This window comes from Paenibacillus rubinfantis (assembly GCF_001486505.1).
GTDB lineage: Bacteria > Bacillota > Bacilli > Paenibacillales > Paenibacillaceae > Fontibacillus > Fontibacillus rubinfantis.
This window is the reverse complement of record NZ_LN909063.1, coordinates 170,118-227,788: the sequence shown is the minus strand read 5'-3', so window position 1 is coordinate 227,788 and position 57,671 is coordinate 170,118. Positions and strand designations below refer to the sequence as shown.

54 protein-coding genes, 1 pseudogene and 1 riboswitch (2 of these 56 cut by a window edge) are annotated in these 57,671 nt (G+C 52.8%); of the genes and pseudogenes, 25 read left to right on the top strand and 30 right to left on the bottom strand.

What is annotated here, in order from left to right; genetic code table 11:
- The 3 genes from BN3277_RS06130 to BN3277_RS06120 form a co-directional block, all read left to right on the top strand.
- Positions 1–985 carry the 3' portion of a DHA2 family efflux MFS transporter permease subunit gene (locus BN3277_RS06130; RefSeq protein WP_059041399.1) on the top strand. Its footprint begins 494 nt before the window's first position, so 985 of the gene's 1,479 nt are visible here — the last part of the coding sequence; its start codon lies off the left edge, out of view; the stop codon is at positions 983–985.
- A gap of 1,340 nt (positions 986–2,325) precedes the next feature.
- Positions 2,326–4,608 (top strand): bifunctional 2',3'-cyclic-nucleotide 2'-phosphodiesterase/3'-nucleotidase, encoded by a 2,283-nt coding sequence (locus tag BN3277_RS06125; protein ID WP_059041398.1) that lies wholly within the window; start codon positions 2,326–2,328, stop codon positions 4,606–4,608.
- A gap of 72 nt (positions 4,609–4,680) precedes the next feature.
- The gene (locus BN3277_RS06120; protein WP_232436345.1) at positions 4,681–6,141 is read left to right on the top strand and encodes a serine hydrolase domain-containing protein; all 1,461 of its coding nucleotides are present in this window, start codon (positions 4,681–4,683) and stop codon (positions 6,139–6,141) included.
- 57 nt (positions 6,142–6,198) lie between these two features.
- On the opposite strand, the gene BN3277_RS06115 is transcribed toward BN3277_RS06120, so the two are convergent.
- The 11 genes from BN3277_RS06115 to BN3277_RS25955 form a co-directional block, all read right to left on the bottom strand.
- Positions 6,199–6,684, bottom strand: coding sequence for a pyridoxamine 5'-phosphate oxidase family protein (locus tag BN3277_RS06115; RefSeq protein ID WP_059041396.1), 486 nt, complete (start codon positions 6,682–6,684; stop codon positions 6,199–6,201).
- A gap of 332 nt (positions 6,685–7,016) precedes the next feature.
- On the bottom strand, positions 7,017–9,401 hold the full coding sequence (locus tag BN3277_RS06110; RefSeq protein WP_082691343.1) for a phosphoketolase family protein: 2,385 nt from the start codon (positions 9,399–9,401) through the stop codon (positions 7,017–7,019).
- Between the two features lie 220 nt (positions 9,402–9,621).
- Positions 9,622–10,425 (bottom strand): ABC transporter permease, encoded by an 804-nt coding sequence (locus BN3277_RS06105; RefSeq protein ID WP_059041395.1) that lies wholly within the window; start codon positions 10,423–10,425, stop codon positions 9,622–9,624.
- Positions 10,422–11,378 carry an ATP-binding cassette domain-containing protein gene (locus BN3277_RS06100; protein ID WP_059041394.1) on the bottom strand — a complete coding sequence of 319 codons (957 nt, stop codon included), beginning with the start codon at positions 11,376–11,378 and terminating at the stop codon, positions 10,422–10,424. The genes BN3277_RS06105 and BN3277_RS06100 overlap by 4 nt, the downstream gene beginning before the upstream one ends.
- A gap of 23 nt (positions 11,379–11,401) precedes the next feature.
- Entirely contained in the window at positions 11,402–11,722 is a 321-nt protein-coding gene (locus BN3277_RS25970; RefSeq protein WP_232436344.1) for a Rossmann-fold NAD(P)-binding domain-containing protein, read from the bottom strand.
- Positions 11,664–11,864 (bottom strand): NmrA family NAD(P)-binding protein, encoded by a 201-nt coding sequence (locus tag BN3277_RS25965; RefSeq protein ID WP_449289967.1) that lies wholly within the window; start codon positions 11,862–11,864, stop codon positions 11,664–11,666. The genes BN3277_RS25970 and BN3277_RS25965 overlap by 59 nt, the downstream gene beginning before the upstream one ends.
- Positions 11,861–12,784, bottom strand: coding sequence for a helix-turn-helix transcriptional regulator (locus BN3277_RS06090; protein WP_059041393.1), 924 nt, complete (start codon positions 12,782–12,784; stop codon positions 11,861–11,863). The genes BN3277_RS25965 and BN3277_RS06090 overlap by 4 nt, the downstream gene beginning before the upstream one ends.
- Positions 12,785–12,897: 113 nt before the next feature.
- Positions 12,898–13,626: a GntR family transcriptional regulator gene (locus tag BN3277_RS06085; protein ID WP_059041392.1), complete on the bottom strand. Its 729-nt coding sequence runs from the start codon at positions 13,624–13,626 to the stop codon at positions 12,898–12,900.
- Between the two features lie 374 nt (positions 13,627–14,000).
- A complete protein-coding gene (locus BN3277_RS06080) occupies positions 14,001–14,948 on the bottom strand; it encodes an SMI1/KNR4 family protein (protein WP_059041391.1) in 948 nt (315 codons plus the stop codon).
- Between the two features lie 96 nt (positions 14,949–15,044).
- The gene (locus BN3277_RS25960; RefSeq protein WP_059041390.1) at positions 15,045–15,407 is read right to left on the bottom strand and encodes a DUF4180 domain-containing protein; all 363 of its coding nucleotides are present in this window, start codon (positions 15,405–15,407) and stop codon (positions 15,045–15,047) included.
- 3 nt (positions 15,408–15,410) lie between these two features.
- On the bottom strand, positions 15,411–15,965 hold the full coding sequence (locus BN3277_RS25955; RefSeq protein WP_059041389.1) for a PadR family transcriptional regulator: 555 nt from the start codon (positions 15,963–15,965) through the stop codon (positions 15,411–15,413).
- Positions 15,966–16,123: 158 nt separating this feature from the next.
- On the opposite strand from BN3277_RS25955, the gene BN3277_RS25710 reads away from it, so the two are divergent.
- Positions 16,124–16,300 (top strand): hypothetical protein, encoded by a 177-nt coding sequence (locus tag BN3277_RS25710; RefSeq protein WP_187380038.1) that lies wholly within the window; start codon positions 16,124–16,126, stop codon positions 16,298–16,300.
- Positions 16,301–16,792: 492 nt separating this feature from the next.
- Here BN3277_RS25710 and BN3277_RS06065 read toward each other — a convergent pair whose 3' ends face one another.
- Entirely contained in the window at positions 16,793–17,113 is a 321-nt protein-coding gene (locus BN3277_RS06065; RefSeq protein ID WP_059041388.1) for a histidine phosphatase family protein, read from the bottom strand.
- Between the two features lie 122 nt (positions 17,114–17,235).
- On the opposite strand from BN3277_RS06065, the gene BN3277_RS06060 reads away from it, so the two are divergent.
- A complete protein-coding gene (locus BN3277_RS06060) occupies positions 17,236–17,847 on the top strand; it encodes a TetR/AcrR family transcriptional regulator (protein WP_059041387.1) in 612 nt (203 codons plus the stop codon).
- Positions 17,848–18,113: 266 nt separating this feature from the next.
- On the top strand, positions 18,114–18,758 hold the full coding sequence (locus tag BN3277_RS06055; RefSeq protein ID WP_059041386.1) for a peroxiredoxin-like family protein: 645 nt from the start codon (positions 18,114–18,116) through the stop codon (positions 18,756–18,758).
- Between the two features lie 8 nt (positions 18,759–18,766).
- Here BN3277_RS06055 and BN3277_RS06050 read toward each other — a convergent pair whose 3' ends face one another.
- Positions 18,767–20,656 (bottom strand): heavy metal translocating P-type ATPase, encoded by a 1,890-nt coding sequence (locus tag BN3277_RS06050; protein ID WP_059041385.1) that lies wholly within the window; start codon positions 20,654–20,656, stop codon positions 18,767–18,769.
- Positions 20,640–20,879 (bottom strand): heavy-metal-associated domain-containing protein, encoded by a 240-nt coding sequence (locus BN3277_RS06045; RefSeq protein ID WP_059041384.1) that lies wholly within the window; start codon positions 20,877–20,879, stop codon positions 20,640–20,642. Before BN3277_RS06045 ends, BN3277_RS06050 begins: the two co-directional genes overlap by 17 nt.
- Positions 20,880–21,662: 783 nt before the next feature.
- On the opposite strand from BN3277_RS06045, the gene BN3277_RS26215 reads away from it, so the two are divergent.
- From BN3277_RS26215 to BN3277_RS06005, 9 genes are all read left to right on the top strand, one after another.
- The gene (locus tag BN3277_RS26215; RefSeq protein WP_262362866.1) at positions 21,663–21,797 is read left to right on the top strand and encodes a hypothetical protein; all 135 of its coding nucleotides are present in this window, start codon (positions 21,663–21,665) and stop codon (positions 21,795–21,797) included.
- Positions 21,798–22,597: 800 nt separating this feature from the next.
- Positions 22,598–23,851 (top strand): saccharopine dehydrogenase family protein, encoded by a 1,254-nt coding sequence (locus BN3277_RS06040; RefSeq protein WP_059041383.1) that lies wholly within the window; start codon positions 22,598–22,600, stop codon positions 23,849–23,851.
- A 1-nt stretch (position 23,852) separates the two neighbouring features.
- The gene (nspC, locus tag BN3277_RS06035) at positions 23,853–24,980 is read left to right on the top strand and encodes a carboxynorspermidine decarboxylase (RefSeq protein ID WP_059041382.1); all 1,128 of its coding nucleotides are present in this window, start codon (positions 23,853–23,855) and stop codon (positions 24,978–24,980) included.
- A 310-nt stretch (positions 24,981–25,290) separates the two neighbouring features.
- Positions 25,291–29,289 (top strand): carbohydrate-binding protein, encoded by a 3,999-nt coding sequence (locus tag BN3277_RS06030; protein ID WP_059041381.1) that lies wholly within the window; start codon positions 25,291–25,293, stop codon positions 29,287–29,289.
- A gap of 129 nt (positions 29,290–29,418) precedes the next feature.
- A complete protein-coding gene (locus tag BN3277_RS06025) occupies positions 29,419–29,664 on the top strand; it encodes a hypothetical protein (protein WP_059041380.1) in 246 nt (81 codons plus the stop codon).
- Positions 29,665–29,679: 15 nt separating this feature from the next.
- Positions 29,680–30,066 carry a spore coat protein gene (locus tag BN3277_RS06020; RefSeq protein ID WP_059041379.1) on the top strand — a complete coding sequence of 129 codons (387 nt, stop codon included), beginning with the start codon at positions 29,680–29,682 and terminating at the stop codon, positions 30,064–30,066.
- A complete protein-coding gene (locus tag BN3277_RS06015; RefSeq protein ID WP_059041378.1) occupies positions 30,063–31,199 on the top strand; it encodes a zinc-dependent alcohol dehydrogenase in 1,137 nt (378 codons plus the stop codon). The genes BN3277_RS06020 and BN3277_RS06015 overlap by 4 nt, the downstream gene beginning before the upstream one ends.
- A gap of 33 nt (positions 31,200–31,232) precedes the next feature.
- Positions 31,233–31,451: a hypothetical protein gene (locus tag BN3277_RS06010; RefSeq protein ID WP_059041377.1), complete on the top strand. Its 219-nt coding sequence runs from the start codon at positions 31,233–31,235 to the stop codon at positions 31,449–31,451.
- Positions 31,448–31,744 (top strand): spore coat protein, encoded by a 297-nt coding sequence (locus BN3277_RS06005; RefSeq protein WP_059041376.1) that lies wholly within the window; start codon positions 31,448–31,450, stop codon positions 31,742–31,744. Before BN3277_RS06010 ends, BN3277_RS06005 begins: the two co-directional genes overlap by 4 nt.
- 69 nt (positions 31,745–31,813) lie before the next feature.
- Here the strand turns inward: BN3277_RS06005 and BN3277_RS06000 are convergent, their stop codons facing one another.
- The 11 genes from BN3277_RS06000 to BN3277_RS05950 form a co-directional block, all read right to left on the bottom strand.
- On the bottom strand, positions 31,814–32,485 hold the full coding sequence (locus BN3277_RS06000) for a GNAT family N-acetyltransferase (protein ID WP_059041375.1): 672 nt from the start codon (positions 32,483–32,485) through the stop codon (positions 31,814–31,816).
- Positions 32,486–32,629: 144 nt separating this feature from the next.
- A complete protein-coding gene (locus BN3277_RS05995) occupies positions 32,630–33,901 on the bottom strand; it encodes an MFS transporter (RefSeq protein WP_059041374.1) in 1,272 nt (423 codons plus the stop codon).
- A 17-nt stretch (positions 33,902–33,918) separates the two neighbouring features.
- Positions 33,919–34,854, bottom strand: a complete 936-nt coding sequence (locus BN3277_RS05990; RefSeq protein WP_059041373.1) for a DUF1848 domain-containing protein — start codon at positions 34,852–34,854, stop codon at positions 33,919–33,921.
- 17 nt (positions 34,855–34,871) lie between these two features.
- On the bottom strand, positions 34,872–35,945 hold the full coding sequence (locus BN3277_RS24975; RefSeq protein ID WP_157688694.1) for a glycosyltransferase family 2 protein: 1,074 nt from the start codon (positions 35,943–35,945) through the stop codon (positions 34,872–34,874).
- A 14-nt stretch (positions 35,946–35,959) separates the two neighbouring features.
- Positions 35,960–36,715, bottom strand: coding sequence for an SPASM domain-containing protein (locus tag BN3277_RS05980; protein ID WP_148500984.1), 756 nt, complete (start codon positions 36,713–36,715; stop codon positions 35,960–35,962).
- Between the two features lie 31 nt (positions 36,716–36,746).
- The gene (locus tag BN3277_RS05975) at positions 36,747–37,427 is read right to left on the bottom strand and encodes a GNAT family N-acetyltransferase (protein ID WP_059041371.1); all 681 of its coding nucleotides are present in this window, start codon (positions 37,425–37,427) and stop codon (positions 36,747–36,749) included.
- Positions 37,428–37,466: 39 nt separating this feature from the next.
- Positions 37,467–38,324 carry a carbon-nitrogen hydrolase family protein gene (locus tag BN3277_RS05970; protein ID WP_059041370.1) on the bottom strand — a complete coding sequence of 286 codons (858 nt, stop codon included), beginning with the start codon at positions 38,322–38,324 and terminating at the stop codon, positions 37,467–37,469.
- Between the two features lie 112 nt (positions 38,325–38,436).
- A complete protein-coding gene (sfsA, locus tag BN3277_RS05965) occupies positions 38,437–38,931 on the bottom strand; it encodes a DNA/RNA nuclease SfsA (RefSeq protein ID WP_232436342.1) in 495 nt (164 codons plus the stop codon).
- A gap of 22 nt (positions 38,932–38,953) precedes the next feature.
- Positions 38,954–40,555, bottom strand: a complete 1,602-nt coding sequence (locus BN3277_RS05960) for a gamma-glutamyltransferase family protein (RefSeq protein ID WP_059041369.1) — start codon at positions 40,553–40,555, stop codon at positions 38,954–38,956.
- Between the two features lie 149 nt (positions 40,556–40,704).
- Complete coding sequence (locus BN3277_RS05955; RefSeq protein ID WP_059041368.1) at positions 40,705–42,720, bottom strand: sialidase family protein; 2,016 nt, start codon at positions 42,718–42,720, stop codon at positions 40,705–40,707.
- A 78-nt stretch (positions 42,721–42,798) separates the two neighbouring features.
- Positions 42,799–44,514, bottom strand: coding sequence for a WG repeat-containing protein (locus tag BN3277_RS05950; protein WP_059041367.1), 1,716 nt, complete (start codon positions 44,512–44,514; stop codon positions 42,799–42,801).
- A gap of 204 nt (positions 44,515–44,718) precedes the next feature.
- Here BN3277_RS05950 and BN3277_RS05945 point away from each other — a divergent pair, with 204 nt between their 5' ends.
- Positions 44,719–46,008 (top strand): NCS2 family permease, encoded by a 1,290-nt coding sequence (locus BN3277_RS05945; RefSeq protein ID WP_059041366.1) that lies wholly within the window; start codon positions 44,719–44,721, stop codon positions 46,006–46,008.
- Between the two features lie 53 nt (positions 46,009–46,061).
- On the opposite strand, the gene BN3277_RS05940 is transcribed toward BN3277_RS05945, so the two are convergent.
- Entirely contained in the window at positions 46,062–46,898 is an 837-nt protein-coding gene (locus tag BN3277_RS05940; RefSeq protein WP_059041365.1) for an alpha/beta fold hydrolase, read from the bottom strand.
- Between the two features lie 176 nt (positions 46,899–47,074).
- Between BN3277_RS05940 and BN3277_RS05935 the strand changes: the two genes are divergently transcribed.
- The gene (locus BN3277_RS05935) at positions 47,075–47,524 is read left to right on the top strand and encodes a MarR family winged helix-turn-helix transcriptional regulator (protein ID WP_059041364.1); all 450 of its coding nucleotides are present in this window, start codon (positions 47,075–47,077) and stop codon (positions 47,522–47,524) included.
- A 58-nt stretch (positions 47,525–47,582) separates the two neighbouring features.
- Here BN3277_RS05935 and BN3277_RS05930 read toward each other — a convergent pair whose 3' ends face one another.
- On the bottom strand, positions 47,583–48,197 hold the full coding sequence (locus BN3277_RS05930; protein WP_059041363.1) for a MerR family DNA-binding transcriptional regulator: 615 nt from the start codon (positions 48,195–48,197) through the stop codon (positions 47,583–47,585).
- 164 nt (positions 48,198–48,361) lie between these two features.
- Between BN3277_RS05930 and BN3277_RS05925 the strand changes: the two genes are divergently transcribed.
- Positions 48,362–48,637 (top strand): hypothetical protein, encoded by a 276-nt coding sequence (locus BN3277_RS05925; protein WP_059041362.1) that lies wholly within the window; start codon positions 48,362–48,364, stop codon positions 48,635–48,637.
- Between the two features lie 58 nt (positions 48,638–48,695).
- Here BN3277_RS05925 and BN3277_RS05920 read toward each other — a convergent pair whose 3' ends face one another.
- Positions 48,696–50,207, bottom strand: coding sequence for a malate:quinone oxidoreductase (locus BN3277_RS05920; protein ID WP_059041361.1), 1,512 nt, complete (start codon positions 50,205–50,207; stop codon positions 48,696–48,698).
- Positions 50,208–50,542: 335 nt separating this feature from the next.
- On the opposite strand from BN3277_RS05920, the gene BN3277_RS05915 reads away from it, so the two are divergent.
- The 3 genes and pseudogenes from BN3277_RS05915 (at position 50,543) to BN3277_RS05905 (ending at position 52,069) form a co-directional block, all read left to right on the top strand.
- Positions 50,543–51,025, top strand: a complete 483-nt coding sequence (locus BN3277_RS05915) for a DUF2975 domain-containing protein (protein ID WP_059041360.1) — start codon at positions 50,543–50,545, stop codon at positions 51,023–51,025.
- 14 nt (positions 51,026–51,039) lie between these two features.
- Positions 51,040–51,252: a helix-turn-helix domain-containing protein gene (locus tag BN3277_RS05910; RefSeq protein WP_059041359.1), complete on the top strand. Its 213-nt coding sequence runs from the start codon at positions 51,040–51,042 to the stop codon at positions 51,250–51,252.
- A 37-nt stretch (positions 51,253–51,289) separates the two neighbouring features.
- Positions 51,290–52,069: pseudogene (locus BN3277_RS05905) on the top strand (DUF817 domain-containing protein).
- Positions 52,070–52,105: 36 nt separating this feature from the next.
- On the opposite strand, the gene BN3277_RS05900 reads toward BN3277_RS05905, so the two are convergent.
- Both BN3277_RS05900 and BN3277_RS05895 read right to left on the bottom strand, forming a co-directional pair.
- On the bottom strand, positions 52,106–53,011 hold the full coding sequence (locus BN3277_RS05900; RefSeq protein WP_059041358.1) for a helix-turn-helix domain-containing protein: 906 nt from the start codon (positions 53,009–53,011) through the stop codon (positions 52,106–52,108).
- An 84-nt stretch (positions 53,012–53,095) separates the two neighbouring features.
- Positions 53,096–54,475: an amino acid permease gene (locus tag BN3277_RS05895; RefSeq protein ID WP_059041357.1), complete on the bottom strand. Its 1,380-nt coding sequence runs from the start codon at positions 54,473–54,475 to the stop codon at positions 53,096–53,098.
- A gap of 164 nt (positions 54,476–54,639) precedes the next feature.
- A riboswitch (glycine riboswitch) is annotated at positions 54,640–54,718 on the bottom strand.
- A 227-nt stretch (positions 54,719–54,945) separates the two neighbouring features.
- Here BN3277_RS05895 and BN3277_RS05890 point away from each other — a divergent pair.
- The 4 genes from BN3277_RS05890 to BN3277_RS05875 all read left to right on the top strand — a co-directional run.
- Positions 54,946–55,512 carry a TetR/AcrR family transcriptional regulator gene (locus BN3277_RS05890; RefSeq protein WP_059041356.1) on the top strand — a complete coding sequence of 189 codons (567 nt, stop codon included), beginning with the start codon at positions 54,946–54,948 and terminating at the stop codon, positions 55,510–55,512.
- A gap of 129 nt (positions 55,513–55,641) precedes the next feature.
- The gene (locus BN3277_RS05885; protein ID WP_059041355.1) at positions 55,642–56,763 is read left to right on the top strand and encodes an ABC transporter permease; all 1,122 of its coding nucleotides are present in this window, start codon (positions 55,642–55,644) and stop codon (positions 56,761–56,763) included.
- Entirely contained in the window at positions 56,763–57,464 is a 702-nt protein-coding gene (locus BN3277_RS05880) for an ABC transporter ATP-binding protein (protein WP_198342949.1), read from the top strand. The genes BN3277_RS05885 and BN3277_RS05880 overlap by 1 nt, the downstream gene beginning before the upstream one ends.
- A 17-nt stretch (positions 57,465–57,481) precedes the next feature.
- Positions 57,482–57,671, top strand: the 5' portion of a protein-coding gene (locus BN3277_RS05875; protein WP_059041354.1) for a heme oxygenase. It continues 140 nt past the right edge of the window; the window shows 190 of its 330 coding nt (coding positions 1–190); the start codon lies at positions 57,482–57,484; the stop codon falls past the right edge of the window.

Here is a 57,671-nt window from a genome sequence, read left to right as displayed (position 1 = left end):
GCGGTGGATTTTTATCGGGATGCTGCCGCTGGTGGCGATCGTCATTCCGTTAGCGCTCAAATTTTTGGTGAATGTCTCGGAGACCTCGAAACCGAAGCTGGACCTCGTCAGCATAGTTTACTCGACCGCCGGCTTTGGCGGGCTCCTGTTTGGCTTCAGCAACGCGGGCAATAAAGGCTGGGGCAGCGCAGAGGTGCTGGCGTGTCTGGTTGTTGGGGGGATTTTTCTGATCCTGTTCTGCCGTCGCCAATTGACCTCTTCCGCCCCGCTTATGAATTTGAGAGTGTTCCAGGACAAAATGTATACGGTCACGACGGTGATCAGTATTTTGATTATGATGGTGATGTATGCGGATATGATCCTGTTGCCGATCTACTTGCAGACCAGCCGGGGATTCTCGGTGCTGGAAACCGGCTTGCTGCTGTTGCCTGGCGCCTTGATTAATGCCTTGTTGTCGCCGGTATCCGGGCGTTTATTGGATAAGTTCGGGATCAAACCTATCGCGATCATCGGTTTGCTCTTTACGATCCCCGCCATCTGGGGTGTCACGCATTTAACCGAAACGACGCCGTATACCTATTTGGTCGTACGGACGATTATCCTGCGCATCGGTCTGAGCTTCCTCACGATGCCGCTGAATACCGCCGGGCTGAACGCCCTGCCGAAGCACATGAACGCGCACGGCTCCGCGGTTACGAATACGGTCCGCCAAGTGGCGGGAGCGATCGGGACGGCATTGGTCGTCACGATTTATACAACGAGAACGAAGCTGCACGCCACCGCTTTGGTGGAATCCGGCCAGGCGCTCTCCAAAGCTCAACTGAAGGAGATGTCAACGATCCTTGGCACGAACGACGCTTACTTCTGCATGGCCGTGCTAAGCATCTTGATTCTCGCCGTCACGATCTTTATGCCGAATCGCAAGGGAGAAGCCCGCCCGAGAGGGACTAAAGAGGCGGCAAAACAACCCGTGAAAGAATCCTAAATGCAGGGCGGCTGGACACTGGGTCCAGCCGCCTTTGGCTGATTTCCGGGTGCTCGCCGGTACCGCAAATCTGCGGTAACACCCCATTCTATTCGGTTTTTCATATACAATTTGAGTCTAACCCCCGGAAGTAGCCGATTCTACTCGATTTTTCATATATAATCCGCCGCAGGTCTGCGGTAACGCCCCATTCTATTCGGTTTTTCATATACAATTTGAGTCTAAGCCCCGGAAATGGCCAATTCTACTCGATTTTTCATATATAATCCGCCGCTAATCTGCGATAACGCTCCATTCTATTCGGTTTTTCATATACAATTTGAGTCTAACCCCCGGAAGTAGCCGATTATACTCGATTTTTCATATATAATCCGCCGCTAATCTGCGATAACGCTCCATTCTATTCGGTTTTTCATATACAATTTGAGTCTAACCCCCGGAAGTAGCCGATTCTACTCGATTTTTCATATATAATCCGCCGTAAGTCTGCGGTAACGCCCCATTCTATTCGGTTTTTCATATACAATTTGAGTCTAAACCCCGGAAACGGCCAATTCTACTCGATTTTTCATATATATTTCGCCGCAAGTCTGCGGTAATGCCCCATTCTATTCGGTTTTTCATATACAATTTGAGTCTAAGCCCCGGAAATGGCCAATTCTACTCGATTTTTCACATATAATCCGCCGCAAGTCTGCTGTAACGCCCCATTCTATTCGGTTTTTCATATACAATTTGAGTCTAAACCCCGGAAATGACCAATTCTACTCGATTTTTCATATATCATCCGCCGCAAGTCTGCGGTAACGCCCCATTTTATTCGGTTTTTCATATACAATTCGAGTCTAAGCCCCGGAAGTAGCCGATTCTACTCGATTTTTCATATATAATCCGCCGCTAATCTGCGATAACGCTCCATTCTATTCGGTTTTTCATATATATTTCGCCGCAAGTCTGCGGTAATACCCCATTCTATTCGGTTTTTCATATAGATTTCCTGTTCCGTTAGTCCAAAGCGCAAATTGTATATGATTTTTCATATAGAATGCTCCATACCCGCCGGTCTTTGGCACTTTGGCACTTACGCCTTTGTGTAACTTATATACTTATGTACTTACGCACTTACTCCCCCCTCCCTACCTCCACCCTTACCGTAAACGCATATCCCCCCCCCCACTTTGTACCTCCTGCACCATCTGCTAATCCCATGAATGAAATAGAAAATTCCCCCATGACATTCCCTACCAATTCATATAAAATATTAAAGTCAATTTAAAATATTTTTCGGCACGAAGCTTCGCAAGACGCATGTCGGGGAGTACCCCAAATCCGAAGGAGGAATGAACTTGAACAAACCTCGCAGTCCAAAATTCATCCTGATCGCATCCCTGTTGGCAGCTAGTCTGGCGGCCCTGCCGTTCTCGGCATCTGCGGCGGACGCAACCGGAGCGGCAACCGTCGAGCTCCGCATTATGGAGACGACCGACCTGCACGTGAACATCGTGAACTACGATTATTTTGCGGACAAGCCAACGGATGAGTACGGCCTGGCCAAGACCGCCACGCTGATCAAGCAAGCCCGCGCGGAAGCGAAAAACAGCTTGCTCATCGACAACGGCGACCTGATCCAGGGTAACCCGCTCGGCGATTACATCGCTACGGTGGACAAGCTCCAGGAAGGCGAGACCCATCCGGTCTACAAAGCGATGAATTTGCTCGGTTATGATGCCGGCAACTTCGGCAACCACGAGTTCAACTACGGCCTCGACTTCCTGAAGACTGCCGTCAAAGGCTCGGAGTTCCCTTACGTCAACGCCAACATCTATCTGGACGATAAGGACCAAGACCCTACGAACGACCAAAACGCCTTCACTCCGTATCTCATCCTCGACAAAGAGGTCACCGACAGCACAGGCGCGAAACACACGCTGAAGGTGGGAATCATCGGCTTCGTCCCGCCGCAGATTATGTCTTGGGACAAGGCGCATCTGGAAGGTAAGCTGATCACGAAGGATATCGTGGAAACGGCGAAGAAATTCGTGCCTCAGATGAAAAAAGAAGGCGCCGACCTCATCATCGCCGTACCGCATTCCGGCTTCGAGGACATCCCGCAAACGCCGCTGATGGAGAACTCCGTCCTCTACCTGAGCAAGGTGGAAGGCATCGACGCGATCCTGTTCGGCCACGCGCATAAAGTGTTCCCGGACGCCTCCTTCGAAGGCAAGACGGGCGTAGACCTCGCCAAAGGCACGATCAACGGCGTGCCGGCCGTCGAACCGGGATATTGGGGCAACAACCTGGGGATCATCGACCTTACGCTGGAGAAATTCGGCGAGACCTGGTCGGTGAAGAACTCCAAGGTCGAGGTAAAGCCGATTTACGATACCGTTAACAAAAAGCCGCTGGTGGACGCAGACGAAACGATTTGGGATGCCATCGAGAAAGACCATGAGGCTACCCTGGAGTACGTTCGCGGCCCGGTTGGCAAGACCAGCGCACCGATCAACAGCTGGTTCGCCCTAATTCAGGACGATCCTTCGATTCAAATCGTAACCAACGCGCAAAAATGGTACGTCGAGAAACACCTGCAAGGTACAGAGTACGAAGGCTTGCCTGTACTGTCGGCCGGAGCTCCGTTCAAAGCCGGTGGACGCCAAGGCGCAAACTACTATACAGACATTCCGGCTGGCGATATCGCCATTAAGAACGTTGCCGACCTCTACCTGTACTCCAATACGGTGAACGCCGTGCTGGTGACCGGCGCCGAGGTGAAGGAATGGCTCGAGTGGTCTGCCGGTCAGTTTAACCAAATCGATCCGTCCAAGACGGAAGCCCAAGAATTGGTGAACTATGACTTCCCAACCTATAACTTTGACGTGATCGACGGTGTGACGTATCAAATCGATGTGACACAGCCGGCCAAATACGACGCCAAAGGCGGCGTGTTGAACGAGAAATCCAGCCGGATCGTCAACCTGTCCTATAACGGCAAACCGATGGATCCCGCGCAAAAATTCGTCGTCGCCAGCAACAACTACCGCGCGTCATCCAGCAAGTTCGCGAACCCGGACGGCAAGCGGATCATCCTAGCGTCGCCGGACGAGAACCGCCAGGTCATCATCGACTACATCCGCGAAAACGGCACGATCAACCCAACCGCGGACGGCAACTGGTCGCTCGCTCCATTTGGTAAGGCCAACGTCACGTTCGAGACTTCGCCGGCCGCCAAGGAGACGGCAGCGAAAGCAGGCAACCTGAAGTACCTGGCCGACAACGCAGAAGGTTATGCGACCTTCCAGCTCAGCTCGGCGGCCGAATCGGCCAATCCGACGCCGAAGCCGATGCCAACACCGGCACCTGAACCTGCACCGACGCCAGTACCAACACCGACGCCAGCGCCTGAACCTGCACCGGTACCAGCTCCGGAGACGCCGAAGCCAACGGCTCCCGCTCCGGTTCCATCTGCTGAGAAGGACATCATTTACGTCGTGAAGAAAGGTGACACCCTGTACGACATCGCCTTAGAGCACGGCACAACGTGGCAAGTGCTGGCCAAATACAACAAGCTGACGAACCCGCACCTGATCCGGATCGGACAGAAGATTTTGATTCCGATGAAGTAACGGGCGGCTGCGACGCATCATGAAGAGAGCTGTCTCCGATGGTCATGAATGGACCTGGGAGGCAGCTCTTTTTTGTTGCTATTGGGGTGTATCATCGGAAGCCTTAACGTGAACGAAGCGGCTGCGATGCCAGCTCCGGGGGTAGCCGAAAGGAACCTCGAGGATTTCATAACGCAATTGGACGATCAGATCCCCAAATGGCAGAAACAGTACGGGGTCCCGGGCGTAGCCGTCGGCATCGTACACGATGGAGAACTCGCCTACCAACTGAATTACGGATACGCGGATCAAGACAAGGATCTTCCGGTCACAGACCAGACGGTGTTTCAAGCCGGGTCGATCTCCAAAAGCATAACCGCCTGGGGGATCTTGCATCTTGTCGATCAGGGCGTGCTGTCTTTGGACGATCCCGTCAACAAGCACCTGTCCGGTTGGCAACTCCAAGCGTCCGATGGCCTCGACCCGGATAAAGTCACGATCCGCCAACTGCTGAGCCATACCGCCGGATTGCCGGCGCATCGGGGGTACTTGGGGCTGGCTCCCGGGAAGCGGCTTCCCACGCTCGAGGAATCGTTGTCGGGAGAAGGAGGGTACAACAAACCCGTGACCCTCACCAATCCTCCCGGTGAACAAGCCGAATATTCCGGGGCAGGTTATACCCTGTTGCAGCTGGTGATCGAAGAAGCAACTGGACTTCCTTTTGCACGTTATATGGACGAAGAAGTGTTGAAGCCGCTCAAAATGGCGTCGAGCACGTTCCAGCAAGACACAGATATCCCCGAGATGGCCAAGACCTACGGCTATTTCGGTCAGGTGCTGCCGGATTACCGGTTCGCGGAGCAGGCTGCGGCCGGCCTAAGAACCAATGTGGCGGATCTGGTGAATGTCCTTCTGGCTAGTATGGGCCAGGGGGAGCGGAAGCCTTTAGGAGGGGGGCTGCTGCCTACCCCACTTATAAATGAGATGCAGACACCGGTACTGGGGGAGAACGGATTAGGCGTATTCGTGCGCAAGCTGCCGCAAAACCTAAGCTTGATTTACCACGATGGCAGCAACCGGGGGTGGCATTCTTTTTACGGCTGGATCCCGGCGTCCCGGGACGGCTTAGTTATCCTGACGAACAGCGAAAACGGAGTGGATCTCCGGCAAAACATCTACACCGCTTGGTTAAAATACGAAACCGGCGAATTTCCCGAGAGTTACTATGCGATCAAGCAGATGCGAGAAACGAACGACATGATCGCGATGGCCCTGGGGATTGCGTTAGGCGCATATGGGCTGGTGTTCATCTGGCGGCTTAGGGGAGGCCGGAGGGGTTTTATCGTCACCCATCCCAAAAAACCTTATATCCGGCTGGCGGTCCGCTCGCTATTGCTTCTGCTGACCGGTTCCGCGCTCCTTTGCGCGGGTTATGTGTGGAGCGTGCTGAGCCTCTATTCGGGCTATAAAACGATCTATCTTTGGGTGCTGGTGTGGCATGCCGCCCTCCTAATTACCGGGTGGTTCCCGAAGAAGCCGAAGCCGATAGCATGAAAAAAAGAGCAGCAGGAGTCGAAACTCCTGCTGCTCTTTTTGCGATCTTCACCGGCCTTACAACTTCACCGTCTTGTTCAGCTCGGCTTCCGTCTCCTTGCCGGTCAGTTGGGAGAACATGCGCTTGATCATTTTGACGAGATTGCCGGTTTCCCAGTATTCCGCCGCTTCGGCCTTCACTTTGATCAGGATCAGATTCGGGTCGTCGCTGGTGGTATGCAGGAATTTGGCATAGGCCGCATTCCAGAACTGATCGATCTTCGCCCGGTCGTTCACCACTTCCGCGGTTCCGCGTACCGACACGTAGGAGTCTCCCACGTACGATACGTTAACCTTCGGATGTTTCTTGAGCTGGTCAAATTTGTCCGTCTCCGTTTTGGTCAGGAACCAGAGATCCCCGTCGAATTCGACCTCCTGGGTTTTCATCGGACGCGACACCAGCCCTTCCTCCGTGACGGTCGTCAGCATGGCGATGTCGATCCCCTTGATTAATTTCCGAACCGTCTCCACGGCTTCCTGATGCGCCGCATGGTCGTTTGTCATGACTAGTTCACTCCATATAAGGTTGTTAGATTGAACGTTACTCCGTTAGGGTGAACCGCGGCGGGCAAAATTAACCATTCTAGGCGCGACTAGTGGAATAATGTTGTATTATGTACAACTTTTGATGCACCATTGGGGGCGGGAGGCCGAATTTTGTTGCAAAAAGTGCAGCATTTTGATCCCCAACCCACGGATTAAGCTTGTAATGTTGTACAAATTGCAACATTCCACCCTATCCGTCCCATTAGCGAGCTAAAATGCTGCATTTTATACAACATTTTTGAGCAAAAAAAGCCCACCCCCATAAGGGGCAGGCTTCATCATACATCCGCTTATTTCAGCGGTTTCCAAACCCAGTTTTCCACTTCCGGCAGGTCGTAACCTTCTTCGCGGATAAAGGCATGGTGCTTCTTCACCATCGCATCCATTTCGTCAGCGATCGCGGCGTATTGCTCGGCGTTCGGCAGGTTAAGCACCGCCTCTTTGACCAGGTCGAACCGGTCCATTTGGTTCACTACGCGCATATCGAACGGCGTTGTGATGTCGCCATTTTCGCGGTAGCCATGTACGTGCAGGTTATGGTTGTGGCGGTCGAAGAACAGATCTTTGATCAGGCCTTCATAGCCATGGAACGCGAACACGACCGGTTTGTCTTTGGTGAAAAACGCATCGAATTCCTCATCGGACAAACCGCGCGGATCCAGCTTCTGACTTCTCAGCTTCAACAGGTCGACAACGTTGATGTAGCGGATTTTCAGATCCGGCAATTTCTCATGCAAGATGCTGATCGCCGCCAAACTTTCCATCGTTGGCTCCGTGCCGGAAGAAGCGAATACGATATCCGGCTCGCCGCCTTTGTCAGTGCTGGCCCAATCGATAACTTTCAAGCCCTTTTCCACCAGTTCAGCCGCTTCATCCGCCGTAAACCATTGCGGGCGCGGGTGCTTGGACGAGACGATCAGGTTGATCTTCTGGCGATCGTTCAGAATCCGATCAAATACCGCCAGCAGCGTGTTGGCATCCGCCGGCAAATACTCGCGGATGAATTCCGGCTTCTTGTCGGCCAGATGGCCCAGCAAGCCTGGATCTTGGTGCGTATAGCCGTTGTGATCCTGCTGGAATACCGTGGACGTCGCCACGACGTTGAGGGACGGAATTTTTCCGCGCCAACCGTGATCCGTTGCTTTGCGCAGCCATTTGAAGTGCTGGGTGATCATCGAATCGACCACGCGCAGGAACGCTTCGTAGCTGGCGAAGAAGCCGTGGCGTCCGGTCAGTACGTAACCTTCCAGCAAGCCTTCCGCCTGATGCTCGGACAGCTGCGAATCGATGACGCGGCCGTAGGAAGCCAGGAACTCGTCGTTTGGCTCCTTCACGGCGTCCAGCCATTGGCGCTTAGTGACGTCAAACACCGGCCCAAGGCGGTTGGACATCGTTTCGTCCGGTCCGAAGATGCGGAAGTTCTTGTTCGCTTCGTTGAGCTCTACAACCTTGGCTACGTATTTGCCCAACACGGCCATATCCTGAGCGACGATTTTCCCCGGAACGGAGTTATCCAGCGCGTAGTCCCGGAAGTTTGGAAGACGCAGATCCTTCACCAGACGGCCGGCGTCGGTGACGGGATTTTTGCCCATACGGCGGTTGCCCTTCGGCAGGATTTCGGCGATTTCCTCTCTCAAGCGGCCGTTCTCGTAGAACAGCTCCTCCGGACGGTAGCTCTTCATCCATTCCAGTAATGCCGGAGCGTGCTGCATGTTCTTCTGATCCACCGGAATCGGCACCTGGTGGGCACGGAACGAATTTTCGTTGGGCACGCCTCCCCATTCCTTTGGTCCCGTCCAGCCTTTCGGGGAACGGAATACCAGCATCGGCCATACCGGACGCGTAGCGTCCCCGGTCTCGCGCGCATGCTTCTGGATGGTGTGGATTTTTTCGATAACCGTGTCAAGCGCCTTGGCCATCGCCGGATGCATCAACTCAGGGTCTTCACCTTCAACGAAAATCGGCTCCCAACCCATGCCCTTAAAGTAAGCGGTCATTTCCTCGTTCGTTTGACGGGACAGAATCGTTGGGTTGCTGATCTTAAATCCGTTTAAGTGCAGGATCGGCAACACGGCTCCATCCGTGATCGGGTTAATAAATCGGTTGGAGAACCAGGATGCCGCAAGCGGTCCAGTTTCGGCTTCCCCGTCGCCAACGACAACGGCCGAGATAAGGTTGGGATGATCCAGAATGGCACCCGCACCATGCGACAGCGAATACCCCAGTTCCCCGCCTTCATGAATCGACCCCGGCGTCTCCGGCGCCGCATGCGAAGCAACCCCACCCGGGAATGAAAACTGCTTAAACAGCTTCTTCATCCCTTGGAGATCCTGTGTGATCTCCGGGAAGATTTCCGTGTAGCTGCCGTCCAGGTAAGCGTTCGACACCATGACCTGACCGCCATGGCCCGGCCCCTCGATATAGAACATATCCAAATCATATTTGCAGATCACCCGGTTCAGGTGGGCGTAAATGAAGTTTTGCCCCGGAATCGTACCCCAGTGCCCGATTGGCTTCACCTTCACGTCCGATTCCTTCAACGGTTCCAGCAGCAGCGGGTTATCCTTCAGATACAATTGTCCAACCGAGATATAGTTCGTTGCGCGCCAATAAGCGTCCAGCTTGGCCAGATACGTTTTGGAGGAATAATCGACTTGCGACATCGTAAATGCCATTTCTTCCACTCCCTTTGTTTTCTCATTCCGATTCTGTTCGACACATCTATATTGTGAATAATTTCACCTATTTATATAATAGCGTCCTTTTTGAAAATTGATACGGTCCAATTATGTGAAATATTGAACATACTATGAAAATTGATCGGTCCACGGAATAAACAAAAAAAGGCCTCCTCGTTCCGTTTGGAAAGCGAGTCGGCCATATTCAAGGCTTTTGTTATTGCTTTTTCAAGTAAACCCAAATCGTTAGCGGAGCAAAAATGGCGATCATCAGCAAGCAAACTCCCAGCCCCGTAGCTAGCCCAAACGCACTTGCATTTCCGTGCAACAGTCCGCGTGTTAGCGTAACGGCAATGCTGATTGGGTTAATCTCCACAATGACCTGCAACCACCGGGGCATCGTCGCGGGGTCCACAAGCACGTTGCTGGCGAAAAGCAGGGGGTAGATCAGCATCATGCTGGTGCCTGATACCGTTTCCGCTTGCTTGGCCAAATTGCCGATGTACGCAAACACCCAACTGACGCTATAGGTGAACAGCAACACATACAGGGCAGCCAGCACAATTCCTCTAGCCCCGTCTTCCGGTCGGAAGCCAAGGTTCATTCCCACTAGGATGACCGAGACCAGCGCCAGCACGTACCGCACTCCATCCGCGAGGATGGCCCCAAACAGAGGGGCGGGTTGCCAAAACGGCATCGTGCGGAACCGGTGATACACCCCTTTGGAGATATCTGTACATATCGTTGAGCCGCTATACACCGTCATGGGAACAACCGTCACCAGGATGAAGCCTGGCAGCAAATACTGAATGTACTCGCTTAAGGAGCCGGCAATCGCCCCGCTAAACAGAAAGGTAAAAATAAACATCATGATCGCAGGCGACAACACCGCCTCAAAAACCAATCCCATCGCGTTGTTCCTGATATGATACAGCGTTCTTTTGATAAAGAGCGCCGTTGAGATTAAGGGTCCGGGACTTCTTCTCGGCTTGCTCGCGACAGCGAACTGAAGCTCACTCACAATACCACCTCTTTCTCCCCATTTGCCGTCAGGGCAAAGTAGACATCGTCGAGCGTGGGATCGTGGAGGGCGAAGTCTTCAAACCCAATCGATTGCTCCATGAAGGTGCCGATGATCGAATGGGCAAGCGCGGGCTCCTGCAACCTTACGCTTATGACCCGCTCTTCATAATCCGACTGGATGGGGAGTCCGTATTTGCTGAATAGCAGTTGACGGATTTTGGCCGATTCCGCTTTCGCCCCTTCCGACAACCGGATCGTCAGCTTCTTGCCACCGTTTGCCTCCTTCAGTTGCTCTGGGGTATCGACAGCGATGACACGTCCCTGCGTAATAAAACCAATGCGATCGGCCAATTGGTCCGCCTCTTCGAGATATTGCGTAGTTAACAGCACCGTTGTCCCTTGCTTCACTAGTTGCCGCACCGACTGCCACAACTCCAAGCGGCTTTGGGGATCAAGTCCGGTCGTCGGCTCATCCAGGAACATCACCTCCGGCTGAGAGAGCGTGCCAACCGCAAGATCCATGCGTCGGCGCATGCCTCCGGAATACGTGCTAACCGGGCGATGGCTGGCATCGGCCAGATGAAACGAGTCGAGCAGCTCCTCTGCGAGCCCGCGAGCCTCCTTACCGGAATAGCCGTGAAGCCCGGCGAACAGGAGCAGGTTCTGCCAGCCCGTCAGCGACTCGTCCAGCGCCGCATATTGCCCTGTGACGCTGATGCGCTCGCGTACCGCGGCCGCCTGCTTCACGACATCATACCCGCATACGCTGGCCGTGCCTCCATCCGGGCGCACCAGCGTCGTCAGCATATGAATCGTTGTCGACTTACCGGCACCGTTAGGTCCCAGCAAGGCGAATAACTCCCCTTGCCGGATCGTGAGATCTACTCCGCGCACAGCCTCGTGATGCTTAAACGTTTTGCGCAAACCTTGCGCTTCAATGGCGTAGGCCATCTTTTCGCCTCCTCCTTTGGCCATTAGGATAGAAATTCCCGTTGGTGTTCCGCAGCCCACTCGGTTAACGTACGTGCCGGGCAAAGGTTGGCCATAAACTCCGCTGGTTTGACCAGCGTCCATTGCATGCCGCTTGCCCGCAGCTTGTCCTCAACCGGGCCTTCTTCATCCCCCACCAGAACGTCAACACGCCCGACTTCGGCGGCCTCGGCCAACGCCACCATTTCCGGGTCGGTGTTTAAATCCGCGTTGGGTTCATCACTGGAGGTAATCAGGAAGATCTCCTTAACTCCCTGCAGCGCCTCCTGTAGCGTCTCCGGCTTCATCAGATCCCCGGTCACCATCTGCACGCCTTCCGGGCAGTTTAGCCGCAGCCCGTACCGGGTTGCGTGTGAGTGCCCTGACAGAGCCCCCTCGCTCCACCAATAGTTTCGTTACATGCTGCCCAACCGTCCCTGTCGCTCCCGTAACCAAAATCGTCGTCACGTTCCCTCTCCTCCTTGATATTTCGCATAATGTTGACGAATGGATTCGACATGGGCGATGACGGCATCCCGCAGCTCAGCCGGGGACACAATTTCAACGTCCGTTCCGTAGCTGACGATGATCGACAGTGCATAGTCCTTTTTGTAAAAGGTCGTCTTCACCTCGATCGATTCGGCCTGATAGGTGCATTCCCCCCGAAACTGCTCCAGCACCCTGAGGCGAACCGTTGGACTGAAGCGCAGATGGACCTGAATCCCTTGAACGTCCTCCGATTCATTTTCAGGCGGCTCATCCGGAATTTGCCGAGGCATATAAGCTTCCTCCAATACCTCCAGTGCGACGATCCGCGACACGCGGAAATACCTTTTCCCTCTGCGCAATCGACAATACGCCTCCAGATACCAAGCCCCTTTCTCCCACAGGAGATTCAGCGGCTCCACGCTGCGCTCGGATAAGGTATCGGATGCGCTGGTGTAGGTCAGCCGAACGACGCGAAACTGCCGGACCGCTCGAAACAGCGCCTGAACGTTCGCCCGTTCCTCCTCCGACGTACTGGCACTCCAAATGACCGCCTCTCGGTTGGCTTCATTCGCCAGATTCGGATTCAGGCTAACCAGTTTCCGCATGGCGGGCGTCACCGCATGGCCCATCGTTCCTTCCATCGCCTTCAATAACGTATAGATCACCGACAAATCCTCAACCGAGAAGTGTTGCCGCGTTAAGAAGAACCCGTTCATTAACTCAAACCCTCCGTCCGCGCCGGAGAAAGAGGCCACCGGGATGCCGGATTGATTAATCAGCTCCACATCGCGGTAGATGGTCCGTATCGATACTTCGAATTTCTCTGCCAGCTCCGCCGCAGTGACCCTTCTCTTGGCCATCAGTTCCAGCGTGATTCCAAGCAAACGATCTAGTCTCATGCAGGCACTCCCTTGGTCCGTAATGTTCGATGATCTATTTCTATCCTAAAAAAATAATCCTGACAACATCGTTGTCAGGATTAAATGGGCAGAGTCAAATTTTTGCTTCGGACTTACCGCTCCTGTACCGAAACAAACGTATTAAATTTCGAATATTTGTAGTGCAGACGCATATGGGAGAACTCAAACGGCGTGCCATTATCGAGGAAAAAGATCCCCTCCATAATGCTCACCGGCTCGTGCGGCGCCAAATGCAGCAGCTCCTGGTCCTGCGGATTGGACGGTTCAGCGAAGATCGACAGGAACGATTTGGTCACAGCCAGGTTCCGCGAGTCCTCCAAGTAGTTGAAAATCGAACCTTCGATGATCGTCTGGTTCAGGTCCTGCACGATTTTGATCGGGATGTACCCCGTTTCGATCATAAACGGCTCCTCGTCGAAGAGGCGAAGCCGGACGATTTTGTACACGAAGTCATGCGGCTCCAGGAACAAATCGCGCTGCAGCTCCTCCGTCGGCGGAATCACCTCGAAGCTCAGCACCTTCACCTTTGGCTTCTTCCCATGCATCTGGAAGTTGTCCGTGACCCCGAGATTGGAGCCTTCGTAGTTGAAGATGGACTCGTTTTTTATGTATAAGGGATTAATGAACGTGCCGGAACCGCGCTTCTTAAAAATAATCCCGTCATGCTCCATTTTCGTCAGCGCGCGCTTCACCGAACTTCGGCTCACCTGGTACGTTTCGCTCAGGCTGCGTTCATCCGGTAATCTCATATTGGCAAACTGACCGGAGAAGATCTTCTTCTTCAGGTCGTCGATGATTTGCTTATAGACCAATTGTGCCATGGGCTACCTCTCTTTCTTCTCTCATTCTACCCTTTTTTGGCGGAACGAGGAACTCCCTAATCCCGGTCTTGGGGAGGTGAGTTGAGAGATGTAAATGAAATTTCGAATTCATTTCGCCAGTTTCGCTAATTGGGGGGCATTAAGCATGAAATTTCATATAGATTTGGCCCTAAAGGGGCCGAAACCCGGGAATCTATATGAAAAATCGTATAAAATGTGAAATTCCAGTCGTTTACGGCGAATTCTATGCGAAAAATCGAGTTCATTCGAAAAAAGCCGCCGGGATCGAGCGATCCTGACGGCTTTACTTGAATCCGGGCTTGTTGTCGCACGTGCGATCCAACCCCTCCTGAGCTTGAGCTTGGCGGCTAACCTTACTGCGCCCCGCCCGTTAACCCGCGGACAAACGCCTCGAAGTTTGGCGCCAGACGGGTTACCTTCTTGCTCGCCTTCTCGACGTAAACCACCTCAGGCTCGCCGTCGTTGGCGGATTCGCGGTAATCGAGCATGACCACCCCTTGGTCAGACGGGGTGTCGCAAAGGATCACGCCAAATTCGGGATACCCCTCCCGCTCGATCGTCGCGCGGCTCCCGGCGGCCCCGCACAGCGAATGCGCCTTGTCGCGCCCGATGCCCATGAGACCCAGGATTTCGAGGGTCTCGCCGGATTCGCTGCGGAAATACCGGTAGCGCGGGATTCCGCCATTATGTACTTTCATCAGGTTCACGTAAAAAGCCGGTAACCGGAACACCAACGACTCCTCTACGGACTCGATCAGCGCCTCCGTTGGCGGTGCGGAGATGTACTTCTCCGCCGCAGGGTTGCCGTCCTCCCAGAAGCCCGCCGCATCGAAGTCGCCTTCGAAGGCGACCGAGGCCGCCGGGGACTGCCCCGCTTTCGCCGCTTCAGGTGCGGACGCCTCCGGTGCCGCTTCTGAGCCCGCAGACTCGGCAGCCTCGCTCTCGCCCTCGGCGGTTTTTTCCGCGATCCAACTCAGGAACTCCAGCGTATCCTCGTCCCCCGGCTCTAGCCGATCAGCGTTCTCAAACGCAGTCCGCGCCTCGTCGTACCGCTCCAAGTAGTAATACGCCAGGCCGATCCGGTAATGCCATAGCGGGTCGTCCTGTCCTTCCTCAGCAATGCTCAGAAACTGCTCAACCGCCTCGTCATACCGCTCCAAATTGTTGAGTGCCCGCCCCAAATGGCTGACGAGCTCATAGTCTCTTTCCTCCGCCGGCACGTCCATGACGGCTTGCACGATCTGTTCGTATTCATCTTCTTCATGCCACGTTTGCAGCTGTTCCAATAGCTCTTCTCTCATCGATTGGCCTCCCAAGCGCTTTGTCCATAAGCAAATTATACCACCCCCGGGACACGCATCACCAGCGAGGCTTATCGGGGGCGTGTGTTAACCCCCTTAGCTTCCCGCTAACCAAATCTCCGCCTCGGCTTGGCTGGCGAACACCCGGAACATATTACCCCGATTGGACTCGACGAGCAGTTCCTTCATCCGCCCTTGAATCAAGCTCCCGTTGGTGGTCACAATGGCAACCTGGAGCGAGAAGTTCACGAATTTTTGCAGAATTTCTCCGGCCAATCCGGTTCGCAGATTGAAAAAGTCCTCGGACAATGCCTCGGCATAAACGATGAGCCGAAGGGCATTGTGCTCCATGCACGCTTCATTGAAGCTATTGGCCTCCTTACCGGTGGCGATCGGCGGTTCGGCGGACGTGACGACGATGATGGTTTGGCTGTTTTTTTCCACGAGTTGATAGTTCATAGGTTAGTCTCCTTCCTTCATCGGATCGATCCCCAAATCTTCGCGAAGTTGGCGGATCCATTCCAGCTCGCTCCGGTATTGCATCAGAATCCGGCCATGGATTTGATCCCAAAGGTAAGTCTCCCGGGGCGTGCGACGCGGAGAAAACTCACCTCGGCGCAGCTTCTCCTTCTCCGCGGCGATCTGCAGCTCAATCTCATGCTCATACCCGGTAAGCAGAGCACTCAGCTCGCTGGGATCCAGCAAATCCGCCCAGGCGAGGCGCACCAGGAAGGTGCTTTTGAATTCCGGCAGCTCCGGCGGGGACAGCACCCACGCCTTCAGTTCTTCCCGCCCGGCATCCGTGATCGTATAAATTTTCTTCGATGGGGCGCTGTCTTGATGATGAACCTCGTTTGTCACCCAGCCCTTCTCCAGCAGCTCAACCAACGCCTTGTAAATTTGATTGTTGTTGCCCGACCAAGGCATAAACGGCGAATCCTGAATGATCTTCTTCAAGTCGTAACCGGTCAAAGACCGGGCACTCAGCATCCCTAATATTGCATAGTTGATCGACATCCGACTCACTCCCGTTTTCGTTAACATATGTTAATAATAACATAGGTTAACGAAAACACAATAGTTTGGATAGAGGGATGGGAGAGAAGTAACTGGGGGAGGTGAGGAAGTACGCAGGATTGGTGGCGCTGAGGGAGGATTGGGGGAGCTAAGGGGGGTTGGTGGTACTGGGAGCTGGTGATGCTCGGAGGGCTGGAGGTGCTGGAGGTGCTGGGGGTACTGCGGGCGCTGGGGGTGCTGGGGGTGCTGGGGGCGCTGCGGTGCTGCGGGTGCTGGAGGTGCTGCGGGTGCTGCTGGGGCTGGGGCAAGTGAACCGTGACAACCAAGAGAGTTAGCGTTCTCGCCATTGCTATGGAAGGCTGGTTGAGCTGGTGTGGTGAGGCCCAGGCCAAGAGAGTCAACCGTTCTCCCCATCGCTAAGGGACCCGAGAGCCGTTATTGGGGGGCAAAAGTTGGATTTCTAATTCTAACGGACTCCACAGCCCTTATTGAGGTGCGTTTGACCGATTTCTTGCCTTTATCCGCAAAATAAGGGCTCTCCAGTCCGTTAAACCGGGAAATGGCCGGGAAATTGGACAATAAGGGCTCTACGGTCCGTTAGCTGAAACGACGGCTCGTTTGCGAACAACAAAAAAAAGCTCCAGGTTGCCAATGAGGCGGCAGCCTGGAGCTTTTGCTGGCGCGGCCTACCGGGCCGGCAGGTCGGCCCAAGCGTCCAGCGGGACGCGGGCCACGAGGTTCAGCCGTGTCCTTTCCCAACCGGGCATTTGCACCAAAAACCCCGATACGAAAACCCCGAGGATCTGCTTTTTATACAAACAAAGTGGTTAAAAAGAGCCAGGGGAGCCGAACCGCCGCGCCTGGCCTCGGCCGACGGCGGACAAATTGCGCTGCGCCGTGCAATCCTCCGGCCGCATGCCCGGCCGGTCCTGCCCGACATTAGCTTCGCCATGCCGGACATAGATTACGTAGCCGCCCTGGCGGAGTTTGTCCCGCAGCGAGGCCGGCAGCAAAGTCGGGCGACTGTCCGGCAGAGAAGCCGCAGCACTCCCTGATTCAGCGTAAAGCGCAAACGACGAAAGTCCAAGCACCAATACCAACACGCCGATGAGGCAAAGTCGATGCTTCATTTTCATCCTAGGTTTCATAGGGTTGACCTCCTTCGCGAACAAGTCACTCTCTCCCCTAGTTTGCACCGGAATGAGGTCATTCATTTCTGGATGAAGGACTCCATTTTTGCTATACTAAGGCTATGAAACCGACCATAACTATGACAAATTCAGAACCGAAGCTTACGAAAAAGGGAAAAGAAACGCGCAGCCGCATCGTCGCGGCCGCCGCTGAACTGATGTTCGAACGCGGAGTCGCCGGGACGAGCGTGGAGGATGTGCAAAAGAAGGCCAAGGTTAGCTCCTCACAGCTCTATCACTACTTTAAGGAGAAGCGGGAGCTGGTGCAGGCGGTCATCCTGTTCCAGACCGAGCAAGTCCTGGGCGCGCAAGAGCCCCTGCTCAGCCATCTGGACAACATGGAGGCTCTGCAAACCTGGCGTGATGCCGTAATCCAGTCGCAAGTTGACCGTGATTATCAAGGCGGCTGCCCAATCGGTTCGCTGGCCAGTGAGCTGGCGGATATGGAACCGGCGGCCCGGATGGCGCTAGCCGCGGGCTTCCTCCAGTGGGAGCAAGCGATCAGCCAAGGGCTGCATGCGATGCGGCAGCGTGGAGAAATGCGAGACGATGCCGATCCGGACCGACTGGCACTGGCGTTGTTGACCGCGGTGCAAGGCGGCCTGCTCATGACGCAGGTCCGCAAGGATATCTGCGCATTGGAGGCTGTGCTTGACGCGATGCTGGAGCATATTCGCTCCCATCTCGTCTAAAGTTCCCCCATCAACTCAGCCATATGGAAGGAGGAAATCATCCGTTTGAATATCCCCGCAACCGGCGAAAAGTGCCTGGTTGCGGGGTTTTTGCATTCAACCTAAAAATGGAGTTGACAATCCAGAAAATTTTAAATAAAATGAGGTCAACCTAGAAAGTGGAGTGGACACTCCAAAAAAATGAGCGGAAGGACCATCATCAAGGTACGTAAACTGTACCGGACAGCAAACGGGCCGCCGTATCCAACTATAAGAGGTGTATGAAAATGACATTCACGCAAACTTTGGAACAAATGAAACAAGAGATGATTGCAAATACCCCGGCTGATGTGTATAACGAATTGAACCGTTTGATCCTTGAACAGCAACAAGCAGGAAATGCATTCGGCTTACAAGAGGGCCAGAAAGCAAAGGATTTTACCTTAAACAACTCGTTGGGGCAACCCGTGAATCTTTACGACGAACTGTCCCAAGGTCCGGTCGTGCTGACTTTCTATCGGGGCGGCTGGTGCCCGTTCTGCAATATGCAACTGCGTACATACCAGAAGTTACTGCCGCAAATCGAAGCAATCGGCGCCCGTCTGATCGCCGTCAGCCCGCAAAGTCCGGACAACACGTTAACCCAACAAGAGAAGGAAGAACTTCAATTTCAGGTACTCAGTGATACGAATGGGTTAACTGCCGCAGCGTATAACATTTTGTACGATTTGCCGGATTACATTCAGGATATTTTTCTGAACAAGTTCAACCTGGATTTGGCTGAGTACAATGCCACCAATCGCTGGATTCTGCCGATTCCGTCCACGTTTATGATCGACGAGTCGGGCATCATCCGCTCTGCCCACATCGAGCCGGACTTTATGAAACGCCCTGATCCGGAGGACATCCTGGAGCGGTTGAGACAGCTGTAATCATCATCTTAGGATCCCGCGATCCGACGCACGCCCCGGTTGATACTGGAACCCCTCCCGTGCCGCGACAGGCGAAGGGCATTCAAAATCACCAAAATCACGCTGAATTCATGAATAAACATCCCCGAGGCTAAATAAATATGCCTCGTTAATACGCCCGCCAGCAACAGAACCACGACCGCTACGGCAAACGAGACGTTTTGCTTCATATTGCGGACCGTGCGCTTCGCCAGCTGGCGGGTATATACGAGTTTATCCAGCCGGTCGGCCATAATGACTGCATCTGCGGTCTCAATCGCGATGTCTGTCCCCGCTCCTCCCATCGCCAGCCCGATGTTCGCGGCCGCAATGGCCGGCGCGTCGTTGATGCCGTCGCCGAGCATCGCCACTCGGTAGCCCTGCCGCTGCCACTCCTGGATAAACGCCACCTTATCTGCCGGAAGCAACCCGGCATGTACCTGATCAACCCCGAGACGGTCCGCAACCTGCTGGGCAGCATACCGGTTGTCGCCAGTCAGCATCACTACCCGCTTCACCCCTTGCTGCTTGAGCCCTTGAATTGCCTCCTGCGCCTCAGCACGAACCGGGTCTGCGATAGCCATGACGCCGATCAGCATCCCGTCAGCAGCCGCGAACACAACCGTATACCCTCGCTTCTCTTGACGTTCTGCCTCGACCCACACCTCCTCGCTGATGGCAACGCCTTGCTGCTCCAACCACTCCCGCTTCCCGACCCGAACCACCTGCCCGCGAACTGTTCCGCGGATTCCGCTACCTTTGTACACCTCCACCTTCTCTGGCCGATCCGCCGGCTCCATATCATCCCGATCCCTCGCTGCGTTAACAATCGCCTGTCCAAGCGGATGTTCCGACGCCGCCTCCACTGAAGCCGCCAACGCCAACAGCTCGCGTTCCTGCACGCCGCCATAGGTGTGAATCGCAACGACGGCTGGTCTCCCTTCTGTTAAGGTCCCGGTCTTGTCGAACACAACCACCTCTGCCTTAGCGAGGTTCTCCAGCACCTCCCCGCCCTTGATCAGCAAGCCGTTAGCCGCGCCGTTTCCCAATCCGGCGACCATCGACACCGGTGCGGAAATCACCAGGGCCCCAGGGCAAGCGATCACCAGAAACGTTAGCGCGAGCTCGGGATTCCGAGAGATGAGGAACACCAGAACCGCCAACAGCAGCATGCCCGGCGTATAGTAAGAAGCAAATTTGTCCAAAAACCTTTGCGTCTTCGCCTTAGACTCCTGGGCTTCTTCCACCAGCTCGATGATTTTGGCAAAAGTGGTGTCCTCCCCAACCTGCTCGGCAATAACTTCAAGGTAGCCTGTATCCACGGTTGTTCCGCTAAACACGCGGTCGTGGACCTGCTTCGCAACAGGTACCGGTTCGCCGGTAATCGCCGCCTCGTTCACGAGGGCTTGGCCGGAAGCAACCTGGCCGTCGACCGCGATCTTGCTGCCGGACGGCAGAAGCACCCGGTCCCCGCGCACCACTTCGGATGCGAGCACCTTGACCTGGGCGCCGTCCCGCAGGACGATGGCTTCTGCTGGGGCCAGGTCGATCAGGGCTTTCAAGGCGGAGCGCGTCTTGCCCAGCGTGATCGCCTCAAGATATGCCCCGAGCTGGAATAAGAAAGCCACCGCAGCCGCCTCAACGTATTCGCCGAGGATGACCGCACCGATCATGGCGATTGTCACCAACAGCTCGATACTGAAGACCCGCAGGAGGAGCGATCGAAAAGCTCTCACCGCGATCGCCCAACCGGATAGAGCCGAGGCCAGCAGCAGTGCGGCGCTCTGGGCCACCTCCCATCCCAGGAGGTGGAACAACCCCGCCAGGGCCAGCAGCAACCCCGACACCAACAGTGCCGCCGTTTTACGAGGTTTGGCCATTGCCGCGCCCTCCTCCCGCCAACACCGGATACCCGAGCTTGGCCAACATACTTTGTAACAGCTCCTCCTGCACCAGGCTTTCATCAAACCGGACCTTGACCTGGCTGGAGTGGAACAACACTTTAACTTCCTGTACCCCCGGCTGTTTCGACAGTGCACTTTCGATTTTCTTGATGCAGCTTGGGCAGGTTAACTCTTCTACGTTCCATTTGACGGTGATCATTGGACATATCCCCTTTCGGTTATCGATGGCTCCATCGTAACTCGGGTTCCAGGGGCTTTCCTTGATTCGCGTCAATTTAAGGATGACCAAAAGATCAGAAGATCCTACGCCAGCCGGTCAGCTGTGGTGGAGCGGCGGATTGATCGGGCTGCCGCCACTCGCGACCGTGACGACGTAATCGGGCTGCCGCCACTCGCAACAGATATTTTCGCGATACCGCCTCGCACACCCAAGATTCCGCCTCTTGCGACAGATTGAACGCTGATGCCTACTCTTGCGACAGATTAAATGTGATACCCGCTCTTGCGGTGGATGGATTGCGATGTCCGCTCTTGCTACAGATTCATCGCTGATGCTACTTCTTCCGACAGATTGATCGCCGGATTCCACTTCTTTGCGACCTATTGAGCGTGGTGCCACCTCTCGGTAAGTCTAACGCTTGTGACAAACGCTATTTGCCCCAAAACAGGGTGTTTCCAAATGTAACGCTTGCCAAACACCTTATTTGGTCAAATTCCCGTGTTTCGCAGTGTTTTTTCCGTACATAAGCACGCTGACAAGCGTTAGAACGCCAACCCCCCTGTTTTTCGCCAAATAAGACTCGTGGTAAGCGTTAGCGTAAACATCAAGCGACCGGGCGACTAAGTAACCAGCACCAGGTGGCCGACCAAACGATCGGGCGACTAAGTAACCAGCACCAGGTGGCCGACCAAACGATCGAGCAACTAAGAACCAGCACCAGGTGGCCGACCAAGCGATCGAGCAACTAAGAACCAGCACCAGGTGACCGACCAAGCGATTGAGCAACCAAAAACCAGCAACCCGGTGACCGACCAAGCGATCGAGCAACCAAGAACCAGCATCCGGGCAATCGAACAACCAACCAGCAACTATGCAACCAGCCGGGCGATCAAGTAACCAAGTCACCATCAACCGGCGACCGGCCAAATGGCCGAGCAACCGGGGGACTGACCTATCAAGCGACCAAGCAACCAAGCCCCTAGTAACGATGCGACCTAGCGACCATGCAACCAGCAACCACGTAACCGCAACAACCCTGCCACTCACCAACCGGAGACCCTAACACAGCCCAGCCCGGCCACCCCGGACAACCCGAATTTATTCCTCGGCGGCAGGCGTTAGCCTAATCAATCCGCGCCCAGTGCCCCTCCCCTACCGGAAAAAATTTATTTTAAATTAGCTATTGCCGTCCGAAACACTTCCTGCTAATATAAAGGAGCATGATTTTTGGAAAGGTTGTATTCAATATATCGCGAGTCTTTCCAAGCAGATAATTTTTGACCACTTCCCAAGGGAAGTTAAGGCCATACGGACAGCCGGGTCAAATGCCGATTGGCAACTTAGTTGCCTTATTGATTGAGTTAAAAGCTCAAATTTTATAAGTTGGTTACTTTACAACCAGTGCATATGCACATCAACTTGTGAAACGGTCAATAAGAGTGGTAAAGGCGAATTATTTGCTAAATAGACTCTGATCAAAGCATGATATATTGAATATTAAGACTTCCACTACGTGCGTTCGTGCGAGGATTTCGTACGGCGATACAGACGGGCGTTCGTCCGTCGTTATGGAGCTTTTCTTAATATTGACTATATCAGAAGCAAGTGATGATGCGCAGGTATGCGTATGTTCACTTGCTTTTTTTACGTTTCACGCCCGCTATGCAAAAATTCAAAGAAGGTTAGGAGATGGAAAAATGGGAAAAGCACTGATCATCGGCTGCGGCGGCGTCGCTGCTGTAGCCATCCACAAATGCGTTCAAAACAGCGAGGTATTTGAAGAAATTTGCATCGCGAGCCGCACCAAGTCGAAATGCGACGCGCTGAAAGCGAAACTGGACGGCGGCAAAACGAAAATCACGACAGCTCAAGTGGATGCCAACAACGTCGACGAGCTGATCGCACTGATCAACGAAGTAAAACCGGACGTGGTGATGAACCTGGCTCTGCCGTATCAAGATCTGACGATCATGGATGCCTGCCTGGCAACCAAGACGAACTATATGGATACCGCCAACTATGAGCCGGAAGATACCGCGAAATTCGAATACAAATGGCAATGGGAATACCGTGAGCGCTTTGAGCAAGCCGGCATTACCGCGCTGCTGGGCAGCGGCTTTGACCCAGGCGTAACCGGGGTATTTTCCGCGTATGCGCTGAAACATCACTTCGACGAAATCGAGTACATCGACATTCTCGACTGCAACGCGGGCGACCACGGCTATCCGTTTGCGACGAACTTCAACCCGGAGATTAACATCCGCGAAGTGTCCGCGAAGGGCAGCTACTGGGAGAACGGCGAATGGATTGAAACCGAGCCGATGGAGATCAAACGCGTCTATAACTTCCCGGAAATCGGGGAGAAAGATATGTACCTGCTGCACCATGAGGAAATCGAGTCCCTTGCCCTCAATATTCCGGGTATCAAACGGATCCGCTTCTTCATGACGTTTGGCCAAAGCTACCTGACGCACCTGAAATGCCTCGAAAATGTCGGCATGACCTCGATCGAGCCGATCGAATTCGAAGGTAAGCAAATCGTACCGCTGCAGTTCCTGAAAGCCGTACTGCCGGATCCATCTTCGCTTGGACCGCGTACGAAGGGCAAAACGAACATTGGTTGTATTTTCAAAGGGAAAAAAGACGGCAAAGATAAGCTGTACTATGTATATAACGTGTGCGACCACGAAGAATGCTATAAAGAAGTCGGCTCCCAAGCTGTTGCTTACACGACCGGCGTACCGGCGATGATCGGCGCGATGATGCTGATGAACGGTACTTGGAACAAACCAGGCGTTTACAACATCGAAGAGTTCGATCCGGATCCATTCATGGATGCGCTGAACAAATGGGGTCTGCCATGGCAAGAAAGCTTCAATCCAGAGCTGGTAGACGCGTTCCCGGAAGAGGAGACCTCCGCAGAGCGCAAAGAAACGGAGTACGTTAGATAATATGCGCTTCGAGGAACTGCCAACACCTTGTTATGTGGTCGATGAGAAACTTTTGGAACAAAACCTGAAGATCCTGGGCGGCATCATGGAGCGGACGGGCGCGAAGATTATTTTGGCGCAAAAAGCATTTTCAATGTACACCACCTATCCGCTGATCGGACAGTATCTGAGCGGTACGGCATCCAGCGGCCTGTTCGAAGCCCGGCTCGGTCACGAGGCGATGGGCAAGGAGAATCACGTTTTTGCCCCGGCTTACCGCGACGATCAGATGGACGAAATCATCGAGCTCTGCGACCATGTGATCTTCAACTCGTTCTCCCAAGTGGAGAAATATCGCGATCGGGTGCTGGCGGCCGGCAAAAAAATCGGTTTGCGCATCAACCCGGAATGCTCTACGCAAGTAGGGCATGACATCTATAACCCATGCGCGGTGGGCTCGCGGTTTGGCGTGACGATCGAGCATTTCCGTCCGGAGCTGCTGGATGGCGTATCCGGCCTTCATTTTCATACCTTGTGCCAGCAGAACTCGGACGATTTGGCGACAACGCTGGATGCGATCGAGGAGAAGTTCGGAACGTGGCTGCCGCAAATGGAATGGATTAATTTCGGCGGCGGCCATCATATCACGCGCGAGGACTACGATATCCCGCTGCTTGAAGCTTGCATTCGTCGGATGCAGGACAAATACGGTCTGGAGGTGTATCTGGAGCCGGGCGAAGCCGTCGCGCTGAACGCCGGTTACCTGATCACCACCGTGCTGGATACAATGAAGAACGGCATGGACATCGCCATCGTGGATGCCTCGGCTTCCTGCCATATGCCGGACGTGCTCGAGATGCCATACCGTCCGCCGCTGTTTGGTTCGGGCGAAGCCGGCGAGAAGCCGTATACCTACAGGCTGGGCGGACCAACCTGCCTGTCCGGGGACAATATCGGCGACTACTCGTTCGACGAACCGCTGAAGCCCGGCGACCGTCTGGTGTTCGGCGACATGGCGATCTATTCGATGGTGAAGAACACCACCTTCAACGGGATGCCTTTACCAGCTCTCGTGCTGCAGCGTAAGGACGGCGATTGCGAAATTCTGCATGAGTTTGGGTATGAAGATTTTAAGATGCGGTTGGCGTAAGACGCCTCGATCGCTGAAATGGAGACTGCCCGGTCAGGAGATTGACGACTGACGGGTGGTCCTTTTTTTGTCCAAAACCATAGTCCTGCACACTATCCTCATAGAAATACACCTTTATTTGGAAAACAATCCTGATTTATGATGGATTTGCGGTACCTATACCTATCCTGGCGAATGGGGGGAATGCGCCTTTTTATGATATCGCTTACATTGGTAACCTGTACAGATTTCGTCAAGGAAACTCTGCGGGGCTCACCACGACCTACTCTGCCAGATGTAAGAATCGAGAAATCTTTATTCTGAAAGGAGAATGAATTTCGTGAAAAGCCAAAGCCAAAGACGCATTATCGCCTGGATCTGTGTCGTCACCCTGTTCGCCGCAACCTTCTTCACCTCGGCAGGGTGGACCCCACCGGTTCAAGCGGCAGGGGGATCGAATCTGGCTGCGGGCAAGACCGCGTCAGAGTCCGGTCATGCCGATGTTTATACCGCCTCCAACGTCACCGACGGCAATGCCGATACGTATTGGGAAAGTACGAACAACGCGTTTCCCGAATGGGTTCAGGTCGATCTCGGCAGCGCGACGCAGATTGATCAAGTCGTCCTGAAGCTGCCGGCCGGTTGGGAGAGCCGGTCACAGACCTTGTCCGTGCAGGGAAGCACCAACGGATCCAGCTTTACGGATCTGAAGGCCTCTGCCAGCTATACGTTTGATCCTGCCGCCGCCAATCAGGTGACGATCAACTTTACTACCGCCAGCGTCCGGTACGTGCGCATCCAGATTACGGCCAATACCGTCTGGCCGGCTGGTCAGCTCTCCGAAGTGGAGGTATACGGCGCTTCTCCGGCCGCACCTTCCGTGATTCCGGGCAAGATCGAGGCCGAAAATTTCACCGCGATGAACGGCATCCAGACGGAGCCCACCTCGGATACGGGCGGCGGTCTGAATGTCGGCTGGATCCATGTCGGCGATTGGCTGGATTATAACGTCAACGTCGTTAGCGCAGGCACCTACACCGTCGAGTACCGTGTAGCGAGCAATGTCAGCACAGGTGCGATCCAGCTGCAATCCGGCGGAACGACGCTGGCTACGACGACGGTTCCGAACACCGGAGGGTGGCAAAATTGGCAGACCGTCACGGCCAACGTGACGCTCAGCGCTGGAACGCAAACCCTTAGAGTCTACGCCAGCGGCTATGACTTCAATATCAACTGGATTGCGTTTACGGCTGGAACCAGCGGCGCGGATACTCAGTCGCCAACCGCTCCGGCCGACCTGGCGTTTACGCAGCCAACCTCCGGCTCGATCAAACTGACCTGGAGCGCCGCCACCGATAACGTAGGCGTCACCGGATACGACATTTATGCCAATGGACAGCTTCGCGCCAGCGTCAACGGATCGGCATTAACTTATACGGACTCGCAGCCTGACGGGGTTACGGTATCCTACTACGTTGTGGCTAAAGATGCAGCCGGCAATGCATCCGCACCAAGCAATACCGTAACGCGGACCGGATCCACAGGAGGAGAAGAAGGATCCAATCTTGCCATCGGCAAGACGATCACCGCGTCCTCCTCAACATTCACCTTTGTTGCCGCAAATGCCAATGATAACGATATCTCTACCTATTGGGAGGGCAACGGCCATCCAAGCACACTTACCGTGGACCTGGGTGCCAATGCGAACCTGACGTCGATTGTCCTCAAGCTGAACCCTGCCAGCGACTGGGCAACGCGCACGCAAACCATTCAAGTGCTGGGACACAACCAAGAGGCAACTAGCTTCACCAACTTGGTTTCGGCGGCCTCCTATACGTTTAATCCCGCATCACAAAACACCGTCACGATTCCTGTGAGCGCCACGGTGAGTCAGGTTCAACTGCGGTTTACGGCCAATACCGGTGCACCGGGCGGGCAAGTGGCCGAGTTCCAGATCTTTGGTACGCCCGCACCCAATCCCGATCTGACTGTAACCAACCTCTCTTGGTCCCCGGCTTCTCCGGACGAAACGCAAGCCGTTACACTAAATGCCACCGTCCGTAACGCAGGTACCGTTGCATCTGGGGCTACGAATGTGAACTTCTACTTAGGCAGCACGCTGGTGGGTACGGCTCCCGTTGGCGCGCTTGCTCCTGGCGCTACGGCAAACGTCTCCGCGAATATCGGCGCGAAGGAAGCCGGGTCGTACGCGGTTGTCGCCAAGGTGGATGAGAACAACGCAGTTTTTGAAACCAATGAGGGGAACAACAGCTACACCCACACCTCGCAATTGACGATCGGCCAGGTACAAAGCTCGGATCTGATTGCAACGGCGGTTTGGACGCCTTCCAATCCAAGCGCAGGTAACACCGTTACTTTTACCGTGAATCTGAAAAATCAAGGGACGATCGCTTCCGCCGGCGGCGCACACGCCATTACGTTGGAACTGAAGAACGGCTCAGGGGCGACCGTACAAACCTTAAGCGGTTCTTATACCGGTTCTCTCGCTCCGGGAGCGTCGACCAATGTGACGATGGGAACTTGGACCGCAGTAAACGGCAGCTATACGGTGACGACAACGGTAGCCGCAGATGCGAACGAAGTGGCCGTAAAACGGAACAACAACACCGCGACTGCCAGCTTATATTCCGGACGGGGTGCGAACATGCCGTTCACCGTTCTGGAGGCCGAAGCTTCCTCCAACAACACCAACGGAACGAAGCTGGCGCCAAACTTTACGCCGGGCGATTTTGCCGGTGAAGCTTCCGGGCGTTCCGCCGTTTATCTGGACGCCACAGGAGAGTACGTGGAGTTTACGTTAACCTCGCCGGCCAATGCGTTTGTGTTGCGCAATGCCGTCGCGGAGAATACGACAGGCACGGTCAGCATTTACGCCAACGGCGTGGATAAAGGGAATTTCACCGTGACCTCTAAATTCTCTTACCTGTATGCAACGCCTTCTACGCTCGGGCGGCTTGGTTATGACAACTCAGGCTCCAAGGCTTACTGGTTATACGAAGATTCCCAGCTCTTGCTCGATCAAGTATATCCGGCTGGAACCAAAATCCGAATCCAGAAGGACGCCGGAGATGTTCCGTGGATTTATGTGGACATGATCGAGACGGAAAATGTGGCACCGCCGGCAACCAACCCGGATCCAAGTAAATACGTTCAAGTGTCGAGCACCAAATCGATTGAACAAGCGCTGAACGAATTCCGTCAGGATTCGTCCAAGAAAGGGATTTTCATTCCGGCAGGGGAGTGGACGATCTCCTCGAAAATTTTCCTGTACGGTCGGGCTACCGAAATTATTGGGGCGGGTCCTTGGCACACCAAGCTGGTCGCTCCGCAAGACCAAACCAACACCGACGTTGGCTTTAACATCAGCTCTGCCGCAAACGGCTCCACCATCAAGGACTTGTCCGCCTGGGGGAACTACATCTACCGGCAAGACGGCCCCGGCAAGTTTATCGACGGAAACGGCATGCAGAATGTCACCATCGAGAACGTTTGGGCTGAACATTTCGTTTGCCTGTATTGGGGGGTAAACTCCTCGCACAATACGTTTAAAAACAACCGCATCAAAAACATGTTTGCAGACGGCATCAACATGACCAACGGCTCTTCTTACAACGTGATCGACAATAACTATGCCCGCGGGACAGGCGACGACTCATTTGCGTTGTTTAGCGCGATCGACGCCGGCGGCTCTTATAATGTAGGTAATAAATACACCAACCTCACCGCCGTCAACGTCCGCCGCGCCGCCGCTTTCGCTGTCTACGGCGGCCAGAACAACCTGTTCCAGAACTTGTATGGCGCTGATACGCTCACGTATCCCGGCGTGACCATCAGCAGCTTAAGCTTTGGCTACAATACGCTGGGCTTCGGCGACCAGGATACCGTTATCGACGGCGTTACGCTCGACCGCACCGGCGGAGACTTCTGGACCAGTGTGGGGGCCGACGACAAGATCAACGATTACCAGAACTTTGGCGCGATCTGGTTCTACGGCGGAGACCGGGACTTCAAGAATATCCTGGTGAAGAACGTCGACATCAATAACCCGGTGTATTTCGGCTTGATGTTCCAATCCAAATCGCCGGAGAATCTGCCGATGCAGAACGTGCGGCTGGAGAACATTACGATCAACAACCCAACTCGATACGGGATTAAACTGGTGGTTCGAGCCGAAGACGGCCAGGGGCCTGCCGTTGGCGAAGCAAGCTTCACCAATGTCAAGGTGAATAACCCGGGCATTACGGCCATCTATGGCGAGAACCAATCACCGAACTTCCACGTGATCCGGGGAGCGGGAAATAACTGGTGATCCCGATCCACAGAATCAAGACGGTACCGGTCTTTGACCGGTGCCGTCTTTTTTTCACACCCAAAATCGGCATAACTCTCCAGCTCAAGGGTAAGCTATGCCTTAAAAACAGGAGGTTGTCCGAGCCGCATGAACAAGCAAGTTTTAGCGCCCCATGAATCCATAGACCTTCATGAAATCCTCAATTTCAAGACGCTCTGCCTGGCGAAGTCCAAATTGATGCAAGGCCTCGTGTTCGATCAAGACCTAAAGGATTTGATGCAAAAGGACGTGGAGCAAACGCTGCAAGCCCTGCAGGATCTCCAGGCCTTGTATGGCCAGGTTCCTTTTCAGGCCCCCGTTCCCGAAAGCCGGCCCAAGCCGATTATCCAGTAGAAGGAGTACCGATATATGAATCATGACTATCAAGACCCGATTAATGCGCTGAATATGCCGGAAATCGCGGACATGACCTTCGCCACGGACTTCCTGATTCGGGCCAAGGAAGGCGTGCGCAATATTGCGATCGCCCTGACGGAGACCGCCTCGCCGGAAGCCCGAATTTTACTGCGGAACTTGTTAAGACAGGGGATCGCCATGCACCAGGAGATTACGGAACTGATGATACGCAAGAAATGGTTCCATCCCTACGACTTGTCCGAGCAATATCAGCTGGATCAACTGTCGGCCAAGAACACGATGATGATTGGACAAATGGAGTTGTTCCCTGCGGACACGCGGCGGATCGGCATGTTTGATCGGACGCCGGACGAGCAGAGGGAGGAGAGCCAAGCATGAAGGCCGTAACCTATCAGGGAATCAAAAACGTGACTGTCAAAGAGGTCCCCGCTCCAAAGATCCAGAAGCCCGATGACATGATCATCAAAATCACCAGCACGGCGATTTGCGGCTCGGACCTTCACTTAATCCACGGAATGATCCCCAACTTGCAGGAGGACTATATCATCGGCCATGAACCGATGGGGATTGTCGAGGAAGTGGGCCCTGAGGTAACCCATCTGAAGAAGGGAGACCGGGTCATTATCCCGTTTACGATCGCTTGCGGGGAATGTTTTTACTGCAAAAACCACTTGGAAAGCCAATGCGACAACGCAAACGAAAACGGCGATATGGGCGCATACTTCGGTTACTCCGGCAATACGGGCGGATATCCCGGCGGGCAGGCCGAGTATCTGCGCGTGCCGTACGCCAACTTTACCCACTATAAAATTCCGGAAAGCTGCGAACAGCCGGACGAGAAGCTAGCCCTCATCTCCGACGCGATGCCGACGGCTTATTGGAGTGTGGATAATGCGGGGGTAAAGGAAGGGGACACCGTGATCGTATTGGGCTGCGGCCCGATTGGACTGCTTGCGCAGAAGTTCGCCTGGTTCAAGGGGGCCAAGCGGGTGATCGCCGTGGATTACGTGGATTATCGGCTGCAGCATGCCAAGCGGACGAACCAGGTGGAAACCGTCAATTTCGAGCAATACGATCATGTCGGATCCTATCTTAAGGAAATCACGAAAGGCGGCGCGGACGTCGTCATCGATGCGGTGGGCATGGACGGAAAAATGACCAACCTGGAGTTTCTGGCCAGTGGCCTGAAGCTGCAGGGGGGAGCCATGAGCGCCATCGTAATCGCCTCCCAAGCGGTCCGCAAAGGCGGCACGATTCAAATTACCGGCGTGTACGGCGGACGATATAACGGGTTTCCGCTCGGCGACTTGATGCAGCGGAACGTGAACATCCGGTCCGGCCAAGCCCCGGTCATCCATTATATGCCGTACATGTACGAGCTGATTTCTTCCGGTAAGGTCGATCCCGGCGACATCATCACCCATGTGATTCCGCTGGACGAAGCCCAACGCGGCTACGAAGTTTTTGATACCAAGACCGATGGATGTATCAAGGTGATTTTGAAACCGTAATCCTTACGACACCCGAGCAGGAGGACAACCACCATGAATAGAGCGAACCAGGCTTTGCACGAAACCTTGGAGGTCCATGAACTGGCCGCCTCCAAAACCATCGCTTTAACCAAAGCGAAAACGATGCAGCTCTTGGTCTCGGATCCCGAGCTGAAGCAAATCTTGCAGCATGATGTTCAAATATCCACGCAGCAATTGCACGAGCTGAGCGGGCTGCTGTCCATTGATCCGAGGGGAGGAGTCGAGCAATGAATCCTGTGCTGGAATATTTGATGGGACTGGACAAATTAACGGACGAGGTCGTGGCGATGGATTATTTACTGAACGCCAAAACCTCCGTCCGCAACTACGCCATGGCTGTCACGGAATGCGCTACGCCCGAGGTTCGCAACGTCCTAACCAAGCAGCTGGAGGAGGCCATCGACGCCCATGAAATGATCATGGGTTACATGATGAAGCGCGGCTTCTATAAACCCTACGACGTGGAGGATCAAATCGGACGGGACCTGCAAAACATCGATATTGCGCTAAACATCCCTTCCTGATGCAATGGGATAATCATAAAAAGGTCGGCCAGGAGAGAGATTCCTGACCGACCTTTTTTGGGGAGATCTTTAAATTGGCAGCAGCTTGACGCGATCCTGCGATTTCAAGCCTTCCACCATGTCATACCACGCTTGCGGCTTGTTCGGCAGCACCGTGTAATACCGCTGCAGGAATTGCACGATCAGCGCCGTTTCCAGGCTGTCGTCGCTGCCGTCCATCGGCAGGAAGCAGAGGTCCAGCCCGCTGACCGCTTCTCCGTCATTGTTCCAGGAGGGATGTACGTAAGGGAAATCTAGACGCATATACCCGAGATGAGACAACACTTCGCGGCGCACGTACGGATCCATCGGCTTCACGCCGCCGAACTCGTGATGCTCCACCCGGTAAGGATCGTAAATTTCCGCGAACATCCCGCGCAACTTCTTCCCGTTCTCCTCCGCCAAGGCGTGCAAATCGCGCAGCCGGCGATCCGCCAGGAAGCGGCCGATGCCAAGCCCGGCTTGGCCGATAATCGTAAAGTCGGTCATCGCCACGTTGAAATCTTCGTAATAGCGATACTCCGTTGCCCCTACGACCTGGCCTTCGTGCACCGCAACGAATACGCGGATGCCGGGGTCTTCCAGCGGTTCTTTCCAAAGGTCGAATTCCAGCACTTCTTCCGGCGGGAACACGTTTTGCATCAGCTGATGCATCGATTTGAATAAAGGATCCTGAATATTCGTAATTCGGATGTATTCCATAAAGGTACATTGCCTCCTTTTTTGTATTTTTATATTATATACCACCAATACGGCTCCAGCTAAAATAACAGCCTTTCCGCCCCCTTACGGGAAGCGGAAAGGCTGTGGCAATTCCTTCATTGCATTATTGGATTTTTTGGGTCATTAATTCGACAATGGGATATTCTCCGCCGCTGGTGCGGGTTCAAACGCTCTGCGGTTCGTCCACCCCACAACAACAGCAATTGCGCTAACCGCAGCCGCCAGCAGATATATCGACGCCACGCCAAAGAGATCCGCAACGATACTCATTGCCATTAAGGAGATTCCATAAATTAAACTTAAAACCGTGTACTGCGCACTAAACACTTTGGGCAACAACAGCGGGTCAACACTCCTTTGCGCCAACGTTCTTCTGCAGATATTGGACATCTCAGTCATCGGTCCGGTCAGAAACATAATGAGCAGAGCTATGACAGGCACGGTATTAACGGCGTACAATGCTGTAATTGCCGCGTAACCGAAAGTTCCAAAAAGCAAGGCTGCAACTATTTTATTTTCCAACCGTTTAACCAACATAATTAGGACGATGCCGCCCAATACCGACCCGCCAAAATAACTCGCGTTGATATAACCCCACCACCGTTCGCCTTGTTTTAAGACATCGATCACGAAGACGAGCATAAAGGAACCGGCCCAAACCGCCCCTCCAAATTGTTCGGTGGCATCCATAATCAGCAGTGAGCGTAGCCTTCTCGATTCCCAGAGGAGTACCCAGCCTTCCTTCAGCGCCTGCCAATCCGAGGAATCGGCAACGTCATGCTTCCGCCTGCTTCTCAGGCTCCATACGGAGGTTCGCGGGGTCTCGGTTGGATCCGTAACAAAAATGGTGAACGTCATGGCTAATCCATAACAAACCGCTACGACGCCTATAACGTTGAGCGGCCCGGCAAAGGACAGTAAAATCCCGCCAAGCGCCCAGCCGGCAAATTGGACGATTTGATCGGAGGTGGAAATCAGCGTATTCGCCTTCATCAATCCGCTGTCATCCACCAACCGGGGAACCAAAGCATTGCGTGATGGCGTAGACCAGCCGTCAAGAAATGATAAAAGCAAAACAATAATGAGGATAAAAATCAGGTTCGGTCCCCCGGATTGATCAAACCATAGATATACCGTCAGGCAAGCGAAAAGAACAAACTGCCCCATTTGCGAGATGAACAACAAAGCAGGCAACCTGAATCGGTTGATCAAAAGCGGGGCAAAAAAACCGCTGATCAGACGTGAAATGACCGTGATAAACGGGATTAACGTAGTCACAATAATCGAGCCGCTAGTATCCAGCACCAATATCGTTAAAGCGAGCGTATATAACAAATCGGCCATGTTGGCTATGGTTTGCGTACTCCATAAATAATAAAAGGATTTATGATACATGCCGGAACCTTCTTTGCCTATTTCTTTTTCTTGTGAATTTTCAAATCCTCACTGTATTTATAAATTAGAGACGGGCTGTCTATGATATGATTTTGCAAAGTTTTGACTACGGCGTTTTCGCTTTGAACCGCGTAACAATACTGACAGTTAAACTTGCATGTATTGTACACGCCCACGTCTACCGCTGCGGTGCAAAGACAGGTATTCCGCTGATTTTTATCTTTGGCATAGTCCAGCTCCCGCCCGATGATGCTCGAGAGGAGCCGGGCATCAATACAACTGCCATGACGAATTCCGCAGTGCTCCAAATCGGCGGCTTCCGAGCAAGTCTCTACGGAAATACCATGAGCGGCTCCAATACGGCTTATGTTCGCGGCAAATTCGTCCAGTTGTTCTCTGTATTCGGGCAAAGTAATATCGGTGCATAATACCGCATGGTTTTGCTGCAGTTTATTGAATCTCGCCACCGTTTTCCCGTAATAATCCATAAAACTTATCACCAATCGATGGGTGTACCCTTCCAGTTGGCCAGCTAAACGTTCCAGGCGTTCAAGATGGTACTCCACCGGGGTGATATTGCTGATGATGATCGGATCGTACCTCCAGATAACCCGGTTTGCCCCAAGCCGCTCGCTTAACTCACGGAAATAGTCCACGCGGCTCGCAGCGAGGGGCAAATTAGGCTCAAAAATTTCCGGGTAATCATTTAGTGTGTATTGAAAATAGTACATGTAGCCTTTATCGTCCAATTGTGACAAGTGCCTCATGAACGGCTTGGGATTTTTAGTCCAAAACACCATGCCGTCCACATCTTCGGGCAATAAGCTAAAGGCCGTTACCTGCTTGTAATTAAACGGATTCACCCGGTGAAAATACCCTTCGGCAATTCTGCGCATAAACCAATCTCCGAAAAAGGCCGGGATATCCGTTCTTCTGCTGGCGCTAATAATCAACTTCGCTCACCTGCGGTTCACCATATATTTAAGTTAGGCTGTTCAACTTTAATTTTATCAAATAATCCAGGAAAAACAATTTTCCCCATATAAACCAGTTTGGCTGCCCTTTGCCCGGATTCCAGGGAGCGAATATAAAACTTCAGCGCTCTAAGTTTATGCAAGTACCTATTTGCGTAACCCAACGTAAAATATTTCTCCGCAATATTTGCCCCTAACGCGTCAAGGCATTGCCGATGAAATGGATCCTTCTTATTCCAGAACTTCTTTTTCTTCTCTTTATTACGAACTCTTATTTTACACAATTCAATTTTCGTCCATTTATCCAACAACTCACGGTTTAGAGCAAGCTGTTCCAAATCGAGTTTTTGCCGATCAAGAAAAGCGTACAGATTATCTTCACCATGATGATATATAAAATGGTAATCTTTGATAAAGCAAATATCGCTGTTTTGAAACACCTTCAGTAAAAACTCCGTATCCTCACAAGCCATCAAGCTTTCGTTAAAACCGCCGACCTGTACAACTACACTTTTTCGAATTACGGCGGTGTTAATATGGTAGAAATAAAAGTATTCCAGCAAAGAATACTCATAGAAACGTTGCCGAAAGAAGTAGCGATTCCCTTGAATCTCCGGCTTCAACTCATCGACAGCGTTTTGAAAATAATCTTCCCCTTCATAAGGTTCGTCAACTTTTAACCGCTTGTTTTGCCTTTCCTCGTACCACAGAGACAAAACCGCCCCGACCTTATTTTCCGTTAAAATCGCGGCGCATTCTTCAAGATGATGGCTTAACCACTCATCGTCAGAATCCAGGAATGCAATATACTCTCCTTCGGCTTGGGCAATCCCTCGATTTCTTGCCGAACTCACCCCTAAATTCTCGGAAGAAGCTGTAAATTTGATTCTCTTGTCCATTTCCATAAAACGCGATACGATTTCGGAGGTATTATCGCTGCTGCCATCATCTGAAATGATCATTTCCCAATTTGAATACGTTTGATTCAAAACGGATTGTATAGCTCTCGGCAACAAAAGCGCCCGATTATAGCTCGGGATGATGACGCTTATAAGCGGTTTGGTTTTCACGGTCGCAGCGCTCCTTAAGATAACATCAGATCGGGACAATTCGCACAAGAGGCCGGTGTCCCCTGATCAAGTTTCTCCAGTACTCCGTTTCGCTGGTTTAATATATAATCCATGGATTGTTGCCCGACATTCCCAAAAGCATAATCCGTTTTTTTTATATAGGAGCATCCCGAGGCAAAACCCCGGTGATTGATAAAAATCCCTTGTTTGAGCCATGTGCATTTAGCTTCGCAATCCTTATCGTACAGTTCGTCAAAAAAACCTCTAACCTTGATCCCGTTAAGAAGCTCTTGAATCTCGGCGTCCTTTTCCAATCCCGACTGAAATTGCTTGATCGTTTCGACCGAAGGTATCTCTTTCATCATGCCATCGTTGTAAGCTTCGGTATAGGTGTCCATATTCTGCAAATATTGAATCGTAAACTCGCCGTCAAGCGATAATTGCCGATATAAACGGACGATATCCTTAAATTCGTGAAATGTTGAATTCAGCAAGGTAACGGCAAAACCCAATACGGGGCGAGCCCTTCCTCTCTTTTGTTTTTTATCCATAAACCCCAGCATATTATCGATGATTTTCGGCAGATTCCCGCCGCGGATAGACCTGAATCTATCGGGATTTGGCGACTCTATCGAAACTAAAATACTGTATACATTAGGATTGTCTAATAATCTGTCCGCATTTTGGGAAGTGAGGAAGGTACCGTTGGTTGTAATCGAAACTTTCGCTGCGGGATGGTATTGTGCCAGGAGGCGCTTTTTTGTGTTCAAACCGCAAATTAATTCATTACAGGAATAGCTCCTATTTAAAATTGCGCTGGAGAAACGGGTTTCTCCATTCCATCAATGCGGCGTAATTCCGTGACTCCTCATCTTCCAGATAATCACGCACGACCGTCACCGGCGTACGGCCGCAACGAAGCAGGAAGGTGATCACCGGATCCTTCAGCTCACCGCTCACCACCGCGTTCAGGTATTGCTCCGCCGTCATCTCCTCTGCGTACTTGTGGTAGCCCGGCATTCTGCCGCCGCCCAGCAATCGCTCGAGGCCTTGCTGCACCACCAGCTCGTACATGGACAACATCAGCCATTTGCCCAGGCCCCATTTCCGGTAGGCCGGACGAACGCTGATATCCACGACGTACAGGGTGTTCCCGTCAGGTCGATGGTTGCGGATGTACCCTTCATCGGTGATGTCCGCCCATGCGTGCTCCGGCTGGTTGGGGTCAAAATCGACCTTGAGCCCGGTCATTGAGCCCGCCAGCTCCCCGTTGACTTCCACGCATAACGCGCCTTCAGGGAACAATCGCACATGGTTGCTGAGCTGCTCCTCGTTCCACCATAATTCCGAAGGAAAAGGAGGCGGGAAGCTCTCCTGCTGAATACGGATCAGCCCCGGAAAATCCTTCTCTTCGTAGTTCCGAATGACCGCCGGTACCGGCCGGCCTTGATCATCAAACACATACCATTCTTTCCGATACATCGCGTCTCTCCTCCATGGACAACCTGCGTTCAGCCTGGTTTAGTTCCAATCGGTGTACAGATCCGTCCGACGATCCCGCCATGTGGTGACAGAGCCTTTCTCCCGGACCTGATAAAGCAGCTCCAAATCCAGATCGGCGGTTACGATCATATCGTCGTTGATCTCGCCTTCCACCAGAATGCCGCGCGGCGGGAACGGAACATCGTTTGGCGTGATCACCGCCGCCTGACCGAAGTTACCCCGCATAAAATCCACCGTTGGCAGCGAACCGACCGTACCCGTGGTGACGATGTACACCTGGTTCTCAACCGCTCTGGCATGGCAGCAGTAACGCACCCGATGGAAGCCATGGCGATCGTCCGTGCAGGATGGACAGAAAATAACGTCCGCTCCCTTCGCCTTCGCCATCCGGACGATCTCCGGAAACTCGATGTCATAGCAAGTCAACATGGCGATTTTACCTTTGTCGGTTTCGAACACTTCCAGGCCGTCGCCCGGCGTCATGTTCCATTCCGTCACTTCGGTAGGCGTAATATGCAGCTTGGCTTGCTCCGCGATCCGCCCATCCGGATAGAACAGATGAGCTACGTTGTACAACCGGTCGCCCTTGCGCAGTACATGCGTCCCGCCGATGATATGCATACCGGTCTGCCGGGCCAATCCGCTAAACAACGTGCGATATTGCTCTGTAAAATCCGGCAGCTCCCGGATGGTCAATGCTCTGCCATCCGGCGTTCCAATCGACATGAGCTGCGTGGTGAAGAACTCGGGGAACAGCACGAAATCGGCGCTGAACTCCTCCGCGGTTTTAATATAATGTTCGGCCTGACGGGCGAACTCATCAAAGCTGCCAATCGTATGCAGATGATATTGGACAGCGGATACTCTTAATTTCATGGGGCTCCCCTTTCCTATTCCCAAATTGCGAGGGCGGCGAAATGTCCGCCTTCGTAAATTTCATCATAAAGTCAGGAATAATGCAATTCCGCCGCAGGATGACAGGCAATTCTCATAGATGAACCGGGAGGCCGCACCCCAGCACGATCTCCTGTTCCGTCACAACCGCTTCATAGGCCAAGATCCGCACCCCTTGGCGGGAGGCTTCTTCCAAGGCGTCTGCAAGGGCCGGATCCATGTCGCGGTAAGGCGTAAACCCGCGACACCCCTTCATCTGCACCACAAATAGCACGGTCCCGGTATACCCCCCTTGAACCGCCTTAGCCAGTTCCAGCACATGTTTGGTTCCCCGCTCCGTTGGCGCATCCGGGAACATGGCGATACCGCCCTGCTCGAGTGTGACGCCTTTGACCTCGATGAACCCACGTTCCTCGTCTTTTTCATAGTAGAGATCGAACCGGGAATCCCCGTAAGTCACTTCTCGCTTCACGAAGTTGACCTCTCCGATCTCCGCGAGTTGCCCCGCCTTCAGCGCCTCAAACGCCACCGGGTTGGGAGCTTGCGAATCCACGTTTACCCAGCCTCCGTCCTTAGCCGCCGCGATCAAGGAATAGTCACTTCCTTATGTTTTACCATGCCGCGATCGTGCCGTCCGTTCGGGATTCCGTACCGCCGGCCAATACGCCGGTTTGCGGATCCCGCCAAATGATTTGCCCGCGCCCAAAGCTCCCGCCATCCGGCATCACTTCGATCTCATGCCCCTTCTGGCGAAGCGCCTCGACCAACTCGCCGGGGAATTCCGCCTCCACCTGCACCTTCTTACCGCCAACCCATTGCCATCGGGGAACATCCAACACGGCTTGGGGATTCAGCCGATGATCAACTGTATTCATAATGACCTGCATATGGCCTTGCGGCTGCATGTAGCCGCCCATCACTCCAAACGGGCCCACGGCCGCTCCATCTTTTGTCACGAACCCGGGAATGATTGTGTGATACGTCCGTTTCCCCGGCTTCAGGTAATTCGGGTGTCGTTCATCCAAGGAGAAATCGGCCCCGCGGTTTTGCAGGCTGATTCCCGTCCCCGGGATGACGATCCCGGAGCCAAAGCCCATGTAGTTGCTTTGAATATAGGACACCATATTTCCCTCTTCGTCGGCCGTTGCTAAATAGACGGTTCCGCCCTGCGGCAGGTCGAGAGGTCTTGGATCAAGCGCCGTCTCGCAGATTTGTTGGGCGCGTAAGGCGGCGTACTCCCTGGACAACAGATATTCAATCGTGACCGGCATATCCGTCGGTTCGGTAATCCAGGCCTGGCCATCCGTAAACGCAAGCTTTAACGCCTCGATTTGGCGATGAACCGTATCTGCCGTGAGCCACTCGGGCTGCTCCAGCTGCTCATAGATATTCAAGGCCATTAAGGCCACCATCCCCTGCCCGTTTGGCGGAATCTCCCAAACCTCATAACCCCGGTAATTCGCCGATATCGGCTTTACCCATTCCGGCTGGTACGTTGACAGATCGGTTTGTCTTAAAAAGCCGCCCTGCTCCACCATAAAGTCGTTGATACGCCGAGCCAGCTCCCCCTCGTAAAAATCCCGCGCCCCGCTGTCGGCAATCCGGCGCAGGCTCTCCGCATGCCCCTTCGAGCTCCATATTTCGCCGATTTCGGGAGCCCGGCCCTGCGGGGCAAAGGTTTGGAACCAGGCTTCGAACTCCGGCCCCTCTTGTTTGCGGTACGCCGGGTACGCCCGCGACCAACTCTTGCCGAGGATCGGCGTCAGCGGGTACCCTTCCTCGGCGTAGCGAATCGCCGGCTTCAAGCTCTCCGTCAAGGGGAGTCTGCCGAACTTCCCGGCTAGCTCCGCCCAAGCCGCCGGAGCCCCGGGCACCGTAATCGGCACCAGCCCCAGCTTGGGCATGCGCTCATGCCCAAGCCGCTTGACCGCCTCGGCTGTCAGCAAGGACGGCGCCGGTCCGGACGCGTTTAAACCGTGGAGCTTCCCTTTCGTCCAGACGAGAGCAAACGCATCTCCGCCAATCCCATTGGAGGTCGGCTCCACGACCGTCAGCGCCGCTGCAGCCGCAATCGCGGCGTCAATGGCGTTCCCTCCTTGCTGCAGCAGCTCCAGCCCGGCTTGTGCCGCCAGCGGCTGAGAGGTAGCTACCATCCCTTTTTTAGCGAATACCGTGTAACGCTTGGACGGAAACGGGTGATGCAAGTAATCCATTGACCTCACTCCTTCGACTTAGGGTTAAGCAGAAGCGTCTAGATGCAAGGGTTCTTTGTCGTATAATAACATGACATTTTACACAGGAATAGGCAAAAAAAGGATGAGCATACGGGTTTCCCTCACGCCCATCCTTTCCTCTTTCCGTTTTACTTGGAGCTCGCCAGCTGGTCCGTAGTCATAATCTCCCCGTACGTACCGACAAAGATATATTTGCCGTGTGCCTTGATCCCATCCTCCATCGTTTCCGTGCCAAAAATATTCACGCCCGGATGCTTATCCGGAAGCGAATAGCTCTGCCAATTCACCCCGTCCTTGGAGACGATGTAGCGATCGGAATAGGTCACATCCTCTCCGGACTCTTCATGGACTTGGCTCATCGCGAAAAACTGGCCGTCCATCGTAGTCAGGAAATGGATATTTTGTGAGGCCGTCAAATTCGTCGACTTCTTCGACCAGTTGGAGCCGTCCTTCGACACCCACACCTTGGATGGATTATATTGATTTATGGCGACGTAGCCACTGCTCGTCCAGGCCAGGAAGGCTTCATCCATATCCAACGTCTTCAGCAGCTTCCAATTCGTGCCGTCCGTCGTTTGCATGATTTTCGTTGTTCCGACCCCGGTATTGTAATTGTGAACCCGGAAAGCGGCAACCAGCCGTTTACCGTCATAAACCATCGAGGTCAGCCAATTGTTGCTGACGCTGGCCACACGTTTCCAGGTTAAACCGTCCTTAGAGGTGTACACGCCATACACCTGATCGGAAGCAACATAAAACTTGCCGGTCCACAGGATGTTACGTAATCCGCCGTACTGGTCGCTAAACGGCACCTTGGCTTGCTTCCAACTGGACCCGTCTGCGGAGTAGTATATCCCGCCGTTGCCGGCGGCCACGAATTTATTCCCGCCCCAGACGACATCAAACAAGTGGGCTCTGCCGATCTTCGATTTATAGGAGAACGGATTGCTGCTTCTCCACGTTTTCCCGTCATCCGTATAGACCACACTGCCGGATAACCCAACAGCTACGGTTCGCTTCCCGTTGGTGGCAATCGCGTTAAAATCGCCGCCGAGCGAAGTGCCGATCAGCCGATAACTCCAGGTTTTGCCGTCCGTGGTATAAATCGAATACGTTCCGTCGGCATGCCCCTGCATATTATTTGACGCGATGCCGGCAAATCCGCTTTTCACCGGATACAGCGTATAGATATTCGCCTGCAAGGAGGACAAATCCACTTTGGTCCACGTAGCCCCATCCTTCGACGTGTAAGCGACGTTCTTATCGATCCCTTCGGTGGTTGCCGAAGCGCCGGTTACGATGTACATGTTGTGACCCTTGACGATGGTCTTTAACTCGATGCCTGTGGGCGATTTCGCCTGTTTCGTCCAGTTGACTCCGTCGGCGGACGTGTAAATGCCGTTGCCCACACCGAGGTAATGCTTCCCAGTCCAGATTAGATCCTGAATCGCAGCGGATGCGTTATACGTTTTGGCAGACCAATTCTGCCCGTCTTTGGAGACAAGCACAAACTGACTATCGTATCTGCTGGAGATGAAGTAATTTCCGTTCACCACTCGCAGGATGTCTGCTCCATAATCGTTAAACAGAGAACGCGAGGTACTCCAGTTCTCCCCGTCCTTCGAATAGAAAATATGCTTCTGCCCCACAGCAACAAACCCGGCCTGCCCCCACTCCAATTGATAGATGGTCTCGCCCGGATCAAAGTCAATTTTCGTCCAGGTCAACCCGTCCGTGGAGATAAACCCTTCGGCAGGTCTGCTGTAAAGGTTCATCGCATATTCGGTGTTATTGCCGAACATCACATACTTCGATCCGTCCCAAGCAACCGCGGTCAAATGATAGTTGCCAAACTTGGACAAGGCCGCCCAATTGACGCCGTTTGCTGACTTCATGACCGTGCCATACGGGCCCACAGCCAAGTACTCGTTGTTTTTCCCTTGAATCATGGAATATGGCGCATTCGAGCTAAAGGTCGTGTTCAGCGTCCAGCCCTCGCCCATTGAGATCGGCGATTCCTGGAGCGTAATCGAATCGATCGTTGGATACGCGTCCGATGCCTCAACCCGAGACCCCGGCTGAACCCAAAACGATAAAACCAACGACAGACAGACAACCCATGCTAACGTGCTTTTTCTCTTCATGTTCTCCTCCTGATGTAAAAAGTCATGATGTTGACACAATTTGTTATCGGTAAATTGGTCCTATTTTTTTAACGGGACTTAAGACTCGATCTCCGCTAGGTTCTCTTCGGCAACCCAGGATACCTTCGCGCCAAGCGCTTCGCTGATAAAGCGCAGCGGTACATATGTAGAGCTGGAGCGCTTGTCCACAAATGGAGCAGTCGACAGCTGGACGGCCTTGCCGTTAACCTTCACCGACTTGCTATTGATTTTCAAATGGATCGTAGTGCTTCCCTGCGTAATGTCGATGGATTGATCCGCTGAGTTGAATTGAACCTTGGCCCCCATCTTCTCCAAGACGCCGCGAAGCGGAATAAACGTGCTGCCTTTGATAACCTTCGCCGCTGGCTGCAGGGTAATGCGTTCCCCATTCAACCGAACGCCAACCTGTGGTTCCGGCGCGGGAGATTGAGCGAATTCGATCACGTTCCCATGCGAGTCGATCATCCCCGATGGAACCGGTTGATATCCGGTATCAGTAGTTGCGGAAGGCTCGTTCTTGGTTAAGACCCAATCTTCTTTCCCCGTCTCCGGGTCTACGGCGATATCATACTGGTCGTATTCCAACGGCGTTACGATCTGCCCGGATTTGTTGATCAATCCGTATTTATTTAACTTTGTGATAGGGTCAAGGCGATCGACAACCGCTTTCCCGTTCAGGAATTTCGTAATGCTGATATAATTCAAACCGCCTTTGATCGTACGTCCGGCAGGATCGATTAGCTTCATTTCCCATAGTCCTAGGGCATCGAGGAATTTAACCCCTACGGCGGCCAGACCCTCCGAGAAATCCTCACCCCGCCCATAAATCAAGGGGATAACGGTTTTCCCTTCCCGATTGATATAGCCGTATTTCGGATATCCAGCTTTGAGGTCAATGATGCCCGCTAAAGCCAATCCCTCAGAGAAAGGCTCCAGTTGATCATACTTCAGTGGAATCACCACGTTGCCCGACAAATCTACATAGCCGAACTTATTGTTCCGCTCCACACGGATCAAGCCATCTTCAGGGTTCAGGATGCTGTCCGCACCTTGCACTATGAGCTTCTTCTCGCGTTTGCTGAACATACTTACGGTATTCGTATGGGCTGCGTTGTCAATGAGCCGGAATGTCAAAAACTCACCCGGGTAAGGACTCTTCACACAATCCCCAAATACAGGGGCCTCCGTGAATTTAAAGGGGAGGACCGTTTTACCTGAGGTATCGATTACGCCCCAGAGCCCGTTCTTCTGCGCTTCCGTCGTCCCATAGGCAAACAGATTGACATCTTCATATGTAAAAGGAATAACTACGTTGCCTTTCAAATCGACAAATCCCCATTTTCCGGTTTTGGAATCCTTTACAGCGCCAAGCCCATAGGTAAACGGCTCCGCCCGGCTATAGGCAAGCGGGATAACGACTTCGCCTTGCTTATTGATGTACCCCCACTTTTGGGTATCTGCACTTTGCACCGCAGCCAACCCTTCGGAGAAGTTCCGGGCGTAAGCATAGGTATGAGGAATTACAGAATCCCCTGCCTGATCGATAAAACCAAAGCGCTCGTTCTCCACGGAGACCGAATAGCCGTCGGAATACACGTAACGGTCAATGTAATAACCTCCCCGCGCACATCCGAATACGACTTCGGAGGATATTTCCTCCTGCTCATACAAGTGCCCGGCATTGTCGGCAGCCGCCGATTCCGTCAAGACCAGATTCGGCAAACTAATTAAGACTGCGATAACGGGAATCCAAACTAGCTTTAGTACTTTCATCCTACTCTCCCCCTTGAGTCCTGTTGTTAGTGGATAATGATACCATCAGATGTCACATTTTGTCGATACTTTACCAAGGAACAACTTGTAAAAGGCAATCCATCACAAACCGTGGTATAATAGCCTCTGGCATAAACGAGCGGAAGGAATTTCACTTCGTTTGATGCGGGTGGGAGAGGGATATTTTGAAAGTGTGATTGAATCATGAAAGGAGTATTTAAGCTTAAGCAACACCAAACCAATGTGAGAAGAGAACTCGTCGCAGGATTAACCTCGTTCTTCTCCATCGTGTACATTATCGCCGTCAACGCCAACATCCTGAAGGATGCAGGAATACCGCTGGAGGCCGGGATTTTGGCCACCGTGTTGTCTTCGCTTGTCGGCTGTTTACTGGTCGCGTTTGTGGCGAACGCGCCCTTGATTCTCGTCCCCGGCATGGGGATCAACGCCTTGTTCACTTATACGATCGTAGGTTCGATGGGACTCAGCTACCAAGAAGCCTTGGGCGCAACGGTGCTGGCGGGCGTCCTGTTTGTGGTGGTCGCCTTTACGGGCTTGTCCTCCCTGATTTCCAGAGCCATTCCGGCTTCCCTAAAGGAATCCATCACCGTGGGAATCGGCCTGTTTATCGCCTTTATCGGATTGCAGAAGAGCGGCATTGTCACCGGCAACACCAGCCACTTTGTGGCGCTTGGCGACTTATCGGCCCCGCTGGTTCTAGCTTCGATTATCAATCTGGTCCTTACGTTATTTCTGTTCTTGAAGAAGGTTCCCGGGAATTTTCTCATCAGCATCATTTTGGGGACGCTGGTGGCCTGGTTGTTCGGAATTGTTGATTTAGGCTCTTTCGCTTCGGAGCCGATTTCGTTCCGCAGCTACGGTGACGTCTGGATGAGCGCAGACTTCCGCCATATGGCCAGCATTCCGTTCTTGACGGGTTGCTTCTCGTTGGTCCTGGTCCTGGTGTTCGAAAATATCGGGCTCGTCCATTCCCAAGTAAACGGCATGCTGCAAGCTCCGGAGAAGAACGGGAAATCGATGAAAGCCGTCTCGATTTCCGCCGTGGCCTGTGGCCTGTTGGGCACCAGCCCAACCGTCTCTACAGTCGAGACCGCGGCCGGCATTACCGCAGGCGGAAGAACCGGGCTCACTTCGGTGACGACCGGGTTGTTGTTCCTGGGCTCGCTGTTCTTTATGCCCTTGATCAAAATCATCCCGGACGCCGCCATCGCCCCGATCTTGATCATCATTGGCGGACTGATGCTGACGAATATCACGAAGATCGATTTTAGCGATTTTTCTGAAGCGTTCCCTGCGTTTCTTGTGATCCTGATGATTCCCTTAACGTATAGCATTGTTGACGGTATCGCTTTTGGCTTTATCGCCTATCCGCTGCTTAAGATGTTTTCGAAGAAGCGGGAACAGCTGTCGATTTCCATGTTCGTCATCTCGTTCCTGTTCCTGGCGAATTTCCTGCTGCAGTCGGTTTTATAAAACGAAAAAAAGTCGATCAGGATTCTCGTCCTGATCGACTTTTTTAATCATGATTATCCCCGCAAAAATCTCACCAATGCCGCATTAAACTGATCGGCGTGGGTCACATTAAAGCCATGCGGACCACCCTTGATAACCACCAATTGGCTGCCGGGAATCTGTTGATGGGATCTTAATCCGCTGACTTCTACCGGTACGATGGCATCCGAATCGCCATGCAGGATTAACGTGGGAAGGTTAAACTTAGCCAGATCCCCTCGGAAATCCGTGTAGCTGAAGGCTGCGATGCAGTCCAGCGTCCCTTTCGGGGAAGCAAAAGCCGCAATATCGCGGTTATACAAACGGAATGGTTCACTCACCAGATCCGTTCGATCTCCCGCCCGGAAGAAGTTCGTCGTGAAGTCATCGAGGAAAGCCAGACGATCCGTAAGCACGCCCTCCTGGAACCCTCTGATGGCCGCATCGTCGAGCCCGCCCTCCGGGTTATCCTTTGTTTTGTACAGATACGGCGGAACCGCGCCAGCCAGAACCGCTTTGCTTACTCGCTGCGTTCCGTAGTTGCCAATATATCGGGCCACTTCCCCGCCGCCCATCGAGAATCCAACCAAGGTAACATCACGTAAGCCCAAATGCAGGATCAACTGATGTAGATCGGCAGCTAGCGTATCGTAATCATAGCCGTTCCAAGGCTGCGACGATTGACCAAACCCGCGGCGATCATACGTAATCACCCGGTAGCCGGCCTCCACCAACGCGGGCACCTGCTTCTCCCACGATCTTCCGCTCAGCGGCCAACCGTGAATCAAAATCACCGGTTTCCCTGATCCTACATCCTCATAATGAAGCTCTACCGGAATCCCATTCTCTTGACCAACCAATACTTTTGCCATTTGTAATCCCTCCACGTTTAAGTTTCTTAAAATTATATTGTGCACAATGTTTATGTTCACATCTTACCCGTCTTCAACAATATTGTCAACAATTAAATTTCGAAAAATATAGTTTCTTTTTTGCGCATCTGCTATGATGAGGGTACATCCTACACTAAAGCTAATCGAGGTGCATCATGGAAACGAATGAGCAAAACTTGAAGCTAGGGGAACATCTTTGTTTCTCGCTGTACGCCTGCTCCCGGGCCATTCTGCGGCTGTATCGCCCGTATTTAGATGAGCTGGAGTTGACCTATCCGCAGTATCTGGTCTTGGTTACCTTGTGGGAAAAGGAGAAGAGCACCATTAAAGAGCTCGGGGAAGCTTTGGATCTGGACACCGGCACCTTAACGCCGTTGTTGAAGCGGATGGAAGCCGCCGGTCTCCTTGAAAGACACCGTGACTCCGCAGATGAACGCGTGGTGAATGTGTTGATTACCTCGAAGGGCAAAGCGCTGCAAGAGAAAGCCACCTGCGTTCCGCAGTCGCTGCTTGCCGCTTCGGACATGGAATCTGAGGAGTTAAACCGGCTGAATGAGACCATTCTCCAACTGCTTGAGCAGGTGAATGCCTCGTCGAAGAAATAAACGGGGCGTAACCGCTCTCCTGGAAGCTTTTTTTAACCGAGACATTGAATATAGGCCATCAGCTCGGCGATTCCTTGATACTGGATCGTGAGCTTCTGGTTTCCTGCAAAAGCTCTCTCAGGTTCTCAATGTAATAAATCGTTTTGCGCAAACTGCTGATCACCAGGATCTTCCGCAATTCGGGCACCGAATAGATGCGATACCCGCTTACCGGGTGCCGGGTCGAGGTGATCAGCCCCTCCTTCTCCCAGTGCCGAATCGCCGAGGGATTCACCCCAGCCAGCTCCGCCACCTTCCCGATCGTCATTGCGTCGGTCAGCTTCCGGTTCTTATACGTACGGAAATCCGCTTGTCGAACCCTCGTTAACAACTCTTCTACCCGCTGTTTCTCTTCCTGAACGCGGTACAGCTGATGATTGATCAGCCATAGGGCTTCTGTGACGTTACCCTGTCTGATTTTTCGCATAGCTTCATAGACGAGAGGGATCTCATAACCGGCTAACAAGGACCGGATCGCGATAAAGGCTTGGTAATGCACCTTCGTATAGATTCTATGGTTGCTGTCCGTTCTCAAGACCTCCGGGATTAACCCTTGTTCCTCATATCTTCTTAACGTAGTTGTGCTTACGTTCAACTGCTCCGCAATTTGTGCAGGTGTATAGGACTCTTCCATACGGCCACCTCCTCCATGCTTAAAGTAAAACCTTCAAGTGCATCGTTAACTTATTATCGTTAAAACTACTATATCATCGGGGATTCCCGGCACAAAACCGAAAGATTGCATGAATGTTATATGCTGAAGATAACAAAGAGGAGAGGAGCAATCTAAATGAATCAATGGAAGCAGATCACGATACTACGGTACACGACAAATTAACCATTCCTAGGCTGACCTTCGCTGGCGAAGCCGACCGAATCGTGTACGGAGAGAACTTTGGGAGCGTAACCGTCGATATCGCAGGGGTTTTGAGTAAGCATAAACAAGCCTTACAACAGCTCGGCTGGGATGTGGTCATCTTACCGGGGAGCGGGATGGACCACACGAAAGCGATGCTGCCCGAAACCGTACTTCCTCTGATCAAGCCTTGGCTCGCCGCGAACTTACTCAAATAAACCAAAAGAGCTAAGCCGGGTTTACGCCGGCTTAGCTCTCTTTTACGCAAAATATAGATTATGATACCGAAACCGCTTGATGATTTGTTTCCGACAATCCAAGGGTCTGCGCCGTTGCCAAATGAAGGGTACGGAACAGCTCCGGATGTTCGCTCAGCGATACGCCATACGATGGGATCATCTCTTTGATCTTGGGCTTCCAGGCTTCGATCTGCTGCGGGAAGCACTTCTCGATGACCTCCAGCATGACGTGGACCGCGGTCGAAGCCCCCGGGGAAGCTCCCAGCAGGGCGGCAATCGAGCCGTCGGCAGCGCTGACTACCTCGGTACCAAATTGCAGTGTGCCTTTGCCGCCTTCCACCGTATCCTTGATAACCTGAACGCGCTGGCCGGCAACGACCAGTTCCCAATCCTCGCTCTTGGCGCCCGGAACGAAATCCCGCAGTTCCTCCATCCGTTGTTCCTTGGACAACATCAACTGCTGAACCAGATACTTCGTTAACGACATCTCCTTCACGCCGGCGGCCAGCATAGTGAGAAGGTTATGCGGCTTAACGGAAGTGATGAGATCAAACATCGAGCCGGTCTTCAGGAACTTCGGCGAAAAGCCCGCAAACGGCCCAAACAGCAGCGCCTTTTGGTTGTCGATAAACCGGGTGTCCAGATGCGGAACGGACATCGGCGGAGCCCCAACCGAAGCTTTGCCGTAGACCTTGGCATGATGCTGCCGGACAACCTCGGGATTGTTGCACACCATAAATAATCCGCTGACCGGGAAGCCGCCGATCCGCTTACCTTCCGGGATGCCGGATTTCTGCAGCAGGTGCAAGCTCCCGCCGCCGGCACCGATGAAAACAAACTTGGCCGTATGCCGCGTGGTGACGCCGCTGCTCAAATCCTTCACTTGTAGTTCCCACAACCCGTCCGACGTCCGTTTCAACTTCTTCACGCTATGCTTGTAACGGATGTCCACGTCCTTTTCCTTTAAATGATCCAGCAGCATCCGCGTTAAGGTACCGAAGTTCACGTCCGTCCCCGAATCGATCTTCGTTGCCGCGATCGGCTCCTCGGCTTTCCGTTCCTTCATCATCAGAGGCACCCATTCCTTCAGTTTCCCCGGATCTTGGGAGAACTCCATGCCTTGGAAGAGCGGATGAGCGGACAGGGCTTCGTACCGTCTTCTCAGAAATTCGACGTTCTGCTCCCCGCGCACATAGCTCATATGAGGCAACGGCATGATAAAATCCTGAGGATTTCGGATCAGTTGACGCTGGACCAGGTAGGCCCAGAACTGCCTCGACACCTGAAACTGTTCGTTTACCTTAATCGCTTTGCTAATATCGACGGTTCCGTCCGGCCGCTCGGTTGTATAATTGAGTTCGCACAAAGCAGCATGACCGGTCCCCGCATTATTCCACTCGTTTGAGCTCTCCTCCCCTGCCCGGGCAAGTTGTTCAAACACCTTGATGTTCCAGTCCGGCGCCAATTCTTTCAGCAGGGTCCCCAACGTCGCACTCATAATTCCGGCACCAATCAAAATAACATCTGTACTTGTTTGTCCGTGATTCATGTTTACCGTCCCTTATGACCTTATTTTGCTGAAAGGATGTAAGCGCTCTCGGTTTGTCCTCGCTACAAGCTTCGAGACGAGCTGGCCCACACCTTTTCCGTAAAAATAGCTTTGTTTCAAGTGTAACAACAATAGTGAGGGATTGAAATATTTATTTCTTAGATATTAATAATTGATTTTTTTAAGCCATCCAAAAAGAACTTATCGGGTTTTCCCGCTGAACTTATTCTTATTCGATACATACATCTCATTTATTAATAAATATTTATTGATTATCGATAAAAAACATGTTAAATTAGCTTCAACACTAATCCTACGCGAGGTGCTATTTGGTTATGAAACGAGAACAAGGCTCTACCCTTTTCTTAAGGGGCGTCGTTTTCCTGTTGGGTATCGCGATTCTTGCCGTATGCGCGCTTGGAGTCCCCGTGATTGCCAAGGAATTGGTGGAATATTATCCGCCGTTCATCTACCTGACCCTGCTGATTGCGATGTATGCTTCGGCGATTCCGTTCTTCTATGCGCTGTACCAGACGCTGAAGCTATTGAGTTATATCGACAAGAATACCGCCTTCTCCGAAGCTTCGGTGAAGGCTTTGAAGAGCATTCGAAACTGTGCCATCGCCATAAGCATCCTGTATGCGGTCATTTTGCCGATTCTGTTGATCATTGCGGAGAAGGACGATGCTCCGGGGCTCGCTGCGCTTGGGCTGGTCATCTGTTTCGCTTCCCTCGTCATCGCCGTGTTTGCGGCGGTGCTTCAAAGGCTGTTAAGAAATGCTATCGACATCAAATCGGAAAACGATTTAACGATCTGAGGTGAAGGAATCCCATGCCCGTAATTATCAACCTTGACGTTATGCTGGCAAAACGGAAAATGAGCGTCACTGAGCTGTCGGAGAAGGTCGGCATCACGATGGCGAACCTGTCTATCTTGAAGAACGGGAAGGCCAAAGCGATTCGCTTCTCCACCCTGGAGGCGATTTGCAAGGCGCTGGATTGCCAACCCGGGGATATTATGGAGTACCGCAGCGATGAAGAGTAGCCCAAGTCCGTCACTTCTTCGCAAAGGGGATTTGCCCATGGGGGCGCGCTTCGAGCAAGCTCTGCGGCAGTTGGTGCGATTTGGCTGGCAGCAAGCGTTATCCTGTGTGTTCCCGGTGGTGATTTTTGCTTCGCTGGCCTTGACGCAGTGGCTCCCTCTTCCCTTCTTGCCCCGGTATGATTGGCTGCTGCTGATCTGCCTTGCCATGCAGGTCTGGATGGTGCGATCTGGTCTGGAAACCCGCGACGAACTGAAGGTCATCACGGTCTTCCACTTGATCGGCTTGGCGCTGGAGATGTTTAAGGTCCACATGGGGTCTTGGGCGTATCCTGAGGAAGGCTGGACGAAGGTGAACGGTGTACCGCTCTACAGCGGGTTTATGTATGCGAGCGTGGCCAGCTATCTCTGCCAAGCCTGGCGGCGCCTGAACGTCAATCTGGTACGCTTTCCTCCGCTTTGGCTGGTCGTCCCGTTGGCCGCCTCCATTTACCTGAATTTCTTCACCCATCATTATTGGATTGATGTGCGGTGGTGGTTGTCGGCGCTGGTGCTGATCGTCTTCTGGCGGACCTGGGTTACCTATGAGGTCGGCGGTAAGCCCTACCGAATGCCGTTATCCCTCTCCTTTGTGCTGATCGGCTTCTTTATCTGGGTCGCGGAAAATGTGGCCACGTTCTTCAGCGCCTGGCGGTACCCGAACTAATCCGACGGCTGGCATCTTGTCCATCTCGGCAAGATCAGCTCCTGGCTTCTGCTCGTCATCATCAGCTTCCTGATCGTCGCCGCGCTGAAGCGGGTGAAGGGGCAGCGGAAATAAATGAAACAGCCATCCTTCCAGGATGGCTGTTCTCATCTAACTCTTCTTCTTTACCGGCCGCAACACCGCATAGCCGTAACCTTCCGGGTAATGCCGTTGATAGTCCTGCTTCAGCTCCTCATCCCATTCATATCCCAGACGGCCAGGGTCAAAGCTCCAAGCAACCTCCTCCACCGCACTCATCACCGCTCCGTTGTCTTTGAGGTAGTCAAAAGGCGGATGGAAGAACACCAGGTATTCCGACGCCGGGATCTCCCGGCACTCCATGCCCTCCGGAATCGGCCCGTCATAATCCAGCGGAACCGGGATACCGTATAAGTATCCTTTTTGCCCGTTCCGGTAAAACCATCCCGCCGTCTGTCCCAACTGACCCTCCAGCGTGTGGTTCGACATACTCTCCAGCGTACCGCTTATTTCGTCGCACGAGTGGCCGTTCCCCCAGAAATCCCCGTAGTTGGTGACCGCCAAATCCCAGATCCCGATAAACTTGTGGGCCGGAATAAATTCGACCTTGATTTCGGCCGCTTGCAAATGATTTTCGCCCATGTGATCCCGCTCCTTGATCCCATAATGATAAGGGGAGAACACTTCCTGACGAATCGCTAAGGGAATCGGCCTCGGCGCCTTTCGGTAAGCCGCAGGGGTGAGCTGAAATGCCTTTACGAACGCTCTTGTAAAAGCTTCCTGCGAGGAAAACCCATACTTGACGGCGATATCCAGAACCCGCTGATCCGTGTCGCGGAGCTCCATGGCGGCACGGCTGATTCTGCGCATCCAGCTATAATCCCGCAAGGTCATCCCTGTATATTGGTTAAACTGTCTCGAGCAATAATACGGGGAATAGCCCAACGCCCCCGACATCTCCAAGAGAGACGTGTCTTCCGTGAGATGGGACTCCACCCAGTCCACCATCCGTTGAACCGTCTCATTCCATTCGTACATGGAAGTCCTCCTCCTTTCCCCCTGATCATATCACCGGCAAATCCCGTAAATTTGATTCGAGTTGCAAAGCTGGGACCACCGCCGTTAGAGACGGGTTTGCTCTAGGGGAGCGTGAGGCTCCTGTTCCTTGCGTTTTCTTAGCGCATGCAACACAAACAAGATAATGAACCACAGCGGCGTTAGCAACAGGGCCGGCCGGGTCTCCTCCGCAATCAGCATAATCAGCAAAATGCCCGCAAACATCGCGAGGACCACATAATTCACCCAAGGCGTAAACGGCGCTTTAAACTTGGATTTCGCCTGCAGTTCCGGCCGTGTACGTTTATACCGAAGATGGCACACCAGCACCACGCCCCAGACCCAAATAAAGCAAATGGCGCTAATCGTCGTCACGATACCAAAGGCCTGCCCCGGGATCAGCTTGCTCAGCAGCGCTCCTACCGAGATAACCAGCGTGGAAATCAGCAAGGCGTTACCAGGTACATGGTTTCGGTTTAATCTCGCCATCCGCGAGGGAGCTTGATCGTTTTTACTTAAGTTATACAGGATCCGGCTGGTCGAGAACATCCCGCTATTGCAGGCGGAAGCGGCCGAGGTTAAGACAACAAAGTTAATGATTCCCGCCGCAATCGGAATGCCAACCAGGCTAAACGTCTTCACGAACGGGCTCTCCGCCGGAGTTAGCCCCGTCCAGGGGTTAATGCATAAGAGCGCGATCAAAGCGCCAACGTAGAAGAATAAAATGCGCAGCGGAATTTTATTGATGGCCGACGGGATATTTTTCTCCGGATTGGACGTTTCTGCCGCCGATACCCCAACCAGCTCCACGCCAACATAAGCGAACACGACCATTTGGAACGAGAGCAGGAAGCCTTGGATGCCATTAGGAAAGAGGCCGCCATGGGCCCAAATATTTGTTGCCGTAACGGTTCCAGCATCCGTCTTGAATCCGATCACCAGCAAAATGACTCCAAGGGCGATGAGCACAAGAATCGTAACGACCTTGATTAAGGCAAACCAAAACTCCAATTCACCGAAATTTTTTACCGTTAATAGATTTAGCCCCAGCAAAATGATCAAGCAGATCACGGCCGGAACCCATTGCGGGATGTCAAACCAATACTGCACGTAGACCCCCACCGCAATCACGTCGGCCATGGCCGTCATGATCCAGCAAAACCAGTAGGTCCAACCGGTGACAAACGCTGCCCGCGGTCCCAGATAATCTTCGGCAATGTCCGTGAAGGATTGATATCCCGCTTTGGACAACAGCAGTTCTCCCAATGCTCTCATCACAAAAAAAACGGCGATCCCCACAAGCAGATAGGCAAAAACGATCGACGGCCCGGCCAGCTGAATCGCTTTACCGGATCCGAGGAACAACCCCGTCCCAATTGTGCCGCCAATTGCAATCAGCTGAACGTGCCGATTCGCCAGATCTCTCTTTAATTCCTGTTGTGCCATTCCCGACTCCCCCTTAAAATTTACGAACTATCCTTCCTCACCCATGTGAATTCATGAACAAATTAGGCATAAAAAAAGAGATTGGATGCCCTCCAATCTCCGGTACGTAAGATGAATAAATAGGACTTGGTATACTCGGCGAACCGCCTACCAAATCGATGGATTTATCCTCTTCTGTCCTTTTGCCTGAGATTGTGAACCCTTCGGCGCCGCGGGAACCGCGGTCTCTCCAGAAGCTGCTCCGGCTATAGTGCGATCCATAGCCATCATAGCTTGTAAGTATTCAATTGTTCATTTGTTACAATGAATGTGAAATTTTTATCAATCTTAATCCTCGTTGTTCGTTTTGTCAACCCACATTCGGTAGGGCGGGCTAGAGCAGGATGAATGTTCCGCTGATAAAGCCTATCTCCTTATGCTAAACTAGAGAGAGGCGATTGAAGCCAGGTCTAAAGAAAGGAGACTTCCCATTGGCTAGAAAACAATCCTACTCCCATTCGGAGCTGTTGAACCTGACGAAACGTTTGGTGCTGGAGCACGGTTACGACGGGTTTAATCTTAAATTGCTCTCGCAGCACCTGCCAGGCGCCCGCAGTACAATCTATCAGTATTTTGCCAATAAAGATGAGATCGTTGCTGCGTGCATGAAACGCGTTACTGCAGGGATCCTTGAGAAGGCCTCTGCCCTTGACGAGTCCGACGCGATGCAGGCTCTTCAGGAGCTACTGGGGATCTACCTGGAGGAATACCAGTTGCATCAGCTCTTAAGCGATGCGTATAAAATCAAAACGTCGAATTCGGAAGCTGCGCGCCGTGATATTGAATTTGTTGAAGAAGCCCACGATTTTCTCAAGGTCCAGCTGACCCGTCTGTTCCAGAAAGCCCAGCAGGAGGGCAAATTAAGAGAAGACATCCCGCTTCCCGTTCATGTGGGTGTGTTTTTTAATCTGATCAATACGCCAAATATGATGAGTGTTCCGCTTCCCCAATGGAGCAAGATGCTGTTTGAGGTGTGGATGGGAGGAGCAATAAAGTAGGAAAAAAGCACTTCCATATTTTTATTTTTGACACGAGTGTCAAAATGGTGTTTAATCAAGAGGTAATGATTTAGCCGTATTAAATTAGACACATGTGTCAAAAATAGAGTGAGGAGATGAACAAACCCTATGTTTTTAGCAATGAAAGAGATCCTGCACAGTAAGATGAGGTTTTCGATGATTGTCATCATTTTTGTCATGATGGCATGGCTCGTCTTCATTCTATCCGGATTGGGGAACGGATTATCTTCCCTGGCGGCATCAGCTTTTAAAAATATGAAAGCAGATTATGTGGTCTTCGAGCAAGGGGCCCAGTCTTCCATGAGCAAGTCCCTCCTATCCGAACAATTGGTGGGTGAAGCCGAGAAATTGCCGAATGTACTTGCAGCGGCTCCGATGGGAAGCACGATGGCAACCGCTCTGAAAGGCGATAGCACGAACAATGACGATAAAGTGGATATCGCGATCTTGGGTATTCTTCCCGGAAGCTTCCTGGAGCCGGCTGTAATTCAAGGCGACCCGCTGTCGAATGAGAACTTAACCGCCGTTATCGTTAACGATTCCATGAAGGACGAAGGGTTCCAACTTGGAGATACGTTCAAGCTGGACGGATCCACCGTGGCCTTAACGATTATAGGGTTTGTTGAAGATCAGACCTATAACCACCTTCCGGCCGTGTTTATTCCGATGCCGGAATGGCGCGAAATCGCGTTTGCTGCGCCTGGCTCGGATAAAGGGATTGAAGGACCTGTCAACGCGATTATGCTGCAGGGATCGGATATTGATCCGGATACGATCAGCAGCAAGCTCACGAATACCGACACCGTAACCCGTGCGAAAGCAGTACAGGGAATGCCCGGCTACAAGGAAGAGAGCGGCACCATCTTGATGATGCTGGCCTTCTTGTTCGTCATTTCCGCCTTTGTGCTAGGTGTGTTCTTCTTCGTCATGACGATGCAGAAAACGAACCAATTCGGGATCATGAAAGCTATCGGTGCAAAGAACGGATTCTTAAGTAGAGCGATTGTGTCGCAAGTATTCGTTCTTTCGTTGGTTAGTATTGTCATCGGGGTCCTTCTAGCCTACGGGACTGCGGCGATCATGCCAAAGGGCATGCCGTTTATGCTGGATACCAAGCTAGTCATCGTTTATTCGATTGTCCTTTTGATGATTGCCGTGCTGAGTTCACTGGTTTCGGTTCGTAAAATTACAAAAATAGATCCGCTTCAAGCGCTTGGGAGGGTTGAATAATGACAACCATGGGTTTGCAACTAACCAATGTGTCTAAATATTACGGCGAGGGCAGCACCCGGGTATGCGCCCTGGAGAATGTGTCTATTACCGTTGAGCCAGGGGAATTTGTCGCTGTCGTTGGCCCTTCGGGATCAGGGAAAAGCAGCTTCTTATCCATTGCTGGAGCTCTGCTCAAAGCCTCCGAGGGGGAAGTTACCTTGAATGGGCTGCCTCTCTCCAAGCTGTCCGATAAAGAGTTGTCCAGTATACGATTGCAAGAAATCGGGTTTATTATGCAGTCTTCCAATCTGGTACCTTACCTCCAAGTCCTTGACCAGTTACTGGTCGTAAAGAAGATGGCCGGAAAGATAAGTGCGGAGGATAAAGCGTACGCCGTCAAGCTGCTGGAGGAATTAGGGCTGGGGGCGAAGTTAAAAAGCTTCCCGGAAGAGCTGTCAGGCGGCGAGAAACAACGGGTTGCGATTGCACGGGCCTTGATGAATCATCCCAACGTGATTTTGGCAGATGAGCCCACGGCCAGCCTCGATACCAAGCGAGCGCACGAAGTGGTCAGCCTGATCGCAAACCAAGTGAAGACGCGCCGAATTGCGGCGGTTATGGTAACTCACGATGAGCGTATGCTCGAGTATTGCGATAAGGTGTATCACATGGAGGATGGCAAGCTGCAGCTTACGAAGCAGGTTCATTTGGCACACTAAATAAGGAGGGGTTGAAGATGATCGTCGTCACCAACCGAATTCAGGTCAGAAAAGGAATGGGAGCGATCATGGCTCCTGGCTTTACGGCCTCCGGTTCGCTGGATTCAACGCAAGGGCTTGTGAAAGTTGAGGTACTCCTGGCGCAACACGCAGATCATGATGAACTAAATGTGAATATGCATTGGGAATCCATGGACGATTTCACAG

Bases quoted from the DNA above. Each gene is read 5' to 3' on its own strand.
- BN3277_RS06125 (WP_059041398.1), top strand. From the start codon at position 2,326: ATGAACTTGAACAAACCTCGCAGTCCAAAATTCATCCTGATCGCATCC.
- BN3277_RS06115 (WP_059041396.1), bottom strand. From the start codon at position 6,684: ATGACAAACGACCATGCGGCGCATCAGGAAGCCGTGGAGACGGTTCGG.
- BN3277_RS06110 (WP_082691343.1), bottom strand. From the start codon at position 9,401: ATGGCATTTACGATGTCGCAAGTCGATTATTCCTCCAAAACGTATCTG.
- BN3277_RS06100 (WP_059041394.1), bottom strand. From the start codon at position 11,378: ATGGCCTACGCCATTGAAGCGCAAGGTTTGCGCAAAACGTTTAAGCAT.
- BN3277_RS25970 (WP_232436344.1), bottom strand. From the start codon at position 11,722: ATGGTGACCGGGGATCTGATGAAGCCGGAGACGCTACAGGAGGCGCTG.
- BN3277_RS06090 (WP_059041393.1), bottom strand. From the start codon at position 12,784: ATGAGACTAGATCGTTTGCTTGGAATCACGCTGGAACTGATGGCCAAG.
- BN3277_RS06085 (WP_059041392.1), bottom strand. From the start codon at position 13,626: ATGGCACAATTGGTCTATAAGCAAATCATCGACGACCTGAAGAAGAAG.
- BN3277_RS06080 (WP_059041391.1), bottom strand. From the start codon at position 14,948: ATGAGAGAAGAGCTATTGGAACAGCTGCAAACGTGGCATGAAGAAGAT.
- BN3277_RS25960 (WP_059041390.1), bottom strand. From the start codon at position 15,407: ATGAACTATCAACTCGTGGAAAAAAACAGCCAAACCATCATCGTCGTC.
- BN3277_RS25955 (WP_059041389.1), bottom strand. From the start codon at position 15,965: ATGTCGATCAACTATGCAATATTAGGGATGCTGAGTGCCCGGTCTTTG.
- BN3277_RS06065 (WP_059041388.1), bottom strand. From the start codon at position 17,113: ATGAAACCTAGGATGAAAATGAAGCATCGACTTTGCCTCATCGGCGTG.
- BN3277_RS06060 (WP_059041387.1), top strand. From the start codon at position 17,236: ATGACAAATTCAGAACCGAAGCTTACGAAAAAGGGAAAAGAAACGCGC.
- BN3277_RS06055 (WP_059041386.1), top strand. From the start codon at position 18,114: ATGACATTCACGCAAACTTTGGAACAAATGAAACAAGAGATGATTGCA.
- BN3277_RS06050 (WP_059041385.1), bottom strand. From the start codon at position 20,656: ATGGCCAAACCTCGTAAAACGGCGGCACTGTTGGTGTCGGGGTTGCTG.
- BN3277_RS06045 (WP_059041384.1), bottom strand. From the start codon at position 20,879: ATGATCACCGTCAAATGGAACGTAGAAGAGTTAACCTGCCCAAGCTGC.
- BN3277_RS06040 (WP_059041383.1), top strand. From the start codon at position 22,598: ATGGGAAAAGCACTGATCATCGGCTGCGGCGGCGTCGCTGCTGTAGCC.
- nspC (WP_059041382.1), top strand. From the start codon at position 23,853: ATGCGCTTCGAGGAACTGCCAACACCTTGTTATGTGGTCGATGAGAAA.
- BN3277_RS06030 (WP_059041381.1), top strand. From the start codon at position 25,291: ATGAATTTCGTGAAAAGCCAAAGCCAAAGACGCATTATCGCCTGGATC.
- BN3277_RS06025 (WP_059041380.1), top strand. From the start codon at position 29,419: ATGAACAAGCAAGTTTTAGCGCCCCATGAATCCATAGACCTTCATGAA.
- BN3277_RS06020 (WP_059041379.1), top strand. From the start codon at position 29,680: ATGAATCATGACTATCAAGACCCGATTAATGCGCTGAATATGCCGGAA.
- BN3277_RS06015 (WP_059041378.1), top strand. From the start codon at position 30,063: ATGAAGGCCGTAACCTATCAGGGAATCAAAAACGTGACTGTCAAAGAG.
- BN3277_RS06010 (WP_059041377.1), top strand. From the start codon at position 31,233: ATGAATAGAGCGAACCAGGCTTTGCACGAAACCTTGGAGGTCCATGAA.
- BN3277_RS06005 (WP_059041376.1), top strand. From the start codon at position 31,448: ATGAATCCTGTGCTGGAATATTTGATGGGACTGGACAAATTAACGGAC.
- BN3277_RS06000 (WP_059041375.1), bottom strand. From the start codon at position 32,485: ATGGAATACATCCGAATTACGAATATTCAGGATCCTTTATTCAAATCG.
- BN3277_RS05995 (WP_059041374.1), bottom strand. From the start codon at position 33,901: ATGTATCATAAATCCTTTTATTATTTATGGAGTACGCAAACCATAGCC.
- BN3277_RS05975 (WP_059041371.1), bottom strand. From the start codon at position 37,427: ATGTATCGGAAAGAATGGTATGTGTTTGATGATCAAGGCCGGCCGGTA.
- BN3277_RS05970 (WP_059041370.1), bottom strand. From the start codon at position 38,324: ATGAAATTAAGAGTATCCGCTGTCCAATATCATCTGCATACGATTGGC.
- BN3277_RS05960 (WP_059041369.1), bottom strand. From the start codon at position 40,555: ATGGATTACTTGCATCACCCGTTTCCGTCCAAGCGTTACACGGTATTC.
- BN3277_RS05955 (WP_059041368.1), bottom strand. From the start codon at position 42,720: ATGAAGAGAAAAAGCACGTTAGCATGGGTTGTCTGTCTGTCGTTGGTT.
- BN3277_RS05950 (WP_059041367.1), bottom strand. From the start codon at position 44,514: ATGAAAGTACTAAAGCTAGTTTGGATTCCCGTTATCGCAGTCTTAATT.
- BN3277_RS05945 (WP_059041366.1), top strand. From the start codon at position 44,719: ATGAAAGGAGTATTTAAGCTTAAGCAACACCAAACCAATGTGAGAAGA.
- BN3277_RS05940 (WP_059041365.1), bottom strand. From the start codon at position 46,898: ATGGCAAAAGTATTGGTTGGTCAAGAGAATGGGATTCCGGTAGAGCTT.
- BN3277_RS05935 (WP_059041364.1), top strand. From the start codon at position 47,075: ATGGAAACGAATGAGCAAAACTTGAAGCTAGGGGAACATCTTTGTTTC.
- BN3277_RS05930 (WP_059041363.1), bottom strand. From the start codon at position 48,197: ATGGAAGAGTCCTATACACCTGCACAAATTGCGGAGCAGTTGAACGTA.
- BN3277_RS05925 (WP_059041362.1), top strand. From the start codon at position 48,362: ATGGAAGCAGATCACGATACTACGGTACACGACAAATTAACCATTCCT.
- BN3277_RS05920 (WP_059041361.1), bottom strand. From the start codon at position 50,207: ATGAATCACGGACAAACAAGTACAGATGTTATTTTGATTGGTGCCGGA.
- BN3277_RS05915 (WP_059041360.1), top strand. From the start codon at position 50,543: ATGAAACGAGAACAAGGCTCTACCCTTTTCTTAAGGGGCGTCGTTTTC.
- BN3277_RS05910 (WP_059041359.1), top strand. From the start codon at position 51,040: ATGCCCGTAATTATCAACCTTGACGTTATGCTGGCAAAACGGAAAATG.
- BN3277_RS05900 (WP_059041358.1), bottom strand. From the start codon at position 53,011: ATGTACGAATGGAATGAGACGGTTCAACGGATGGTGGACTGGGTGGAG.
- BN3277_RS05895 (WP_059041357.1), bottom strand. From the start codon at position 54,475: ATGGCACAACAGGAATTAAAGAGAGATCTGGCGAATCGGCACGTTCAG.
- BN3277_RS05885 (WP_059041355.1), top strand. From the start codon at position 55,642: ATGTTTTTAGCAATGAAAGAGATCCTGCACAGTAAGATGAGGTTTTCG.
- BN3277_RS05880 (WP_198342949.1), top strand. From the start codon at position 56,763: ATGACAACCATGGGTTTGCAACTAACCAATGTGTCTAAATATTACGGC.